Consider the following 56,793-nt stretch of genomic DNA (forward strand, 5'->3'; position numbering starts at 1 on the left):
CCTGGCCGCGTACGGGACGTCCAGTGGCACCGGCAAGCTGAAGCCGGTCGCCTGTCCGCAGGTCTACACCGGCGACAAGGGCAGCAAGGCCGCACAGTTCGCCTGTAACCAGATCGGCAAGACGTACGTGTGGGACGCCGATGGCCCCGACTCGTACGACTGTTCCGGCCTGACCATGGCCTCCTGGCGCTCCGTCGGCGTGACGCTTCCGCACAACGCGTACCAGCAGAAGCAGAACACCACGCCGGTCAGCCATGCGAACCTCAAGCCCGGCGACCTGGTCTACTACTACTCGGACGTGCACCACGTCGTCATCTACGTCGGCAATGACTGGGTAGTCAGCGCACCGACGTTCGGTGAAGACGTGCAGATGCAGAGGCTCGACATGTCCCGGGTCAACGCGTACGGCCGACCCTGACGCGTGTCACGGCGTCGCGGGTGCCCGATCGGCCCGCGACGCCCGCCGCACCTTGCCGGGTAGCACCTCCCCGCTGCCCAGGCTGAAGGTCAACGTTCACGCACCGGCCTCGCGGCCAGCCGTTAATTGGCTTGCCGCGCTCAAGGCCCCTGGCTCACGCTCTGTCTTTGTTCACCGACGGCGCCCCGCCCTCGCAGTGCCCTTTCCCCCGGCGTGCTCTTCCCCCCTCGCCGAGCCTGCGTGAGCGGGGCGCCGTGCACCCCCTCGCGGTTCCTCGATATAACGTGCCGGCGGCGCTGACGGTTCGACCGGCGGGCCCACTGTCGCCCGGAGACCGCCGCTGATTCCCGGTCCGGCGTTTTCAGCAGTCGCGTCTTGTCGTCCTTCGGGTACCGACCGGTGCAGGCCGCTAGATTGAGGACAGGGCCTGACCCGGCCGAACGGCTGCGCCGGATGCGCTGACCGGCGCCGGGATCCGGAGTCTGAGCGTGGGCGGATCGGGGGAGCCACACGTGATCGGCGCGGGCATCCTGGACCGGCTGCGTCACCGGGATCCGGGATTCCGGATCTCACTGCGGGCTCTCCGCCTGACGATCGCCGCCATTCCCGCCTATTACGTCTGCCTGTACGGCATCCACAACAAAATCCTGGCGACGTACGTCATCTTCGGGACGATCGCCGCCGGGATCTTCATCCAGCTGCCGGGCTCCGCCCGGCAGCGAGCGAGCGCCATCCTCGCGGCGATACCCGTCGCCTGCGGCCTGATCGCCCTGGGAACCGCCCTCAACGTGAACCTCTGGGCGGCGGTGATCGGAACGCTCGTGATCGGGTTTTCGGTCGCCTACTTCAGCGTCGCCGGCCCCCGCCTGTTGGGACTTGCCAGCGGCCTCCAGCTCTTCTACCTGGTGGCGAACTTCTCGCCTCATCACCTGGCGGCTCTGCCGGCCCGGCTGATCGGAGCGAGCATCGGAATGGCGCTCGCCGCCGCCGCGGAGGTGCTGCTGTGGCGCGCCCCGCCTCCGGTGACGTACGAGCAGCGCGTCGCGGAGGCCGCGGAGGCCGCCGCCGATCTGCTCGACGCGTCCTCGGAGGTGGTGGCCGGTCGCGCCGCGGGCGACGGCGAGATGACGCGGCAGCAGCAACGGACGGCGCAGGCGATACGGCAGACCCGGGTACGCGCGATTCCGGTGCCCGAGCGGCCGACCTCGGCCGGCCGTCGCGATCGGGCGCTGCGCGACGCCGCGTGGACGACCTGGGAGGTTGCCGAGCAGGTACGCCGGTTCATGACGCGACCGCAGCTGGGGTCACACCACGACGCCAACGCGGCCGAGGCGATGCGGCGAAGCGCGACAACGATGCGTACCGCCGGCCGGAGCCTGACCCGGGGCGAGACGCCACCGGACATCGGTGAGGTGCTCAGCGAGGCCACGCCGGGATTCGAGCCGATCGGCGCGCCAGGGACGCAGCCGGCGGACATCGAGCGGCGCCAGTTGCGGTTGAGCCTGCAGTCCATCGTCGAGCACGTCGACTTCTTCACCGTCGCCGTACGTGTCGCGACGCGGGAGCCGACGGTACGGCAGGACAAGCGCCTCTCACACGGAGCGACGACGCTCTGGTACGCGCGGCACAGCGACCTGTCCCTGGTCTGGCAGGAACTGCGGCGGAACCTGACGCCCCGATCGGCGTTCTTCCAGAGCGCGTTGCGGCTCGCCGTCGCGCTGGCGGCGGCGCGGGCGGTCACCGGAGTGCTCAACCTGTCCCACGGCTTCTGGGTACTCCTCGCGACCCTCACGGTGATGCGGACCTCCGCCCTCAACACCCGGACGACCCTGATCCGTTCCGTTCTCGGCGCGTTGATCGGCGCGGTGGCGACCGGTCTGGTGCTGACGTTCGTTGACGGTGCGCTGCCGTACGCGATGGCGCTGCTGGTGGCGGCCGTGCTGGCCTTCGGCGTGGGCAAGCTCCTGGGCACGATCTGGTCCCAGGCTGCGCTGACGGCCACGGTGACGCTGGTGTTCGCCCAGCTCGCGCCATCGGACTGGCGGCTGGCCAGCGTCCGGCTCGTGGACGTTCTCGCCGGCGGTGCGGTCGGTATCACGGCCGGCCTGGTGATGTGGCCCAGGGGCGCCGGCGCTGAGCTGTGGCGGAGGGTCGGCGCGTACCTGAGAGCCGACGCCGACCTCATCCAGGAGACGATCGCGGTGCTGACCGGCCGCGGCCGGTACAGCGGTTGGCCGCGGGGCGCGCTCAACGGTCCGCTGCGGGAGTACATCCCCGCCGAAGCGTCGATCTGCCAGTACTACACGGAGCGGCCGGACCCGCGGTTCGAGCGGGTGTACTGGGAGGCGTTCCTGGTCACGGGCGTCCATGTCATGCACGGCGCCGAGTTCCTGCTCCTGCGCAACCGGCCCGGCCTCCTGGCCGGGTGGCCGGAGGCCGCGGCCACGGTGACCGACATCGCCGAGGAACTGCGGCGCGGATACCGGACCCTGGCGGAGAAGGTGCCGGAGGGCTCAGACCACCCGATGGTCGCGCCGATGGACGGCGCGATGATCAGTGACCAGGTGGCGACCATCGTCGCCTCGGGCGGGGGCAGATCAGAGGACGTGTGCCTGCTGGAGATCGGCAATTGGCTCGCTTCTCTCAGCGAGAATCTCGACTGGCTCCAGACGGCGTCGGGTCGTCCACCGGGCCCGTGGGGGTCGACCTGACGCCGGGTCGCCGATCGCGACGTCAGCGGGTGTTGGTGGGCCAGACCCGCCAGTTCTTCCAGGACCGGCTCGGCGTCGGGCCGCGCTGGCCCTGGTACCGCGAGCCGTACACCGCCGAGCCGTACGGGTGCTCGGCCGGCGAGGACAGCCGGAAGATGCACAGCTGGCCGATCTTCATGCCGGGCCACAGCATGATGGGCAGGTTCGCCACGTTGGACAGCTCCAGTGTGACGTGCCCGGAGAAGCCGGGGTCGATGAAGCCGGCGGTCGAGTGGGTGAGCAGGCCCAACCTGCCGAGGCTCGACTTGCCCTCCAGTCGCCCGGCCAACTGGTCGCCGAGCGTGATGACTTCCAGCGTGGAGGCGAGAACGAATTCGCCCGGATGCAGCACGAACGGCTGCCCCTCGTCGACCTCGACCGGCGACGTCAGCTCGTCCTGCTGGATAGCCGGATCGATGTGCGTATAGAGGTGGTTGTTGAAGACGCGGAACAGCCGATCGAGCCGAACGTCGATGCTGGACGGCTGCACGAGTTCGGGCTCGAACGGGTCCAGCTCAAGCCGCCCACTCTTCAGCTCGTCGATCAGGTCACGGTCGGAAAGCAGCACGCCTGGCAGCTTACCCAGGGGCGTGTCGCACCATCCGCGTTTGGGCGCCCGGCAAGTGTCGTATCGAACGTATGTTCGATAGAATGTGGGCATGGCATCGTGGTCTGAATTCACCGCCGCCAACCCCGGGCTCGCGTCGGCAATCCGTGAGCTCATCCATCAGTACGGGTCGGGACTCGGGTACCTGGCGACGATCCGGGCGGACGGCGGGCCGCGGGTACATCCGGTGGCCCCAGTGATCATGGATGACGGGCTGTACTGCTTCGTCATCGATTCCCCGAAGCGGCGAGACCTCGATCGCGACGGGCGCTACGCGCTGCATTCGTACCCGCCGGAGGACAACGACGACGAGGCATACCTGTCGGGTCGAGCGCGGCCGGTGACGGACCGGCGGCGGGTGGAGCGGCTGGCGGAGGCATACCGGGCGGAGAAGCGGATCGACTGGCGCCTGTACGAGTTCTCGGTCGAGGTGGCGATGGTGGCGCGGCGGGTCAACGGCGGCGGCCCGGAGGCCACGACCACCGAGATCTGGCGGGATGAGCGGATCGCCGAGGCGGCCGACGGAGCGGCGATGCGGCACGGGCCGGCGATCAGGTAGAGTGGTCCCGCTCGCGGGTGTAGTTCAATGGCAGAACATCAGCTTCCCAAGCTGACAGTGAGGGTTCGATTCCCTTCACCCGCTCCAAGCTCTGAAGGCCCAGCTCAGGACCATGGTCCCGAAGCTGGGCCTTCTGCATTGCCCGCCGTACGCCAGATTGCCCGCCGCGCCTCAGCCGAGCGGTACCAAGGTGGCCCGGACTTCGACCAGTTTCCTCAGCCGTCCACCGCTCCGGAGGCCGCCGCATCGAGGAGCCGGGCGAGTTCGACCGGCTTGGTGACCATGGGCCAATGGCCGGAGTCGATGTCAACGAACTCGAGGTGCTTCGCCTTGGGGAGTTCGGCCACGTCTCCCGCGGCCATCCATGCCTGAGCCTGGGCGGGGCTGTACTCCGGGCACACCACCAGGACCGGGACGTCGAACCGTCGCTCGTCCGTCAGCCGCACCATGCCCTTGGCCACCGCCTCGGGTACCGGGATCGCCGCGGCCTCGAACGTGCGCCTGGCCTCCTCGTCGAGGTCGGCGGAGTCCGCGCCGTCGAACGGGCCCCAGCCGGGGAAGGGCATGGCACCGTCCCTCAGATCGAAGAAGTCGGCGTAGGGCTGCCCGTCGGCGGTCGGGAAGCCGCCGATGAGGACGACCTTGGCGACCTTCTCCGGTCGCGCGTCGGCGGCCAGCCAAGCGAGGCCGCAGGCGGCGGAGTGCCCCACGACCATGGCCTTGCCAGACGCCGAGTCCACCGCGGCGAGGACCGCCGCCACCTGGTCGTCGAGCGTCGCGGAGGCCGCCCCGTCGCCCTGGCCCGGCAGGGTGATCGGCACCGGGTGGTGGCCGAGCGGTTTGAGCGCGGACACGACGTCGTTCCAGGCGGATCCGTCGAGCCACAGCCCGGCGACGAGCAGGATATCCATGATCGGCTCTCTTCCTCATAAAGAATGTGGCGCTCAGACCTCAGGCTAGGGCCGATTCCGGACGATCTACTGCCGGCTTATCCGGCCGATCGCCTACCCTGGTCGGGTGCCGACCGAGCTGAGCCCCACCGCGCGGGCGCTTCGTGCCCTCGACATCCTCCAGACCCGGCCCGGCACGACGGCCGACCAGCTCGCCGAGAAGCTGGGCGTGACCGAGCGGGCCGCCCGCCGGTACGTCGGGATCCTCCGGGAAGCCGGCATCCCGGTCGATTCGGCCCGGGGCCGCCACGGCGGATACCGGCTCAGGCGTGGGACGAAGCTGCCTCCGGTGGTCTTCACGCAGGCCGAGGCGCTTGGTCTGGTCATGGCGGTGCTCGACGGCCAGCCGGCGGCCAACGATGCCGACGACCTTGTCGGTGCCGCGCTGGGGAAGGTCATCCAGGTGCTGCCGGAGAGCGTCGGACGGCAGGCGGCGGCACTGCGCGAGCACGCGTCGGCTGCGCCCGACCGCGGCTCGGCGCGTGCGGACCCGGCCACCACCAGCGCGCTCGTCGCGGCCGTCGCGGGCCGTCGCGGGGTCGTTGTCGGGTACCGGAACGAGACCGGCCACGAATGGGAGGCCGAGGTCGACCCGTGGGCGGTCGTCGTCCGCCACGGCCGCTGGTACCTGCTGTGTCATTCCCACCACGCGAACGCGATCCGCACGTACCGGATCGACCGGATCCGGACGGTGCGGCAGACCGGCCACGAGTTCGAGCCGCCCGACGGCCTCGACTCGGTGGCGGCGTTGGAAGAGAACCTGGGCGTCGGGTGGGAGTTCCCCACCCGGGTGGTGTTCGACGCGCCGCTGGCAGAGGTGGCCCCGTGGATCCGGCCTCCGATGGGACGGCTCGAACCCTCGGGGAACGGGTGCGTGCTGGTGGGCAGCACCAGCAATCCGGCGTCGTACGCGCAGGAGTGGCTGGCGGCCGTTCCGTTCGCCTTCCGCGTCGAGGGCGGCCCGGAACTCCGTGCCGCCGTAATGGCGCTCGCGGCCCGGCTCGCCGCCGCTTCGGCGGATGCGTGCGAACCGGTCTGGCCCGGCGCGTCTGGCGCCGCGCCACGACCCAGACCAGTCGGCGGCTAGTCCTGGTTCGGAGCGTGGCGCCGCGCCACGACCCAGACCAGTCGGCGGCTAGTCCTGGCTCGGCACGTGTGGCGCCGCGCGACGAGCCGGACCAGTCGCGCGACCGGGGACGTCGAAGGAGCTGGTCAGTCCGCCGGGCGCGGCGACTGCCGCATGACCCAGATGGTCAGCGGCGCCGCCACGGTGCGCACCACCTCCCAGCCGGCGCGGCGGTACATCTCGACGTTTCCGGGGTTGCTGGTCTCCAGGACCGCGGGCACGCCGTCCTCGGCGGCGCGGCGCAGTCCGGCCCGCATGACCGCGTGGCCCCAGCGGTGACCGGTGCTGTCCGGGTGGGTACCCAGGACACCGAGGTACCAGAACGGTGCCGCCGGCAGTACGGCGTGAACGGCGTCGTCGTACGCGTCGACACGGGCCATCGCCCCGGCGGGCAGCAAGTCGGCCAGAGTCCTTCGCTCCGGCGACGCCTCCTCGGTTCCGGGAGGATTCCAGAGTGCGACCGAGGCTCCCCGCCCGATCGTCCAGATCGTTTGCTTGGACACCCGCTTGTCGAACAGGTACCCGAAGAACGCCGCGGCGTACCGCGGGTAGGTGGCCTGGTCAGGGAACAGGTACCGGAGGACGGGATCGTTGGCGAACGTGTCCACGAGCGAGCCGACGATCGGCTCGCGGTCGGCCGGGGTGGCGACGGTGATCTCAGGCGCTGTCACGGCACGAGACGGTATCGCGGCGCAGACGCGGACGGCCTCGCGATTTCTGTCGAGACTCGTGATTTCCACGGAGAGCGGCACGCGTTCACGGGCGCCCGGCGTCCGCGTTCGGGGACAGCTGCACGATGCGCCGACGGATGAACGCACGCTCCGCCGCGGACAGCTCGAACCGCAGCGCCGCCCGGTACGCGTCAACGGCCTCGTCGGCCCGGCCGAGCCGGCGCAGCAGATCCGCCCGGGCGATGTGCAGTTGCGGCCAGTGGCCGAGTTGCGGGTGGTCGCTGAGCCTGTCGAGGATGGCCAGACCGGCCGCGGGGCCGTCGACCATGGCGACGGCGATCGCCCGGTTGGCCTCGATGACCGGGGTGGGTTCGTGGCGGAGTAGTTCCGCGTAGAGCAGGGCGATCTGCCGCCAGTCGGTGTCGCCGGCGTACGGCGCCGTGGAGTGGCAGGCGGCGATCGCGGCGTGCAACTGGTACGGGCCGGGTCGCCCGGCACGCAGGGCGCCTTCGAGCAGGTGTTCGCCCTCCCGGATGAGGTCCCGGTTCCAGAGGCCGCGGTCCTGGTCGGCGAGCAGCACGAGGTTCCCGGCCGGGTCGACCCGGGCGGCGCGGCGGGCGTCGGTGAGCAGCAGCAGCGCGACCAGCCCGGCCACCTCGGGCTCGTCCGGGAGCAGGGCGAGCAGGGCGCGGGCCAGTTCGACGCCGGTGTCGCAGAGCGATTCGCGGACCAGCGTGGAGCCGGTACTCGCCTTGTGGCCTTCGGTGAAGACCAGGAAGACGACGCGCAGTACGGCGTCCAGCCGCTCGGTGAGCGAATCGGGCGGGGGTACCCGCAGCCGGATGCCGGCATCGCGGATCTTCCGCTTCGCCCGGGTGAGCCGCTTGGCCATGGTCGCCTCGGGTACCAGGAACACCGCCGCGACCTCCGCGGCGCTCAGCCCGCACACCGACCGCAGCGTCAACGCCACCCGTACCGACACCTCAAGCGCCGGATGGCAGCACATGAAGACCAGGCCGAGTACGTCGTCGTCCGGTACCGGGCCGATCGGGCCCGCCGGCCGCGCCGCCGCCCAGTCCCGCTGCGCGGCGGTCTCCTTCGTGTCGCGCCGGGCCTCCCGGCGGATCGCGTCGAGCGCCTTGTGCCGGGCGACTCCGATGAGCCAGGACCGGGGATTGGCCGGAGCCCCCTGGGTCGGCCACTGCTCCACCGCCGCCAGAAACGCCTCCTGCACCGCGTCCTCGGCGGTGGCGAGGTCGCCCACCATGCGGGTCACGCTCGCCACCGCCGGCCACCAGTGCGCCCGGAAGGCGTGGTCGCTCAGGATGGGGGTACCACCGAGAAGACCGGGCGTACCTCGACCCAGCCGTCCCGCGCCGACGGCAGCGTCGCGGCCCACCTCAGGGCCTCGTCAAGATCGGCGCACTCGACGACCAGATAGCCCCCGACCTGCTCTTTGATCTCGGCGGCCGGGCCGTCGGTCACCATGGTGCGGCCGTCCCGGACCCGGACCGTGCTCGCCGCGGAGACGGGTTGCAGCGGGGCGCAGTCCAGCATGACGCCGGCCTTCTCCATGGCGGCCTCCGCCTCCGCGAAGGCCGCGAACGTCTCCGCGTACTCGACGCTGGTCGGATCCTTCGGCGCGCCGCCGGGCGAGTACAGCAGGAACAGGTACTTCATCGTTCACCTCCGACACCGGGCCGGTACCGTCACCGGCTCCTGCGGGTAGTCGAACGGGCACAGCGGGCCGGGACAGTACGGCGGGAAATTCTGCCCGGCGTTACCTGAATTCGATAGCTGAGGAATTGGTCGACGTGAGCCAACAATAGGGTCTGCTGACTGACGGTAAACGATTCGCGACAGATTCGGGTGTGGGAATGGGCCGATCGGCCGGGCCATAGCATCAGAATTCAGGCACATTTCCAGCGGGTCTTGACGTGTACCGGTACCGGCTCGATACGGTCTCCGACGGCCTTACTGTCGATGAAGGGTGCTGACTTTGCCCGGCAGACACGCCGCCAACGTGCGTCGCTCTACGCCGTTCCGCAAATTCGTACCGCTCGTGTCGGCCATCGCATTGGCCGGAGTCCTGATCGGCGGCGCTGCCGCGGCAATGGACCTGGGACCGGCGGCCGACAGTCACGCCGTCGCCGATGTCGCCGCCCCCGCCGCGGCGCAGCTGACCGCGGTGCCGTCGCGCACCGAGGACGACCGCGCCTCGCGCAGCGGCCTGCGCGCCCTGCCGAGCCCGTCGGCGCCGGCCACCTCGGCCTCGCCGTCGCACTCGCCGTCGCCGTCGCCGAGCCCGAAGAAGCCGAAGCCGAGCCCCACCCAGCCTTCCGGCGACGGCACGGTGTCCAGCTCGGGCACCTGCGGCGTCTCGTACTACAGCGACGGCACACACACCGCCAACGGCGAGAACTTCGATCCCAACGCATTTACCGCGGCGAGCAAGACATTGCCGTTCAACACCAGGGTTCGGGTGACGAATCCGGCCAACGGCAAATCCGTCGTTGTCCGGATCAATGACCGCGGACCGTATGTGTCGGGAAGGTGCCTGGATCTGACACGTGCGGCATTCGCCGCTATTGCCAGCCTCGGCTCCGGGGTACTGCCGGCGGCGAAGTGGGCGGTCTTGAGCTGACCGCCCGTGCGGCCGCACGTTCGGTCGCTGGCTGAGTGCGTATCGCGAGCCGCGCAGATGGTTGCGAACCGGGGGCGGAATCAGACTCGCGGTCAGGGTCTCCGGCCGTTCGCGTGGACATCGCGCCAGACGGTTTGGTAACGGCGCAAAATCCGGCATGCTGTGCGCGTACCCATGAGACTCAGGATGCCGGGTCGCAGCCCGATGAGCCCCGAATCCCGCGCCGGGCTCGGCGCGGCTGTCGTGCTGCTCGCCGTCATCAGTGGCGTCGAGTTGGCCGACGGGCCGCAGCCGCACTACATCGGTCTGCTCGCGGCCGTGCCGTTTCTGACGGCGTTGTTCGTACCGTGGCGCGAGGTGTTGATCGTCGGCGCCACGGCGACGGCAATCGCGATCGCGTTCAGTGTGTTCGCGAACGAACCGAGCATGTCAAACGCGCTGAACGTCTGCGGGATCATGGCGGCCACCGGCATCGCGGCGGTCGCCGGCACCCTGCGCGCGCGGCAGGCCGAGCGGCTCGCCGAGCTGGCGAAGCTGGCCAGCGTCGCGCAGACGGCCGTACTGCGCCCGCTCGGGCCCGAGGTCGGGACGCTGGCGGTCGCGGGCCGGTACATCTCGGCCACCGCGGCGGCCGACATCGGCGGCGACCTGTACGAGGTGGTCGACACCCCGTACGGCGTCCGGATGATCATCGGCGATGTTCGGGGCAAGGGCCTCGACGCGGTACGGCTGGCGAGCATCGTGCTCGGCTCGTACCGGCACGTCGCCTACGAGCGGGCCGACCTGCGGGCGATCGTCGCCGACCTGGACCGTGCCGTGGCACGGTCGGTGGGTGATGAGGACTTCGTGACCGCTGCGCTCGTCGAGGAGCGTGGTGGCACGCTGACCATCGTCAACTGTGGACACCCCGCTCCGCTGCTGCTGCGCCGGGGCGAGGTCATCCCGCTGGAACCGCCGGCCAGCGCTCCTCCGCTCGGCTTCACGCCGGTCGTGCGGCCACGCGTGGAGCGTCTCGAACCCGGCGACCGGCTGCTGCTGTACACCGACGGTCTGGCGGAGGCCCGCCGGGACGGCGAGTTCTTCCCGACCGCGGCGCGGGCGTGGCGGCTGCTCGGCCACGGCACCGTCGGCGACGGGCTGGCCTCGCTGGAGAGTGCGCTGAGCGAGTGGGTCGAGGGCCGGCTCGATGACGACATCGCGCTGGTCCTGATGGAGTACGCGGGCGCCCGGCCCGCTACCGCCAACGTCGCCGTACCCAGCTGGGAGCTGGGCGCCGACGCGTGAGCGTCCGGCCGGTGAGCCACCTGCCGGACCGGTGCCGACCCGAGTCGGCGAATCCCTCAGGCCGGCTTGCGGGTCGGCAGGATTCCACCGGCGCGGTGCCGGCCGTTGTAGCGCTTCGGCTGCTTGAATGCGAGCAGGCTAACCAATATGTTGATGAACATCTAAATTCTCCGTAAAACGTCCTATGTCATAGCGCCCAACGATGGTCGGATATGTGGGTGACGCCCTCCTCTAAAGGCGTTGGCCCTCATCTGCGCGAAATATCCCCTTTCCAGGGGATATGGTGGGTGTCGGGTGTCGCCAAACACTAGTGGGTACCGTCTTGCTGGGCCTTACCAGCGAGTAATAAACTCGAGTTACTCGTTAGTAACCTCGCCGATCCGGGGGACTGGGCACCGATGAGCCACTACAAGAGCAACCTGCGGGACCTCTACTTCAATCTGTTCGAGGTCTTCGGCGCCGATCAGCTGCTGGGCAGCGAGGCGTATCCCGATCTCGACGTCGACACGGCCCGCAGCATCCTCGTGGAGGCAGAGCGGCTGGCCCGCGAAGACCTCGCGGTGAGCTACGTGGAAGGCGACCGCAATCCACCGGTCTTCGACCCGGAGACGCACAGCGTGCGGATCCCCGAGTCGTTCCGCCGGTCATACAAGACCTTCATGGACAGCGAGTTCTGGCGGTTGGACATCCCGACCGCGCTGGAGGGGACACCGGCTCCGCGCATCTTCTGGTGGTCCTTCGCCGAGCTGATCCTTGGTGCGAACGCGCCGATCTGGATGTACTCGTCGGGCCCGTCCTTCGCGCAGACCCTGCACGCCGAGGGCACGCCGGAGCAGAAGGAGCTAGCCAAGCTGCTGGTCGAGAAGCGCTGGGCGTCGACCATGGTGCTCACCGAGCCGGACGCCGGCTCGGACGTCGGCGCCGGTCGCACCCGCGCCGTCCCGCAGCCCGACGGGTCGTGGCACATCGAGGGCGTCAAGCGGTTCATCACCAGTGGCGAGCACGACCTGACCGACAACATCATCCACTACGTACTGGCTCGCCCGGCGGACACGCCCGGCGCGGGTGGCCCGGGCACCAAGGGCCTGTCGCTGTTCATCGTGCCGAAGATCCACTTCGACCCGAAGACCGGTGAGCTGGGCGAGCGCAACGGCGCCTTCGTCACGAACGTCGAGCACAAGATGGGGCTCAAGGTCTCGACCACCTGCGAGATCGCGTTCGGTCAGCACGGCGTACCGGCGAAGGGCTGGCTGCTCGGCGACGTGCACGACGGCATCCGGCAGATGTTCCTGATCATCGAGTACGCCCGGATGATGGTCGGCACGAAGGCGATCGCCACGCTGTCGACCGGGTACCTGAACGCGTTGGAGTACGCGAAGAACCGGGTGCAGGGTGCCGACCTGGCGAGCCAGGGCAACCGCAACGCACCGCGGGTCACCATCACCCACCACCCCGACGTGCGGCGCTCGCTGATGCTCCAGAAGTCATACACGGAGGGGCTGCGCGCACTGGTCGCATACACGGCTCGGTGGCAGGACCGGGTCCGCGAGGCGGAGGTGGCCGGCGACGAGGCGGCCGCGAAGCTTGCCGGTAGGGTCAACGACCTGCTCCTGCCGCTGGTCAAGGGCGTCGGTTCGGAACGGGCGTACGAGCTGCTCGGGCACGAGGCGCTGCAGACCTTCGGCGGTTCCGGCTTCCTGCAGGACTACCCGCTGGAGCAGTACGTACGGGATGCCAAGATCGACACCCTGTACGAGGGTACGACCGCGATCCAGAGCCTGGACCTGGTGTTCCGCAAGATCGTCAAGGATCAGGGGGCTGCCCTGATGACGGTCGCCGCCGAGATCCAGGCGTTCCTGGAGGCGGAGACCGGCAATGGCCGGCTCAAGGAGGACCGGCAGGCGCTGGGCAAGGCGCTCTCCGAGGTCCAGCAGATGCTGGGCGCGTTCATGGGCTGGCTGACCGCCGCGGGCGGCGGTGAGACGACCGAGCTCTACAAGATCGGACTCAACTCGCGCCGGTTCCTGCTGGCGGTGGGCGACCTGGTCGTGGGCTGGCTGCTGCAGCGGCAGGCCGATGTGGCGCTCGGCGCGCTGGCCGGCGAGGTGTCCGAGGCCGACAAGCACTTCTACGAAGGCAAGGTCGCCGCGGCGCACTTCTTCGCGCACGAGGTGCTGCCCCGCATCGGCGCCGACCGGCGGATCATCGAGTCCACCACGCTCGACGCCATGGACCTTTCCGAGGAAGCGTTCTGACGCCGCAATTCACCGCACGGCGGCCGTTCCCGGGACTTCGGGGCGGCCGCCGTCGTTTTCGCCCATTAACACCGTACTCGCCGTCCGGGTTGCGGGTCCGTCATGACCGACTAGCCTGATACGTGAGCAAGGGAGCGTTTTATGGGCATCGGTGGCGGTGTATTCCTGATTGGCCTAGGCGCTATCTTCACCTGGGCGGTCCACGCCAACATCTCCTGGCTCGATCTTCACGTGGTCGGGTGGGTACTCATGATCGCGGGGCTCGCGGTCATCCTGCTCACCCTCTACTTCTGGAACGACCGGCGCCGGCGCAACCAATACACGCTGGTGGAGCAGGCCAGATACGTGCACGACCCGGACGGCCCGATCACACCCGAGCCGCCGCCGGACGCCCCGCCGGGCGGCCCCTGACCGCGCGGCCCCTGACCGCGCGGCGGCGCAGGCCCGCGCCGCGCCGGTACCCGTCGGCGCGCTGCCGGCCGGAACGGGCTCAGGCCCGCGCGGTGTGCGTGGCGATCAGCGGCGCGTTTCCGGGTGCGAGGGCGTCCCAGTCGACGTCCGGGCGGTGCACCGCGAGCCCGCTGGTCCGCAGGCCTTCCGGCTCGGATGACCCGCCCGGGTCGAGCGCCACGGAGACCAGGGACACGCTCGGGTTGTGCCCGATCAGGAGCACCGTGCCGATCGCGGCCGGCGTGGCCCGCAGCAGGGCCAGCAGATCGGTGGGTCCGCCGCCGTACGCCTCGGCCTGGTAGAGCACCTCCGGCGAACCGTGCTCGGCCATCGCGACGGCGACCCCGTGCCAGGTCTGCCTGGTGCGCCGGGCGGGTGAGCAGATGACCAGGTCGGGTACGTACTCGCGGGCAACCAGCCAGGCGCCGGCCGCGCCGGCGTCGGCGTGCCCGCGCTCGGTCAGCGAGCGGTCCGCGTCGCTCACCCGGTTCGGCCCCTCGGCCTTGGCGTGCCGCAAGATCACGAGGGTGCGCGTCGTCATGCCCACAAGAGTGCCTGATTAGCGACTCGGCCACCCGGGTACTCCATCGAACAGTCCCGCATTTGTGATCCGATTGGGAGGACACCGTGGGCATCGGTGGAAGTATTTTCCTGATCGCGCTCGGCGCGATCCTCGCGTTCGCGGTGAAGGCCAGCGTCGGCTTCATCAGCATCCAGGTGGTCGGGTGGGTCCTGATGGCCGCGGGCGTGGTCGGTCTGATCCTGACCCTGTGGTTCTGGAACAATCGGCGTCGCACGGTGGTCACCTCGCGCGAGGTGCCGCTGCCGGAGCAGCGTCGGCGCGTGGTCGAGGAGCGGCACACCGAGGTGCGCGACCCGGACATCTACTGAGAGCTTCGTCAGCGCTCGGACCCGGGGCATGCCCCGGGTCCGAGCGCTCCGGGCCGACGGCTATGGCCGAGCGAACAGCGCGAAGTAGATCGCGATGTGCTGGCATGCCGCTGCGATCAGCGTGAACGTGTGGAAGACCTCGTGGTGACCGAACGTCCCCGGCCACGGATTGGGCCGGCGCAACGCGTAGCAGACCGCCCCGGCGGTGTACGCGGCGCCGCCCACCATCAGCAGAGCGAACGCAGCGGTACCGCCGCCGCGCAGCAGGTCCGGCAGCACCGCGACGGCGACCCAGCCGAGCGCGATGTACAGCGGCGCGGACAGCCAACGCGGAGCATTCGGCGAGACGAGCTTCATCGCGACCCCGAGAGCGGCACCGCCCCAGACCACCGAGAGGATCACGATCTCCTTGGTGTGCGGCAGCAACAGCACCGCGAACGGCGTGTACGTGCCCGCGATGAACACGAAGATCATCGAGTGGTCGAGCCGGCGCATGATTTTGTACCCGTGCGGTGACCAGACCCGCCGGTGGTACAGGGCGCTCGTGCCGAACAGTCCACAGACGGTGAGGCTGTAGATGGCGCAGCTCAGGGCTGCCGCGGTAGGGCGCGCCGACCCGGTGCCGGCCAGCGTCGTCAGCACGACTCCGCACGCGGCGGCCACGAAGAACGCGTAGGTGTGCAGCCAGCCGCGCATGCGCGGTTTGCCGATGTCCCGCGGTCGAAGCCGCGGGGTGGCCTGGATCGTCATGGCGACAGGCTACGGTATCGTAGGTTACCCGTCAGTAGTGATGTGGCTAACGTTGGCGGACCAATTACCGTGGTGTCCCGTGGATCTCAACGCTGACCTCGGTGAAGGCTTCGGAATCTGGCGCCTCGGCGAGGATGACGCCCTGCTCGGCGTGTTGACCAGTGCCAACGTGGCGTGCGGGTTCCACGCCGGGGATCCGTCGACGATGCGGCGGGTCTGCCTCGCGGCGGCGGAGCGAGGCGTGGCCATCGGCGCCCAGGTCGGGTACCGGGACCTGGCCGGCTTCGGCCGCCGCCGGATCGAGTACGCCCACGATGAACTGCGCGACGACCTGCTGTACCAGATCGGCGCGCTGGACGCGTTCGCCCGGCTCGCCGGTACCCGGGTCCGGTACGTCAAGCCGCACGGGGCGCTGTACAACACGGCGGTCGCCGACGAGGTCCAGGCGGCGGCGGTGGTGGCCGCGGTCGTCGGGTACGACCGGTCGCTGCCGGTACTCGGGCTGCCCGGCTCCGCGCTGCTGCGGCTGGCGGCCGAGGCCGGGCTGCGCGCGGTACGGGAAGGGTTCGTCGACCGCGGGTACCGGCCGGACGGCACCCTGGTGCCCCGCTCGGAGCCCGGGGCGCTGCTCGGCCACGAGGAGGCCGTCGGGCAGGCGGTACGGCTGGCCACCGACGGCGTGGTCGAGTCGCTGTGCGTGCACGGCGACACCCCGGGGGCGGTCGCGCTGGCCCGAGCGGTACGGGCCGCCCTCACGGATGCCGGGGTGCCGCTGGAACCGTTTCAGCCCGCCGGCTGATCGTGCTGGAACAACGCGAGGCTGATCGTGACGGCGCCGTCCGGGCCGATCTCGACCGGTACCCCCCAGTCCTGGCGGGTCAGGTGGCAGGCGGCGTGCTCGACGTCCGCGTCACAGGTGGCGGCCTGGGCCACCACCTGCAGGACACCCCCGGGAACGGTTGAGGAGAGCACCAGGTCGCGGGTCAGGTCGGTGGTCACGCCGGCACCGGAGACCAGCAGCTCGGGCGGTGACGCGGACACCTCCAGCCGGGTCGACGGGCCGAACGAGTCGTCCAGCTTCTGTCCGGGTGGCGGGCTGAACATGACGTCCAGCCGTACCGGCCCGGCCCCGAGTCGGGTGGCCGGCCGCTCGGTGCGGTACCGCTGGCCGGCCCCTTCGCCGGCGAACGCGGCGAGGGTGCCGGGCGCCAACCGGGTGAGCCGGTGGGCCGCCGACTCCGCGACGACCACGCTGCCGTCCGGCGCCAGTACGGCGTCGCTCGGCTCGGCGAGCCCGGTGGCCACGGTCGAGACCTGGCCGTCGGCGAACCGGCGGAGAGCGCCGTTGTACGTGTCGGCGACCAGTACCGAGCCGTCGGGCAGCGCGCACACGCCCAGCGGGTGCTGGAACAGCGCCTCGGTGGCCGGCCCGTCCACCAGCCCGAAGTCGAACAGGCCCTGCCCGACGGCGGTGTGCAGCGCGCCGCCGGCCACGAAGCGCAGCGCCGACGATTCGCTGTCGGCGACCCACAGCCGGTCGTCCGCACCGGCCGCGCCCTGGCCGGCGGGCAGCGTGGACAGGCCGGACGGCTGAGCCATCCACGCCTCGCCCAGCGGTCCGTCCCGCAGCGCCTCGACGGTCGTACCGGCGTAGACCCCGGCCGTACCCTCGGTCGGATCGAACCACCAGAGTTGGTGGACGCCGGCCATGGCCACGATCACCCGGCCGTCGTACCAGGCCAGGTCCCAGGGCGAGGACAGGTCGACGGTCAGCGCCCGGGACTTCTCCGGATCCTCTGGCGCGCTGCGCCAAGGGCGGCCGGTGCCGGCGACCGTGGTCACCGATCCGTCGGCCAGCGCCACCCCGCGCAGGAGGTGGTTCACCGTGTCCGCGACGACCAGGTCGTACCCGACCGCCTCGGCCACCGGCGCCGGCAGCAGGCACAACCCCTGCGGCTCGGCGAACTGGGCGAGGCTCGGGGCACCGTCGTTGCGCCCCCGGTTACCCGACCCGATTCGGCGCACCACCGTGAAATCCGGGGCCAGCTCGACGATCTGGTGCTGGGCGGACGAGGACACCAGGAAGCCCCCGTCCGGCGAGACGATCGCCTTGCCGGGGAAGCGCAGGTCGGTGGCCTGCGGGGGCGGCGGCACGAACGGGGCGTCGCCGCGATGCAGCGTGCCCTTCGCCGAGTGCGTCTCGATCAACGAGTCGATCATCTTGGCCAGGCCGGCCGCGTGGCCCTCGCCGGCCACCGTCGCCACCAGGTACCCCTCGGGGTCGATCAGGCACAGCGTCGGCCAGGCCCGCGCCGTGTACTGGCGCCACATCTCCAGGTCGGGATCGTCGAGCACGGCGTGGCGCACCTCGTACCGCTCGACGGCGGCGGCCAGCGCCTCGGGGTCCTTCTCGTGCTCGAACTTGGGTGAGTGCACCCCGATGATCACGAGAACGTCGCCGTACTTCTCCTCCAGCGGCCGCATCTCATCCAGGACGTGCAGGCAGTTGATGCAGCAGAACGTCCAGAAGTCCAGAATGACGATCTTGCCGCGGAGGTCGGCCAGGTGCAGCGGGCGTCCGCCCGTGTTCAACCAGCCGCGACCGCGGAACTCCGGCGCGCGTACTCGAGGATCCACATCCCCATCTTGCCTGGATCGCGGCGGCCGGCTCGGCGGGGGCGCCGATCACTCTTCGCGTTTTCCCAGGTGAGCGGCGTGCGCGAGGGCGGCCCTGGGTGCCGGACGTGACGCGCGTGACGCCAGCCGTGCCGGCCGCCACCCCCCGGCGCCGGCCGCGCCGGTCGCGGCGCCGTCCCGCGGCGCCTCGCCAGCGCCGCTTGCGCCGGACCCGGCCAGCGACGGACCGGACCCGGCCAGTGGACCGGACGACGCGCCGCGCGGGTGCCGGCGACCTTGGTGGCCGCCGGCACCCGGATCATTGCGCGGGCTTCAGACAGAGCACCTGGTCGGCGGAGCCGGACCGGTGCAGGATCACGTACGGCTGGGTCTGGTCGGTGCACTTGCTCGCCGCGTCGACCTTGTTCACGATGCTGTACGCGCCCGAGTCCGTGCAGTTGGCCTTCGTCGCCTTGGTGCCGGACTCCTTGACGCAGCTACCGACCGTGTAGTCGTTGGTGCTGCTGCCGCCGGACTTGGCCACGACGGCGACCACGACCAGCGCGACGATCACGACGACCGCGATGACCGCTCCGATGACCAAGCCGCGCCTGCTCTTCGGGGGCGCGTCGCCGTCGCCGCCGGCCGGCCCGTCGCCGTAGTTCGGGCCGAACCGCTCGGCCTCCGGGTCGTCCTGCTGGCCCTGGCCGGCGCCGTACTGCGTCGGTGCCCCGTACTGGCCGGGGGTGCCGTACTGGTTGCCCTGCTGGGGCGGCGTCCCGTACTGCGGCGAGCCGCTCCACTGGGTGGTGGCGCCGCCGTACTGGCCACCGCCGCCCTGCTCGGCTGGGGTGCCGTACTGGGTCGGTGCGCCGTACTGCGTGGGGCTCTCGCGCTGGCCGCCGTACTGGCCGCTGCCGTACTGCGTGCCCCCGCCGTACTGGCCGCCGCCGTACTGGCCGCCTGCCGACCCGTACTGGGTGGGCTCGGACTGCGAACCGTATGTCCCGGGCGACTGGCTGTGCGGCCGGAACGGCTCGGTCGGCGCAGGGTCACCGGCCCGGTACTGTCCGGGCACGGCGGAGTAGCCGGGCGGCGGGCCGACCTGCTCACGGCGGTTCTGCTCGCCGCCGTACTGTTCACCGCCGTACTGGGCGGCGCCGTACTGGTCCGGCGCGGACGGGGGTGACCCCCAGGCGCTGGGCGGGTTGACCCGGGCCGATGCCGACGACCGGCCGGGCGGGCCATCGGGCGCCGGCTCGTCGCCGGGGTAGCGCCCATACGGCGGGCCGCCGTTGGCCGGCTCATAGCCGGGCGGGTACTGGCCGTCGGACGTCATGTCATGCCTCCTCGATCAGCGCGGCGCGGCGCTGGCGACGCCTCCCGCGGTGTCGGCCGCCGTGCCTCCCCCGGACACTGCGGCAATCGCACCACCGTACCGCTAGCCGACGGTGCCCAGGAGCCTGACGGCCTGGCCGGAGAATCCCGACCAGGCCGCCAGAGCGGTGACTGACAGTATCCGCCGACCTGTCAACCCCAGGCCAGCAGCGCGGCTTCCGGATCCTCGAGGAAGGCGCCCAAGTCCCTGAGGAACATCGAGCCCAATTCACCGTCGATGATCCGGTGGTCGAACGACAACCCGAGGGTCGTCACCTGCCGGATCTTGATCTTCCCCTTGTGTACCCAGGGCATGTCACGCACCGAGCCGAACGCGAGGATCGCGGCCTCCCCGGGCGGCAGGATCGGAGTGCCGGTGTCCACCCCGAACACGCCGACATTGGTGATCGTGAAGGTGCCACCGGACATGTCCGAGGGTGAGGTCCGGCCCGCCCTCGCGGTGCGTACCAGTCCGGTCATCGCGTCGGCCAGCTCGCGCAGGGACAGCGCACCGGCGTCCTTGATGTTCGGGACGACCAGCCCCCGCTCGGTGGCCGCGGCGATGCCGAGGTTCACGTAGTCCTTGACCACGATGTGGTCGCCGTCCCAGCTGGAGTTCACCATCGGGTACCGCCGGATGGCCGCCAGTACGGCCTTCGCTACGAGCAGGAGCGGCGAGACGCGGACGTCCTGCCAGTCCGGCAACGCCTTGATCCGCTCCAGGGCCCGCATCGACCGCGTCACGTCGACGGTGAGGAACTCGGTGACGTGCGGTGCGGTGAACGCGCTGGACACCATGTTCTCGGCGGTGAGCTTGCGGACCCCCTTGACCGGGATGCGCTGCTCACGGTCCCCGGTGACGACCGGCCGCCCGTTGCTGGCGGCCGGAGCCGCGACCGCGGCCTGGACGTCGTCGCGGGTGATCGAGCCCTGCGGACCGGTGCCCACCAGGGCCGCGAGATCGACCCCGAGATCCTTGGCCAGCTTGCGGACGGGCGGCTTGGCCAACACCCCCGCGCCCTTGGGCGCGAGGCCCGCCGGACTGACCGGGGCTGCGGGGCTGACCGGGGCTGCCGGGCTGACCGGGGCTGCCGGGCTAACCGGCGCGGTCGGTGCCGGCCGGACCGCGGGGATGACCGGCGCCGGCTGCTGTGGCACCGCCGGGGCGGCCTGTGCCTGCGGTGAGCTCTGGGCCGCCGGTTGGACCCGCGGGCGCCGCTTGGCGGTCACCGTCTTCGGGCCGTACCCGACGAGGACGGCGGTACGGCCACCGGGCGCCGGCCCGCCGATCAGGCCGGGCTCGACGGCACCCTCGGCCGGCGCCACCTCGACCGCGGCGAGCGAGGCCGCCGACGGTTCCGGGTGGCCGGACGGTCCGGAGTCGGGCAGGGGGCCCGCGTCCGGCTGAGTGTCGATCGCGATGATCGGCGTACCGACGTCGATCGTCTCGCCCTCCTGATGGAAGATCGTGACGACCCGGCCGGCCCACTTCGCCGGGATCTCGACGGCCGCCTTGGCCGTCTCCACCTCGACGATCGGCTGGTTCAGCGTGATGAGGTCACCCGCCGCCACCAGCCACTTGAGGATCTCGCCCTCGGTGAGCCCCTCGCCGAGGTCCGGCAGGTTGAATTCCTTGACCCGCGACACCGGCCTCACCAGCCAAAGCTTCGGTCGACGGCGTCGAGTACCCGGTCCAGATCCGGCAGGTACTCCTCTTCCAACCGAGCCGCCGGGTAGGGGACGTTGAACCCGGTCACCCGCAGCACCGGTGCCTCCAGCGAGTAGAAGCACTTCTCGGTGACCCGGGCCGCGACCTCCGACCCGAGACCCAGGTTGGACGGCGCCTCGTGTACCACGACCAGCCGGCCGGTACGCCGTACCGAGTCGTACACCGGCCCGAGGTCCAGCGGGGACAGCGAGCGCAGGTCGATCACCTCGAGCTCCCGGCCGTCTTCGACGGCCGCGGCGGCGGCGTCCAGCGCGACGCGCACCATCGGGCCGTAGGCGACGACCGTGGCGTCGGTACCGGGCCGGAGCACCCGTGCCGAGTGCAGCGGGTACGGCTCCCCGTCGGTGTCGACCTGGCCCTTCTCCCAGTACCGGCGCTTCGGCTCCATGAAGATGATCGGGTCGTCGGACGCGATCGCCTGCTGGATCATCCAGTACGCGTCGTTCGGGTTCGCGCACGAGACGACCTTCAGGCCGGCCGTGTGCGAGAAGTAGGCCTCCGGCGACTCGGAGTGGTGCTCGACCGCCCCGATGCCGCCACCGAACGGGATCCGGATGACGATGGGCAGCCGCACCTGGCCGCGCGAACGGTAATGGAACTTGGCGACCTGCGACACGATCTGGTCGTACGCCGGGTACACGAACCCGTCGAACTGGATCTCGCACACCGGCCGGTACCCGCGCAGGGCCAGGCCGATCGCGGTGCCCACGATGCCCGATTCGGCCAGCGGGGTGTCGATCACCCGGTCCTCGCCGAAGTCCTTCTGGAGCCCGTCGGTGATCCGGAAGACCCCGCCCAGCTTGCCGACGTCCTCGCCCATGATGAGGACCTTCGGGTCGTCTTCCATCGCGCGGCGCAGCCCGTTGTTGAGTGCCTTGCCGATGCTCAGGGTCGTGGCGGCCTTCTCAGCCGAGGTGACAGCTTGTCCGGTCATCAGTGGGCTCCCTCTGCGAACGACGCCTGGTACGCGACGAACCGCTCCCGCTCCTCGTCGATCAGCGGCGACCCGTTCGGGTACGCGTTGTCGAACACGCTCATCGGATCGGGTTCGGGCATGGAGAGCACCCGCTCGCGCAGGTGCGTGGCCACCTCGGCGGCCTGCTCCTCGACCGAGGAGAAGAACGCGTCGTCCGCGAGTCCCTGGTTGGTCAGGAACCGGTGTACCCGCAGAATCGGATCCTTCGCCTGCCAGGACTCGACCTCGCTGGCGATCCGGTACCGGGTCGGGTCGTCGGACGTGGTGTGCGCACCCATCCGGTACGTGTACGCCTCGATGAGCGTGGGTCCCTGCCCGTGCCGGGCGTTGTCCATCGCGGCACGGGTGACCGCGTACGTCGCCAGCACGTCGTTGCCGTCCACCCGCACGCCGGGGAAGCCGAATCCGGCGGCCCGCTGGTACAGCGGCACCCGGGTCTGGCGCTCCAGCGGCTCGGAGATCGCGTACTGGTTGTTCTGGCAGAAGAACACCACCGGGGCGTGGAAGACACCCGCCCACACGAACGCCTCGTTCACGTCGCCCTGGCTGCTCGCGCCGTCACCGAAGTATGCGATGACCGCCTCGTCGTCGCCGCTGCCGTTGCCGCCGCCGATCCGGCCGTCCAGGTTGATGCCCATGGCGTAGCCGGTGGCGTGCAGCGTCTGCGCGCCGATGACGATCGTGTACATGTTGAACTTGTACTTCGCAGGGTCCCAGCCGCCGTAGTCCACGCCGCGGAACAGGCTCAACGGCATGATCGGGTCGATGCCGCGGCAGTAGAGCACGCCATGCTCACGGTAGGTGGGGAAGGCCATGTCCTGCGGTCGCAGTGCGCGCCCCGAGCCGACCTGGGCCGCTTCCTGCCCGAGGAGGCTGGCCCAGATGGCCAACTCGCCCTGGCGCTGCAACGCGGTCGCCTCTTTGTCCAGCTTCCGGACGATCACCAGGTCTCGATAGAGGTCCCGGTACTCCTCGTCGCTGAAGTCGACTGAATACTCTGGGTGCTCGACCCGTTCCCCTTCGGGGTTGAGTAGCTGCACGAACTCCGGTTCGGGTGCGATGTCGTCGCGCCCGTCGCGGGCCGGGGGTTGGCCCTTCGCCATCCGTCTCTCCCTGTCTATCTGCCTCGGCAGCGGGGTGACCGTGCCGGTTCTGCTCCACGCCGTCCGATCGGACGGACGAGGTGGGAGTCGGCTTCGGGACAGCCCAACCGCAGGGTATGCGGAGCAGCGGCCCCTTCGTCGCTCCCCCCAGCATTGCAGACGCCGTGAGCACCGACACAGTGGAGCTTCGGCGGCAATGATTCACCGGCCGGCTGCCGGAACAATTGGCACATCGCCACCCACTGCGCTGCACAGCGGTAATCGTTCACAGTTCGGACCAGCCGAACCAAAGGAGCACCACGTGCCCGACTACGGGGTCGCCGGGCCCACCCGACGCTACGCCTTGATCGTGGCGATGCTGGTGGGGCTCAGCTCGGTACCCACGCTCGTGATGTGCTCGGCCGGTTCGGCGGCGCTGGACGATGACCCGATGGCGACCGTACCGGTGCTCGACCCGTGGCCGGAGACGACGGCTGGCGCCGTACCGGGTGCGGATCCGTGGCCGGCGCGTCCGGCGCGCCGTTCGACGCAGCCGCCGACGCGCTCGCCGGCGGTGGCTCTCGCGGAGTTCCGGTCGGGCCGCTCGGGTCCGCTGGGGATGCCCTGGCCCGGGGTATGTGGCAAGGCGGGCAACCGGGGGCCGGGTGGCGCCGCGCCGAGGGACGGCGCGCGGTCTGGCCGCGGCCGGAACGCCGGTGCCGGGTCGAAGGGGCGGGTGTCGAAGGGCGGCGCGTCCAAGGGGCACCTGCCGAACGGCGGAGTGTCGAACGGCGGCGGATCGAACGGCGGAGCGTCGAACGGCAACCAGCCGCCGCGGCACGAATCCCCGTCGCCGGTCCCATCGTCGCCGGTTCCGCCGTTACCGCCGTCGCGATCGCCGGGTCCTTCGCCCAGCGTGCCGCCGTCGAGTTCGCCATCGCCAAGCACACCGCCGGCCGCCCTGCCGTCGCCGTCTTCGCCGTCCTCGTCGTCGTCTTCGCCGTCCCCATCGTCGTCACCGCTGGCGTCGTCGTCACCGCTGGCGCCATCTTCGCCGCTGCCGTCGTCTTCGCCGCTGGCGACGCCGGCATCGCCGCCGCCCGCCCCGCTGCCGCTGGTTCAGCCAGGCGGGCGCAGCAGCGGCGGGTACAGCGTGACCGCGTCGCCCCGCCGGTAGAGCTGCGCCGGCCGGCCGCGCTCGCCCGCCGTCGCCGTACCGGTCGACTCGACGAACCCCTCGGTGCCGGTGACCTTCCGGTGGAAATTGCGCGGATCCAGCGCGGTGCCCCAGACCGCCTCGTACACCGAGCGCAGCTCTCCGATGGTGAACGCCGGCGGGCAGAACGCCGCGGCCAGCGGCGTGTACTCCAGCTTGGCCCGTGCGCGCTCGATGCCGTCTGCCAGGATCCGCTCGTGGTCGAAGGCCAGCCGGGTGGGTAGCTCGTCCACCGGGTGCCAGCTCGCCGCGGCCGCGTCGGTACCCGCGGTGACCGTCGGTGCACCCGGGATCAACGCCAGGTACGCCACCGAGACCACCCGGCCACGCGGATCCCGTCGGGGTGCCCCGTAGCTGGCCAACTGCTCCAGGTGGCCACCGATGCCGGTCTCCTCGCGCAGCTCCCGAGCGGCGGCCTCGTCGAGATCCTCCTCGTCGAGGACGAACCCGCCGGGCAGCGCCCACCGCCCCTTGTACGGCGGCACGCCCCGGCGCACGAGCAAGACGTTCATCCGCCCGTCGCGGATCGTCAGCACCGTCAGATCGACCGCCACCATAAATGTCATATTGACGAGAACTCCCACACTCGTTTATCGTCGATCTGACGATATCACGGGAGAGGGGCAGCCATGGCGGATGTGACCAGGCGATTGTTCCTTCGGCACCTGCGCTCGGTGCCGACCAGTTGGGTTAGGCACCAGGTAAAGGGGCGGGTCCGGCACGAGGGCGTCGGGCAGGCGTTCTGGTACCGGCCGCGTAGCGCGGCCCTGTCCGAGGTACCGACGGGGGACCTCGAACTGCCGTTGTTGTTCCATGCCCGTACCGTCGATTTCTCTGACGTCACCGTGCAGGCCACCGTCACCTACCGGGTGACCGACCCGGCGCTGGCCGCGCAGCGCCTGGACTTCTCCATCGACCCGCGCTCGGGCAAGGCCGAAGGCCGGCCGTTGCAGCAGGTCGCCACGCTGCTGTCCGAGATGGCCCAGCAGCCCGCGCTCGACGTGCTGGCCCGGATCCCACTGGCCGACGCACTGACCGCGGGCATCGCGCCGGTTCGTGAGTCGGTCTCGGCCGCGCTGGCCGAGGCGGCCCGGCTGGCCGACATTGGGGTGAGCGTGGTCAGCGCACGGGTGGTCGCGATCCGGCCGGAGCCGGAGCTGGAGCGGGCACTGCAGACCCCGACCCGCGAGGCGGTGCAGGTCGACGCGGACAAGGCGACGTACGCGCGCCGGGCCCAGGCGGTCGAGCAGGAGCGCGCGATCGCGGAGAACGAGCTGCAGAACAAGATCGAGCTGGCTCGCCGCGAGCAGCAACTGGTGGAGCAGAACGGCGCGAACTCGCGCCGGCGGGTCGAACTGGCAGCGGCCGCGGAGCTGGTGGCGACGCGGGGGAAGGCCGAGCGTGACGGCATCGCCGCCACCGCTACCGCTGAGCAGGACCGGTTGCTGACCGAGGCGAAGGCCGCCGGTGTACGGGCGCTGGGGCTCGCCGAGGGCGAGGCGGAGGCGGCGCGGCTGGCCGCGTACCGCGAGCTGAGTCCCGCCGTGCTGCACGCCCTGGCGCTGCGCGAGCTGGCCGGCCAGCTGCCAAAGATCGGCCAGCTCACGGTGTCTCCGGACGTCGTGTCGGACCTGCTGGGCAGGATCGCCCGATGAACGACTGGCCTGGGTCCTGGCGCGGTGCCGGACGCGCCGAGCCAGGATGGTCGACCGACTGGTCTGGGTCGCGGCGCGGTGCCAGACGCGCCGAGCCAGACCGGTCGACCCCGGGCCGGTCCGCCCAGGACCACTCGTCGCGGCGAGGGGGCGCGACGGGCGGGCACGGGGCGGGACAGCCGTGAGCACCCTGGCGCCCCGAGTGGTGATCGTGTCCCGGCGCAGCGAACTCGACGAGCTGCTGGCCAGGCACGGCACGCTCGGCGCGGCCGGATATTTCCTGTCCCAGCGGGGCCGCGACCTGTCCACGGTCGTGGCCCGGCACGAGGCGCTGTCCGCGGCACTCGGTGCGGTCGGCGCCGCGGTACCCACCGACTGGCGGGTCGGGCAGGTCGACCGCGACGACCTGCCCCGCTTCCTGTTCGCCGGGGAGGACATCGTCATCGCGGTCGGCCAGGACGGCCTGGTCGCGAACGTCGCCAAGTACCTCGACGGCCAGCCGGTCATCGGCGTGAATTCGGAGCCCGCGCGCAATGCCGGCGTGCTGGTGCGGTTCCGGCCTGCCGCCATCGGCCCGGTCCTCGCCGCGCTCGCCGACGGGCGGGCGGCGGTGGCCCGGCGCACCATGGTCGCCGCGAGCCTGGACGACGGGCAGGAACTGGTCGGGCTCAACGAGGTCTACATCGGACACTCATCGCACCAGTCCTCCCGGTACGTGCTGTCCACTCCGGACGGTGAACGGGAACTCCAGTCGTCCTCGGGCGTGATCGTCGGTACCGGTACCGGAGCGACCGGCTGGTGCGCCTCGATCGGCCGGGAGCGATCCGCCGCCGTACCCGCGCCACGCCCCGACGAGCGGCGCCTGTGCTGGTACGTGCGGGAAGCCTGGCCGTCGCCTACGACCGGAGTTGGCCGCACGGCCGGCGTCCTGAGCGGCACCGAGACCCTGGAACTGGCCAGCGAGTCCGAGCGGCTGGTCGCGTTCGCTGACGGCGTCGAGTCCGACCATCTCGTGCTGGCCTGGGGCCAGCGGGTGTCGGTCGGGCTGGCCGACCGGCACCTGCGGCTGGTCGTGCCGGACGGCCGGTGAGCCGGGACCGGCTGGGGGTGCCGGACACGCCGGTGACCCGGGCCGGTCGGACGCGCGCACGCGCCGGACGCGCCGCTGAGCCGGGCCGGCCGGGGGTGCCGGACGCGCCGCTGAGTGGCCGGCTGGTCGTGCCGGATGCGCCGGTGAGTGGGCCGCGGTGACGGACCGCGCGGACGTCAGTTGTCCGACTGGTATGTGCGCAGCCAGGCGTCGACCGCCTGCTCGTCGGCGAGGTCCACACCCTCGGCGATGAGCCTCGCCGTCGCCCGTACCGCTGGCGATTGCCGCTCACCGGTCGCGCACAGCCGCGCGAACTCCGCCCGTACCGCGCCCACCTCGTCGAACGTCGCCTGCAGCGCCACGTCCGGCAGGCCGAGCCGTCGCCCGGCCCAGAGCACCCACGCGCCCAGCGCGTCCGGCAGCGCGTCGGTGTCCCGGCTGTCCAGCACCGCCCGGCCGTGCACCCAGTCCAGCAGGAACACCTCGACCGCCCGGGGGCTCCAGCGCAGCGGGTCGCCGCCGCGGGTGTCGGCGAAGTCGATGACCAGGCCGAGGCTGTAGGTGACCGCCTCGCGCCGTTCACCGGAGGCGCCGGCCAGCCCGGCGATCCGGGCCTCGGGCGAGTTCAGAAACTCCGAGATCAGTCCCTCCCGGTCCACTTCCGGAGCCGGTGGTGCGTCTGCCGGTACCGGCGCGCCCTCGACCATCGCGAGGCGGGCCCGGGCCATCGCCCAGTTCGAGGTCAGCGACTCGGACTCGGGCAGCTCGTCCACCGTGTCGGTGGCGCGCAGGTATCCGATGGAGGCCGCCCGTACCGTGGCCGGGTCGACCTCGGCGAGCCAGGTCATCGCCGCCTCGTCCGTGATGACGCTCTCCCGGAGCCGGTCGAGCATGGCCGAGGCCGGCGCGGCGATCACCAAGTCCTTGACAAGGCCCAGGTTGTGATCGACGAGGATGACGACCGCGTGCTCGGGGCCGCCCAGCGGCTCATCCCGGTACGCGTAGGTGATCAGGTAGCTGGTCTGGTCGCCGTACCGGTCGCCGTACGCGTACCCGCCGGTCACCCGTACCGCGCCGAGCGCGCTCAGCCACACCGGACCACCGGCGCCCCGGTCCGGCTGCCGGTCGGCACCTTCTGTCAGCGCGTCGAGGACCCGCGCCGCCACCCGGGACGGCCCGGTATCCGTGCCGGACAGGTACTCCCGCAGCGTGTGCCCGAACGACTCCATCGCCATCGCCCGGTCCGGCAGGCTGCCGGCGTACACGCTGCCCAGCAGTGTGGAGAACAGCAGTTCGGCGTCGAACGCCGTGCCTACCTTGTCAAGGTCACGAGCGGCACGCAGGACGAGTTCCGGCAGGCCCGGCCCGGGCTCGGCAGCGGCATTGCTGGGCATGTTGCCGAGCCTATGCCCGATGGCCCTTTACTTCAGAGTTAACACCCGCTAGTTTAAACTCTCGAGTAAACCTCCTGAAGTCAGCTGTCGCGAGGAGGCACCGTGACCCGGCGCGAGCAGACCATCGCCCGAATCCTCGACGGCGCTGCCGCGGCATTCGCCAAGGCCGGGTTCGCCGGCACCTCGATGGAGGAGATCGCCGCCGCCGCCGGCGTGAGCAAGCTGCTGCTCTACCGCGACTTCGCCGGCAAGAAAGAGCTCTACCAGGCGGTGCTCGAGCGCACCCGGGACCGGATCGTCGAGCAGGTGCCGAGACAGGCCAGCAACGCCGCGTTGCGCGCGCTGATCAGCACCGCCCGCGAGGACCCGGACGGCTTCACGCTGCTGTTCCGGCACGCGGTTCGGGAGCCGGAGTTCGCCGGCTACGCGACCAGCCTCACCGACCGCGACATCCGCGCGGCCGAGCAGCTGATGCGCCGGATCGAGCCCGACCCGACGATGCGGCGCTGGGCCGCGGAGATCACCGTCGACATCACCTACCAGTCCATCATCACCTGGCTCGAACACGGCGATCCGAGCCGCGACGAGGAGTTCTTCCGCCGGCTGCTGGCGGTCAACCGCGCCGCCGCGAAACCGCAGCCCGACAGCGCGCGCGACGCCGCGTCAACGCCGGCCACGGGGGTCAACCGCACGGCGGCCAAACCGCAGGCCGACAGCGCGCCAGCTCGGGTCGCTCAGCCCGACGGGGACTGACGTGGCCAGGGCGACCGGCGGTCTGGGCGCGGCGGCCACGCTGGCACTGCTGGCCGGGCCGCTCCTGTCCATGGTGGACAGCAACGTGGTCAACGTCGCGATCCCGGACATCACGCGTGAGCTGCACGGCTCGCTGACCAGCGTGCAGTGGACCGTGTCGGGCTACCTGCTCGCGCTGGCCGCCACGCTGCCGGCCACCTCGTTCCTGGCCAAGCGACTCGGCACGGTCCGGGTCTACGCGGTCAGCCTGGCGGGGTTCACGCTGGCCTCGGTGCTGTGCGCGTTCGCGCAGAACATTCCGGAGCTGGTCGCTGCACGTGCTGCACAGGGCGTGGCGGCCGCTCCGCTGGTCCCGCTGTCGATGAGCCTCACCCTCGGCAGGCGGGACAAGATCCCGACCTCCGCCGGAATCGTGCTGTTCCTCGGCCCGGCGCTCGGCCCGACGGTCGGCGGGCTGCTCGTGGCGGCCTGGAGTTGGCCGGCGATCTTCCTGGTCAACGCGCCGATCGGACTCGCCGCGCTGGCTGCCCTCCCGGTCCTGCGGCGGCGCGGCATCGTCGACGAGCGCGATCCGGCCGCCCGGTTCGATCCGGCCGGATTGCTGCTGCTGTCCGGCGGGCTGGTGCTGGCCATCTACGGCGCGGGCGAGGGGCCGACCCACGGGTGGGGATCGGCGCGGTCCTGGCCGTTCTGGTGCGCCGGGGTGCTGCTGCTTTGCGGGTACGGGTGGTGGGCGCGCGGCCGGGAACACCCGGCGGTGGACCTGCGCCTACTGCGCCGGGCCCAGTCCGCGCTCGCCGTGTGGCTGTGCACGATCACCTCTGTCGCGATGTTCAGCGTGCTCTTCCTGCTACCGGTCCTGCTGCAGGACATTCAGGGGCACGGTCCGCTGGCCAGTGGCCTGGTGCTGCTGCCCCAGGGGCTGGTGATGGGCCTGTCCACCCGGTACGGGATGACGCTCGGCGAGCGCGGCGGGCTGCGCCGCGGCATCGTCGCCGGCCTGGTCGCGATCGGCGCCACCACGGCTCTGCTGCTCCTCGTCACCGTCCACACTCCACTGTGGATCGTCTCGGTCATCATGGCCGGTCGGGGACTCGGGATCGGACTGGTGATCCAGCCGCTGCTGCTGGCCATGCTGGCCGGGCTGTCGCCGGGGCAGCTGGCCGACGCCAACACGCTGTTCAACGTCGGGCAGCGGCTGGGCGGCTCGATCGGTGTGGGGTTGCTCGCGACGTTCTTCACGCTGCGGGTCACCGTCCGGGTCAGGGACGCTCTCGGCCCGGCCGCGAGCCGCCTGCGCGGCATGAGCACCGGCAGCCTGGCCAGCGCTCCGCAGTCGGTACGGCCCCGGCTCGCGGACGCCGCCGCGGCCGGCTTCCACGACACCATCTGGCTCGGCGTGGGCATCGCCGCGGTGGGCGTGCTCTGCGCGCTGTTTCTGCGACCGGCGGTGTTCGCCGGCAGCGGGCAGGCCCGAGCCGGCGACACCGAGGAGCCGGCGACCGCGCCCGGAGCGCAGGTCGCCACGGGTTAGCCCCGGCCGCGCCGGCTCAGCCCGGGAGTCCGGCTCAGCCCCGGCCGCGCCGGCGCCGGTTCGCGACCAGCAGAGCGACCGGTACCAGGACGCCCAGCACCAGCGCGACCAGGCTGGCGGCGTAGTCCGCGCCGACCAGCTCGCCCCGGTGTCTGGCGTGGTACGCCAGGTGCAGCACGTTGAACCCGGCCACTCCGGCGAGTACCACGATGTTCACCCGCCGGTCGTCGAGCACCGCCGCGACTACGAGCAGGGCGCCCAGGGTGAGGAACGTGGCGCCCAGGTCGCTGGTCAGGTGCTCGTTGTACGGCAGGTAGGCCCCGGTCCACCGGTGCCCGAAGCCGGGGAAGTGCTGGAAGAAGTTGGCCGGGGCGGCATATGCCCAGGCGCCCCAGGACAGCTCGACCAGACCGAGCGCCGCCGTCACCCCCCGGCGTACGAGCCGGCGACGCGCCGCGGTCACTGCCGGGCCGCCTCGAACGCCTCGCGAGCCTCCCCGTACCGGATCGACACCGCGCGCACCGGCCGGACCACGTACTCGTTGGCGACCTCGGCCACCGCCGACTCGAGCGGACCACTGGCCTCCCGGCCGGCGGTCCGCGCACCGACCGCGGCGAGCGGCATGACCAGCACCCCCAGCAGCAGGCCGCCGAGCAGCCCGGCCCCGGCGAGCATGACCGGCCGGCTCATGCTCCCCAGCCCGGGCAGGAACAGCCGGGCGATCAGCCAGCCCACCCCGGCCACGCCGGCCACCGTCAGCAGCCACTGCACGGCCTCGACGACCCGCCACCAGGCCGGGGTACGCGACGGTCCGAGGTCGACATGATCGATCGCGGCGTCCAGCGCTCCCGGTAGTTCGCCGAGCCGCGACCGGGCCGCGGTGCCGATGGCCGACGCCCACGGGTCGGGCAGGCCGGCACCGGCGCGCTCGGTCAGTCCGCGGACCGCGAGGTCGACCGCCGCCGGTTGGGCTCGGGCCGGTACCGCGAGCGCTCCGGATGCCTCCGTGGTGAGCCCCGGGTACTGCCAGGCCAACGGGTCCGGCTGCCGCCGCCAGTACCGGACCAGCGGCCAGCCCATGATCCGTCGCGCCTGGTACCGGTACGCCCGCGCGACGGCGTTCGCCACCGCCGGTGCGCCGGCCGCCGAACACAGCGCCTCGGTCAGCCCGCGCAGCACGCTGCGGCCCAGGTCGACAGCCGGTGGCCCGACCGTGTCCGACAGGTTCACGACCAGCTCGCGCAGGTCGCTGTCGAGCCGGCGCAGCTGCGCCTGCCGGCTGGTCACCGCCTTCTCCAGCTCACGGCGCAGGCCGAGCACCCCGGTCGCCCCGCGGACCGCGCTGGTCGGCAGCACCGGCACTCCGCCCAGCCCGTCCGCGTCCAGCAGCCGGCGCAGGTCGGCCACGCACCGCTCGGTGTCCGCGCTGGCCAGCCGGTCGGACTGGTTGAGCACCACGACGGTGATCTCCCGGAGCCGGGTGTACCGGTGCAGGTACTCGTGCACCAACCGGTCGGCGTACTTCTGCGGATCGGTCACCCAGACCACCAGATCGACCTGCTCCAGCAGGCGCTCCGCCTCGGCCCGGTGCTCCGCCGCGACGGAGTCGAGGTCGGGCAGGTCGAGCAGGATCAGCCCGCGCAACCCGGCGTGGTCGTCCGCGTCCAGCGCGCTCTCCCGGTTGAACCGCAGCTGATCCGGAACGTCGAGCCAGTCCAGCAGCGGTACCGCGCCGGCGCTGCCCCACACGCACGCGTGCACATATCCGGTGGTTGGCCGCCGTACCCCGACGTCCGACAGGGTCAGCCCGCTCAGCGCGTTGAACAGGCTGGACTTGCCGCCGCCGGTGGCGCCGGCCAGCGCGACGACGGTGTGATCGCGGGAGCGTGCCAGCCGCTGGCCGGTGCGTTCGCTCAGAGCCTGGGCGGGGGCGAGCCGCTCGGCGTCGAGCACGTCGGACGCCGCCCGGGCGAACCGGCCGAGCGCCGCCGCGCGGGTCACCAGCGAATCGGCGTCGACGCGGTCCGATCGGGGCCGGTCGCGGTCGGGATCGTACCCGTGACGCCCACGCGGCAACGCGACATCCAGCCCCTGCTCCACCCGCAGCCCTTCAGTCATGCGCCGGCAGTCCGGCGCGCTCGCCGGTGCTCACCTATGTTGATGGCTCCGTCGCCGGCAGGCTAGTGGCAGCCGCTTGTCGCGGCACCACCGGCCGGCCGACCGCGACGGGCGACGCCGTCGCCACCGCGTGACCCGCGATGCGCAACCGTTCCGGCTGATCGACGGCGACCTCGACGCCGGCCAGGGCGCCGGTGAACCGGGCCGACCGGGCGTCGAACAGCTCCCGCAGCCGCCGTTGAAGATCGGCCCCGGCGCGCCCGGCCAGCTCGCGCAGCGTCTCGTCGGCCCGGATCGAGTGCAGCAGGGCCAGGCCCGCGCCTGCCCCGCCGCCGGTCGCCGGGTCGGCCCGGTCCGCCTCCGGCGAGCCGGGGGCATCGGATGTCGGCGGCGCGAGCACCGCGATCGTCACGAGCAGGCCGGCGGTGGTGGCCGGGTACCCCGACCGGGTCGGCAGCCCCTCGTCCCACGGATCGCGGCGCACCTGGTCCAGCAGCCAGCGCTGCCAGAGCCGTACCAGGTGCTGCGCCTCTGTGTCCGGGTCGTCGGCCGCGGGTACCTGTGTGCCCAACTCGGGCTGGCCCCGCCAGGCCGCCCGTACCCGCTCCTCGGCACGGGTCACGGCAGCGGAGATCACTGTGGCCAGGCTCGCCGACAGGGAGCTTCGCAGCCGTCCGGCGGGTCCTGCCCTGCCCGCGATCGTCGCGCCGAACCGGTCCCGGAGCCGGGCGCCGGGCCCTGGACCCGGCTGGCCGGTGCCCACGTACTCCTGCCACCGGTCGAGCGCCTCGCCGCGCAGTACGCTGCCGTCGCCGATCGCCGCGTCCAGGGTGGCCAGCGCGTCGGCGTGCGCGATGTGCACCGAGTCGCGCAGCGCCGTCGCCGTGGTGATCTGCTCCTCGGCCGCGTCGATCAGCCCGGCGACGGCCGGTACCAGGGCGGCCACCGCGCCACCGACGGTCTGCCGCACCAACCCGGCCCGGATCGCCGGGTCGGCGGCCAGCCCGGCGAACCATGCCCGCATCGGCTGGACCAGCCACTCCGCCAACAGCCCCTGTCCGTCGAGCTGGGCCTCGGGCACCAGGAACAGCCGGGCCGCCGCCAGCCCCCGCTCGGGGAGCATCGCGGCCAGGTCCTCCCCGAGTTCCTCCTGGGCGTCGGCCGGTACCCGGTCCAGCACCATCGCCAGCGCGGTGCCCCGGTCCCGGGCGGTGGCGAGCACCGACCAGGGCACCGCGTCGGCGTACCGGGCGGCGGTCGTCACGAACAGCCAGAGATCGGCGGCGGCGAACAGTTGCTCGGCCAGCTCCCGGTTGGCGGCCACCACCGAGTCGATGTCGGGCGCGTCGAGCAGCGCCAGCCCCGGAGTCAGCCCGGTCGCCGCGACCAGCCGCAGGCTGCCGGGGCCGCCGTTCAGGCCGGTCGTACGGGCGAATCCGGGCAGCAGCCGTCGCTCGTGGAACCAGCGCCCGTCCGCCGGGTGGTGCACCAGCACCGGGGCACGGGTGGTCGGGCGCAGCACGCCGGCCTGGCTGACCGGCGCGCGGACCAGGCTGTTGACCAAGGTCGACTTCCCCGCGCCGGTGGAGCCGCCGACGACCACGAGCAACGGCGCGCCGAGCCCGCCGAGCCGCGGGAGCAGGTAGTCGCGCAGTTGCGCGACCATGGTCCGGGACGCCTCGCTGGCAGGCTCGGCAGCGGTCGCCACCAGCGGATACCGCGCCGCGGCGAGCACGGCGAGCAACTCGTTCAGGGCGGCGCTCAGCGCGGGAACGCCGGTGGACGAGGACGGAGCGGCCGGGGGCGATACGGTACGCCGGGTCACACCCATGAGCCTGCCCGATACGTCCCTGTGACGCCACTACCCAATATCGAGTTGCGCCGACCACACTCAACTCCCACTTGACACCCCGCAAACGCGTGTCACTATTGAGTCCGGTCCGCTCAACTTCGAGGGACCGGGGAAGTCAACAACGGAGGCAGCGAACATGGCACGTGCGGTCGGCATCGACCTCGGGACGACCAACTCGGTGGTCAGCGTTCTCGAGGGTGGCGAACCCACCGTCATCGCGAACGCCGAAGGGTCGCGGACCACACCGTCGATCGTCGCGTTCGCCCGCAACGGTGAGGTGCTCGTCGGTGAGGTGGCCAAGCGCCAGGCGGTGACCAACCCGGATCGGACGATCCGTTCGGTCAAGCGGGAGATGGGCACGAACTGGTCCATCGACATCGACGGCAAAAAGTACACCCCGCAGGAGATCTCCGCGCGGGTGCTGATGAAGCTCAAGCGTGACGCCGAGTCGTACCTGGGCGAGTCGATCGCCGACGCGGTGATCACCGTACCGGCGTACTTCAACGACGCCCAGCGCCAGGCGACCAAGGAGGCCGGTGAGATCGCCGGCTTCAACGTGCTCCGCATCGTCAACGAGCCGACCGCGGCGGCACTGGCGTACGGCCTGGACAAGGGCTCCAAGGAGCAGACCGTCCTCGTCTTCGACCTGGGTGGTGGCACGTTCGACGTGTCCCTGCTGGAGCTCGGCGATGGCGTCATCGAGGTCAAGGCGACCGCCGGTAACAACCACCTCGGTGGCGACGACTGGGACGAGCGGGTCATCGACCACCTGGTCAAGACCTTCCGTGGCCAGCACGGCATCGACCTCTCCCAGGACAAGATGGCCCTCCAGCGGCTCAAGGAAGCCGCCGAGAAGGCCAAGATCGAGCTGTCCGCGGCCGCCACGACCAGCATCAACCTGCCGTACATCACCGCCGGAAGCGCCGGCCCGCTGCACCTGGACACCCAGCTGTCGCGCGCCGAGTTCCAGCGGATGACGCAGGACCTGCTGGACGCGTGCAAGGGCCCGTTCGAGCAGGCGATCAAGGACGCCGGCATCAAGGTCTCCGACGTCGACCACGTGATCCTGGTCGGTGGCTCGACCCGTATGCCCGCCGTGTCCGACCTGGTGAAGCAGCTGACCGGTGGCAAGGAGCCGAACAAGGGCGTCAACCCGGACGAGGTCGTCGCCGTCGGTGCCGCGCTGCAGGCCGGTGTGCTGAAGGGCGAGGTCAAGGACGTCCTCCTGCTGGACGTGACCCCGCTGTCCCTGGGCATCGAGACCAAGGGCGGCATCTTCACCAAGCTGATCGAGCGCAACACCACGATCCCGACCAAGCGGTCGGAAATCTTCACGACCGCCGACGACAACCAGCCCTCGGTCCTGATCCAGGTCTTCCAGGGTGAGCGGGACATCGCGGCGTACAACAAGAACCTCGGCACCTTCGAGCTGACCGGCCTCCCGCCGGCGCCGCGTGGCGTGCCGCAGATCGAGGTCACCTTCGACATCGACGCGAACGGCATCATGCACGTCAACGCGAAGGACCTGGGCACCGGCAAGGAGCAGTCGATGGTGGTGACGGGTGGCTCGGCGCTGCCCAAGGACGACATCGAGCGGATGATGCGGGACGCGCAGGAGCACGCCGACGACGACAAGCGGCGGCGTGAGGAAGCGGAGACCCGCAACCAGGCCGAGCAGCTCCAGTGGCAGACCGAGAAGTTCCTCGCGGAGAGCGGCGACAAGCTGCCCGCCGACGGCCGGGACGAGATCAACGAGGCGCTCGGCGAGCTCCGCGCGGCCCTCGGCGGAAACGACCTGGAGAAGATCAAGTCGGCGCACGAGAAGCTGGCGACGGCCTCCCAGAAGGCCGGTTCTCAGCTGTACGCGCAGGCCCAGGCGGCCGGCGAGGGTCAGCCAGGTGCGGCCGGCGGCCCCGAAGACGGGCAGCCCGGCGCGGCCGGCGGCACCACCGCCGGTGGCACGACCGGTGGCGAGGACGTTGTGGACGCCGAGATCGTCGAGGACGACAAGAAGTGAGTGGTACCGAAAGGGATCCGGCGGGCGCCGACTCGGCGCCCGCCGACGGCCCGGAGGCGCAGCAGCCGCCTCTGGTGATCCGGGACAGGCGGAAGATCCGCAAGGACGATCCGATCGAACCGAGCGACCCGGCCGACGCGCCGGAGCAGCCGGTTGCCGCGAGTAACGGCACGGACGCCGCTACGGCGGGTGAGACCGAGGAGGAATCGGTGGTGGTCGGCGAGGTCATCGAGCCGAGCGAGGTGCCGGAGGCGGCCCTCGACGCCGAGCCGTCGCCTGGCCCGCTGGGTGCCGAACTCACCGCGCTGCGGGAGGAGTTGGACGAGCGAGTCCGGGACCTGCAACGGGTCACGGCCGAGTACGCCAACTACCGCAAGCGGGTCGAACGGGACCGGGTACTGGTCAGCGAGCAGGCGACGGGCGGTGTCCTGGTCGCTCTGCTGCCGGTGCTCGACGACCTGGACCGGGCACGGGAACACGGTGACCTGGTCGGGCCGTTTGGATCAGTGGCCGAGCAGCTGCTCGGCTCGCTGACCAAGTTCGGGCTCACCCCGTTCGGGGAGAAGGGCGATCCGTTCGACCCGACGGTGCACGAGGCGGTCGCGCACCTGACCTCGGCCGACGTGGCCGAACCGACCTGTGTGGACATCCTGCGCAAGGGCTACCTGCTCGGTGAGCGCCTGCTGCGTCCCGCGCTGGTCGCGGTGGCGGACCCCGAATGACGCCAGCGATTCATGAACAACCAGGGGAGGTGGCGTTGTGAGTTCGAAAGACTGGCTGGAGAAGGACTTCTACGCCGTCCTCGGCGTCTCGCAGTCCGCTCCGGCCGACGAGATCAAGAAGGCGTACCGCAAGCTCGCGCGTGAGCTGCACCCGGACCGCAACCCGGGCAACGCCGAGGCGGAGGAGCGGTTCAAGGCCGTCTCCGAGGCTTACGACGTGCTTTCCGACGACCGCAAGCGCAAAGAGTACGACGAGATGCGCCAGCTGTTCGGCTCCGGCGCGTTCCGGCGTAGCTCACGGGGCGCCGGTGGCGGCGGCGGCCCGTTCACCATGTCCGACATCTTCGCTGACGCCGGCGCGGCGACCGGCGATCGCCGGTTCAGCGGAGCCGGCTTCTCCGACCTGTTCAGCTCCATCTTCTCGGGTGGCGGTGCTCGCACCGCCACCCGGCGGGGTCCGGGGCGGGGCAGGGACGTCGAGGCCGAGGTCTCGCTGGACTTCCGCGACGCGGTCAACGGCGCGACCCTGCCGCTGACCCTGCGCGCGCCGGGTGTCTGCGACACCTGTCACGGCAGCGGGGCCAAGCCGGGTACCCAGCCGCGGACCTGCCCGGTCTGTCAGGGCGCCGGGGTCACGACCAGCAACCAGGGCTCGTTCAGCTTCGCCGAGCCGTGCCGGGAGTGCCAGGGCGTCGGGACGATCGTGGACGAGAAGTGCCCGGAGTGCCACGGCACGGGCGGGGTCACCAAGACCCGCACGCTCAACGTCCGCATCCCGCCGGGCGTCGCCGACGGCCAGAAGATCCGGCTGGCCGGGCGCGGCGAGCCGGGTGAGCGGGGCGGTCCGGCCGGAAACCTGTTCGTACTGATCAAGGTCAAGGAAGACCCGCTGTTCGGCAGGTACGGCGACGACCTCACGCTGAACGTCCCGATCACGTTCCCCGAGGCGGTCAATGGGGTAGACCTGCGGGTACCGACCCTCGACGGCTCGGTGACCGTGAGGGTACCGGCGGGTACGCCGTCCGGGCGCACCCTCCGGGTACGGGGCAAGGGCGTACCGCGGCGGGAAGGCAACCCGGGCGACCTGTTGGTCACGGTTGATGTCGTGGTACCGAAGGATCTCCCGGAGTCGGCCCGGGAGGCACTGCAGACGTACGCGGCGTCCGCCCCGGCGGCTCCGCGGGAGCACATCGATCGGCAGGTGCGCCATGAGTGACGAGTTCGTGGTCTCGATCGAGCACACGTCGGACGCCAAGGTGTTGATCATCTCGGTGGCCGCGCGGCTGGCCGGCATGCACCCGCAGACACTGCGCCAGTACGACCGGATGGGCCTGGTCCAGCCGGGCCGGGCGACCGGCGGCGGCCGACGCTACAGCGCCCGCGACGTCGCCCTGCTCCGCGAGATCCAGCGGCTGAGCCAGGAGGACGGAGTCAACCTGGCCGGCGTCAAGCGGATCATCGAGCTGGAGCAGCTGGTGACCGAGCTGCAACAGCGGATCATGGACCTGGAAGCCGACCTCGCCGACGCGCAGGAACGACTCGCGCAGGTCGTCGCGTACGGGGGCGGACGTGACCTCGTACGCAGCCGGGACCGAAGCACCGCACTGGTGGTCTGGCGTCCGCGGCGAGCCGGGACCGAATAGCCGGTTCCGGCCGTCCGGGTCGAACAGCCCCTCCCCGGCCGCCCGCCGGACCGGAACCGATTAGCCGGTTCCGGCCAACGCCGCCCCATCCTGACGTACGTTGAACTGGAGTGATCCTTTCATTCGACGCTGGGACGGGGGCCAGATCATGGGGATGGCGGACAAGGCCAAGCAGAAGATGAAGCAGGTCGTCGACAAGGCCGGAGACAAGGCCGACGACATGACCGGCAACAAGTACAGCGACAAGATCGATAAGGGCCAGAGCCGGGCGCACGAGGGCATCGACTCGATGAACAAGCAGCCCATGGGCCAGCAGCAGAAGCCCGATCAGCAGCAGCAGTAGCCGGTCAGGACAGGCGGCGAGGGTGGCGTACCAGGCCGCCCTCGCACCAGTCGTGGTAGTCGAAGAGTTCGGGCCGGGCGATCAGCATCCGGACGTTGTGTGCCCAGATCCGCAGCAGTTCGTCGCCGTCCTGCTCGACGCTCTCCACCATCTTGCGTAGCCGCCGCTTCGGATGTGCGCGGAAGTTCGTGCGGATCCCGTCGGCGGCGTAGATATACAGGCAGTGCAGGGCGAACCGGCGAGCCGGGCAACCGCGGTCGAGCGCCAGCTCCAGCAGTGTGCCGATCAGGTGGTCGCCGGAGACGAGCAGGTCCCAGTCGGGCGGCATGGTGTGCAGCGGCACCACGTCGGGCTGGTGCGCCCAGGCGCGCAGCTCCGCCGGTGTGGGATCCACCGGATTGGCGAAGCCAGAGAACGCCGTTTGCTGTGCGCGCACCAGAAGACTCTCCTGCGATGACGAACCCGCCGAGGTGGCGTCACGGTAGCCCGAGGATCCCCGTGAACGGAAGACTTCGGTTCGTAATTCACGCCCTCCGTTACGTGAACTGTGCCCTATCGAGCGGTTGCTCCGGGTCTGGCCTGTGTCGACGCTCTCATCGACGGACCGGGCTGGTCCGCCTGGCGGCGGACCAGCCCGGTCCGAACCCGTGACGCGCGCCTCCTCAGCCGCTGAAGCCGCCGAAGACGTTCGTGAACCGGTAGCCCGATCATCGGGTGACACCGAGCAATCCGGTGCGGTGTGGCGGACGTGAGGTTGGCCAGCTGGTCGCCGTCTGCGCCAGCGTCGAGTCGGCCGTCGCGATCACCGCATCGCCCCACTCCCTGGACGATCCGTAGTCCATCGTTATCGAGTTCACGATGCCCACATTGACGCCGTCGTATGTGACGGGGCACACGGTTCGCCAAGGAAAGTTGAGCGGAATAGACTCAAGTCCAGCTACGTCGTACCCCATGGATTGTCGTTAACAGGGGAGCCCATGAACGTTGAGCGTCTGACCACGAAGAGCCGCGAGGTCGTCAGTGCTGCCATAGCCAACGCCACCCAGCGAGGCCACGCCACGGTGGAGGTCTGGCACCTGCTGCTCGCGCTGCTGGACACCGGTGACTCGACCGCCCCCGCGCTGCTGCGTGCGGTGGGCGCCAACCCGGCGGACATTCGCCGGGCGGCACTGAGGTCGGTGGAGTCACAGCCGTCCGCCCGCGGGTCCAGCGTGGCGGAGCCGAACATCTCCCGGGAATTGGTGAACGCGGTCAACGCCGCCGAGTCCATCGCCCGGCCGTTGGGCGACGAGTACGTCTCCACCGAGCACCTGCTCGCCGGCCTCGCACAGGTCGGTGGCGCCGTCGCGAGGCTGTTGCAGGAGGCGGGCGCGACCGAGAAGGCACTGGTCGACGCGTTCCCGCAGATCCGTGGCGGGAACCGCAGGGTGACCAGCCCCGATCCCGAGCAGCAGTACCAGGCGCTGGAGAAGTACGGCGTCGACCTCACCGCCAAGGCGCGCGAAGGCAAGGTGGACCCGGTGATCGGCCGGGACTCGGAGATCCGCAGGGTCATCCAGGTGCTGTCCCGCCGTACCAAGAACAACCCGGTCCTCATCGGCGAGCCCGGCGTCGGCAAGACGGCGATCGTCGAGGGCCTGGCCCAGCGCATCGTGGCCGGCGACGTGCCGGAGTCCCTGCGCGAAAAGCGACTGGTGAGCCTCGACCTGGCGGCGATGGTGGCCGGAGCGCAGTACCGCGGTCAGTTCGAGGAGCGGCTCAAGTCGGTACTCGAGGAGATCAAGGGCAGCGACGGTCAGGTCATCACGTTTATCGATGAGCTGCACACCGTCGTCGGTGCCGGCAAGGGCGAGGGCTCGATGGACGCCGGCAACATGCTCAAGCCCATGCTGGCCCGCGGCGAACTGCGGATGGTCGGCGCGACCACGCTCGACGAGTACCGCGAGCACATCGAGAAGGACCCCGCGCTGGAGCGGCGGTTCCAGCCGGTACTGGTCGGCGAACCGTCCATTGAGGACACCATCGGCATCCTGCGCGGCCTCAAGGAGCGCTACGAGGTGCACCACGGCGTGCGGATCACCGACGCCGCCCTGGTCGGCGCGGCCTCGCTGTCCGACCGGTACATCGCCGACCGGTTCCTGCCCGACAAGGCGATCGACCTGGTCGACGAGGCGGCGTCCCGGTTGCGCATGGAGATCGACTCGCGGCCGGTCGAGGTCGACGAGATCGAGCGGGCCGTGCGGCGCATGGAGATCGAGGAGATGGCGCTGGCCAAGGAGCCGGACCCCGCCTCGGCGCAGCGCCTGGAGCGGCTGCGCCGCGAACTGGCCGACAAGCGCGAGCAACTGTCCGCGCTGTCCGAGCGCTGGCGAAACGAGAAGGCACACATCCAGAAGATCTCCGCGGCCAAGGAGCAACTGGAGGCGCTGCGCGGCGAGGCCGACCGGGCCGAGCGTGACTTCGACCTGGGCCGCGCCTCTGAGCTGCGGTACGGGCGAATCCCCGAGCTGGAGCACGAGCTGGCCCGGGCCGAGCAGGAACTCGCCGGCCTCCAGGCCAACGGCGCGATGCTCAAGGAGGAGGTCGGCGTCGACGACATCGCGGCCGTGGTCTCCTCGTGGACCGGCATTCCAGCCGGCCGGCTGATGGAGGGCGAGACCGCGAAGCTGCTCCGGATGGAGGAATCGCTGGCTTCCCGCGTGATCGGTCAGGCCGAGGCGGTCGGGGCGGTGGCCGACGCGGTGCGCCGGGCACGGGCCGGCGTCGCGGACCCGGACCGGCCCACCGGCAGCTTCCTGTTCCTCGGCCCGACCGGTGTCGGCAAGACCGAGCTGGCCAAGGCGCTGGCCGAGTTCCTGTTCGACGACGAGCGGGCGATGGTTCGCATCGACATGAGCGAGTACGGCGAGAAGCACTCGGTGGCCCGCCTCGTCGGTGCGCCGCCCGGGTACGTCGGGTACGAGGAGGGCGGCCAGCTCACCGAGTCGGTACGGCGGCGCCCGTACTCGGTCATCCTGCTCGACGAGGTGGAAAAGGCCCACCCGGACGTGTTCGACGTACTGCTCCAGGTACTCGACGACGGGCGGCTCACCGACGGCCAGGGGCGCACCGTGGACTTCCGCAACGCGATCCTGATCCTGACGTCGAACCTGGGTTCCCACGCGATCGCGGATCCGACGCTCGGCGACGAGCAGCGCAGGGATGCCGTGCTCGAGGTGGTGCGCACTCACTTCAAGCCGGAGTTCCTCAACCGGCTGGACGACATCGTGGTGTTCAGCGCCCTGTCCTCGACCGGGTTGAAGTCCATCGTGGACATTCAGCTGGCCAACCTGGGCAAGCGGCTGGCCGACCGGCGGCTGACGCTGACCGTCCACGAGCCGGCGAAGGAGTGGTTGGCTCTCAACGGGTACGACCCGATCTACGGTGCCCGCCCGCTGCGCCGTCTGGTGCAGTCGGCGATCGGCGACCAACTGGCCCGCGCACTGCTGTCCGGCACCGTGCGCGACGGCGACACGGTGGTGGTCGACCTCAGCGAGAGCAAGGACGGGTTGGCGGTCACCGCCGCCTGATCGGCTCGCCGGTACCCTCTGCCCGGTGAGCCATCCCACCCCACCTCCGATGCCCCGGTGGCGACGGCCGTGGACCGTCACCGTCGCCACCGGCGCACTGCTCGGCACGGCCGCGGTTCTGCTGTTGCAGGCCGCGGCCTGTGTGTACGACCTGGCCAAGTACCCCGCACTCGTGGACCGGGCCGGCCGGGCGACGGGAGCCACGGCGGCCGACATCGGCACCGAGAAGTCCGCGAGCAACAGCGGTGACGCCGTCACGCTCGTGGTCCTGCTGGTGTGCGTCCTCGTGCTGCTGACCAGCGCGGCCGGCCTCCGCCGGGCGAGCAACAGGGCACGGCTGGTGTCCCTCGCCGCGTCCGTCGCCCTGCTGATGTGCTGCACCGGCACGGTGGTGGCCAACAATCTCGTCGCCTCGCAGAACACCGCGCTGGAGCGGGAGGCGGTCCGGCTCCAGGACGCCAGTTATCCGGCCTGGTTCGCCGCCGCGGACGCCGCCGCCCTGCTTATCTACCCGCTGTTACTCGTCACTTTCGTACTGTTGCTGCTGCCGGTCTCGAACCGGTTCTTCCGCGCGGAACGGCTGGTCTACCTGGTGCCGGTCGACTGAGCACAGCCGGAGCCGATCTTTGGCGGAGGCGAGCACAGTCATCGACAGCATCGAGTGAGGCGCGTGTTTCGGGTCGCGGCGCTTGCCCTCGGCCGCTAGCGTGTGCGCAGGTCTGAATGGGAGGAATGGCCGTGTCATATGCCGCACCCGGGGCCCCCGCCGATAGCCGGCCGGGCACAGTCACTACGGCCGGATACGTACAGTATCTGGTCGCATTACTACTCGTGATCAACGCGGTGCTACAGCTGTCGGTGATAGGCAAGCTGGCCGACGCGCTCCGCCAGGCGTACGCCAACTCGACCAGCCCGACTCCGGATCAGGTGGCCACCGCGTTCACCGCGATCGCTGTCGTCAGTGCCGTCATCACGATCATCCTGGCGATCGTCGTCGCCATCCTGGCGCGCTCCATCATGCGGGGCAGCCAGGGCGCCCGGATCACCACCTGGGTACTCGTCGGGCTCAGCGTGCTGTGCCTGTGCGGCGGTGCGACCGGTGGGTTCAGTTCCCGGTTCACCACGACGAGCAACTCGTCCGGTGGCGTCAGCAGCGCCACGGTCAACCACTTCATCGATCAGGCCCGGCCCTCCTGGCTGACGCCGGTGACGACGGTCGTGTCGGTGATCGGGCTGCTGGGTGCGATCCTCGTGATCATCCTGCTCGCCCTGCCCGCCTCCAACCCGTACTTCCGCCGGGCGGCGCCGGGCACGCCGGGTGCGGCCGAGCCCGGGTACCCGAGCCTGCCCTACCCGTCCGCACCGGGGGCGCAGGGCGGCACGGAGCCCGGATACCCGCCGGTACCGGGTGCCCCCGGTAACCCGGGTAACCCGGGCGGCACCCCGCCGCCCGACCAGCCGCCCGCCCCGCCCGCCTAGTCGTTCGCTGGGCTCGAACAGCGAATCGACTCAGTCGGCGACTCGAACGCGTACCGGCCCCTGGGCCGATCCGGGCAACCGGACCGGCACGGGGGCCGGTACGGTGCGAAGCGAACATCGCGCCCCTGGTAACACCTTTCTGGACTCCCTACCTCTCAAGCGAGGCCGACCGTGGAAGTCCGTCAGACCGCACTCGTCACCGGAGCGACCTCTGGCATCGGTGCGGCTTTCGCTCGCCGGCTCGCGGCCGCGGGCTGGGATCTGATCCTCGTCGCGCGCGACGAACAGCGACTGGGTGCCGTCGCCGACGGCCTGGGCGAGGCGCACGGCGTCAGTGTCACCACACTGCCGGCCGACCTGTCGACCGCCGAGGGCTGTCGGGCCGTCGAACAGCGGCTGGGCGACTCGACCGGCCCGGTGGATATGTTGATCAACAATGCCGGGTTCAGCGTCAAGGGTTCGTTTCTGCGGACCGATCTGGAAGACGAGGAACGGCTGCTCGATGTCAACGTGCGCGCGGTCATGCGGCTGACTCACGCCGCACTGCCCGCGATGGTCGAGCGGGGTCGCGGCGACATCGTGAACGTCGCGTCGGTGTCGGGCTTCGGTGCCGTGATGGCCGGCTCGACGTACCCGGCGAGCAAGGCGTGGGTGATCAATTTCAGTGAATCGCTGGCGCTCGGGGTACGCCGGCACGGCGTTCGGGTTCTCGCGCTGTGCCCCGGGTACACCAGGACCGAGTTCCACGAGCGGGCCGGCATCGACATGTCCGCGACGCCCGACTGGATGTGGCTGACGGCGGACGAGGTGGCCGCCGGCGCGCTGCGCGACCTCCGCCGGGGCCGGCTGGTCAGCGTTCCCGGCCTGCGATACAAGGCGCTCGTCTTCGGCATGCGGCACGCGCCGGCCGCGTTGGTACGGCGGCTGTCCCCGGACACCCGGGGCGACTCGGACACCCGGGGCGACTCGGCCAGCAGAGGCCGGCGATGAGGCCGTCGGTGCCCACACCCGCTGGGCCATCGGAGCCGGGCCCCGACTCGGCGTCCAACCAAATGGCGGGTTACGGGTACGCGTACAACTGGGGGTTCATCCACCCGAGCTTCGCGCCGCTGACCCTGGTCCCGCGCCCGCCGCGGCCCGGTGTGGTGAAAGTCGCAGTGATTCTTACCTATCTTGGTGTGGGGCTGTCGGCGGTCTACACGGTGATCAGCATCGTATCGCTGTTTGTCAATAGAAATCTGATAACTTCGCAGGTCAGCGAGGGTCTCCGTGCGGATCCTCAGGTATCGATCGATCTCGCGACTGTCACTCACGCGGCCGTGTGGCTCGGCGTCGTGGTCTCCATCATCGAGTGGATACTGCCCGCGGCCGGTGCGGTGGTGTGCGCGATCCTGACTGGTCGCGGCGCCAACCCGGCGAGGATCGTTCTGGCCTCCCTGATGGGCTTCTACGCCCTCGTCAATCTGTGTGGAAGCACATTTTCGCTGGTCAGCATGGGTGCGGGGAGTGTCGCGGGGGAGCAGTTGACTGTCCCGACCTCGATACTCCGAGTCGTACTTGCCGCACTCGCGGTAACGATCGGTGTGCTGTTGCTGGTTCCGTCCGCCAACCGGTACTTCTCGGCCGGCCCGGGTCGTCGGTTCGCGCCATCGACCTAGCAAGTACCCTCGTCGTATGGCAGAGCGCGACGACCTGCGCAAACTCATCGCAGACCTGGCGATCGTCCACGGTCGAGTGGTGTTGTCCTCCGGGCAGGAGGCCAACTACTACGTGGATCTGCGGCGGGTAACGCTCCATCACGCGGCCGCGCCGCTCGTCGGCAAGGTGATGCTGGACCTCACCGCGGACTGGGAGTTCGACGTGGTCGGCGGGCTCACCCTCGGGGCGGACCCGGTCGCCGGCGCCATGCTTCACGCGGCCGCTGCCCGCGGTATTGAACTGGACGCATGTGTCGTGCGTAAGTCTGGGAAAACGCACGGTCTTCAGCGGCGCATCGAGGGTCCAGATGTGGCAGGACGACGCGTACTGGCCGTAGAGGACACCTCGACGACGGGGGCGAGTGTCCTGGCCGCTGTGGATGCTTTGAGGGAAGCCGGAGCCGTTGTCGTCGGGGTTGCGGTTATTGTTGATCGTGGCGCGGGGAGCGCCGTTCGGGCTGCTGGGCTGGACTACAGATCCGCCTATTCGCTGACCGACCTCGGCCTCGCGGTTTGAAAATTTGTCGATTCGGACCTGCGCATATGCAGGCGAATCGATGGTGTAGGTGGAAGGATGGAAGACGTGGGAACTGCGTTGGCCGAAACTGCTTTACCAGCTATCTCGCCGCTTGCCGGCGAACCGATTGAGCGTGCCGATGCCGAGCGCCTCGCGGGAGTGCTCAAGGCACTCGCCGACCCGGCCCGGCTCCGGCTGCTCAGTCTGATCCAGTCGGCTCCGGAGGGCGAAGCGTGCGTGTGTGACCTCACCGCTCCGCTTGGTCTCTCCCAGCCGACCGTGAGTCATCACCTCCGGATTCTGACCGAAGCCGGTCTCCTCGAGCGCGAGAAGCGCGGCGTCTGGGCGTACTACCGCCTTGTGCCGGCCGCGATTGCCGCTATCGCCGACCTGCTGACCCCGCCGCGCAAGCGGGCGACCAAGAAGGCGCGCTGACCGGCACGACCGCGACCGCCACTATGGCGGTCGCGTGAACTACATCGTCGGCGACCTGCGGGACCAGCTGGTCCACGTAGGCGCGGCGGTGGTCAGGGCTGGCCTGGTGGTCGGCTCGGGCGGCAACCTGTCGGCGCGCGAACCCGGCGCCGACGATATCTGGGTGACCGGAGCGGGGACGTGGCTTGACCGTCTCGACCGGTCCGATTTCTGCCGGGTGAGCATCGCGACAGGTGCGGTGGCCGGCGGCGAACTGCCGCCGACCACCGGCGGGCCGGTGTCCGCTGCCGTGCCCGCGCCGCGCTCGGTCGATCAGCCGGCCATGCTCCGCCCGACCTCGGAGCTGGCCCTGCACCTTGCCACGTACCGGGCGAGGTCGGACGTGAACGCCATCGTGCACCTGCACCCGCAGACCGCGGTGCTGCTCGACGCGCTGGACGAGCCGATCCGGCTCGTGACCACCGATCACGCGTTCTACCTCGGGGCAATCAAGCGGACGCCGTTCTACCCGCCGGGTACGGCGGAAGTGGCCGCCGTGGCGGCGGAGGCGACCCGGGACGGTACCAACTGCGTGATCCTGGCCCAGCACGGCTGTTCGGTTCTCGGGCCGACCGTGGAACTGGCGCACAAGCGCGCCTTCTACCTGGAAGAGGCCGCGGCTCTGACGTTCCGCGCACTCAGCCTCGGGGTGGCCGACCGCTTGCCGGCCACCCCCATCGTCAACCTGGCTTGAGAGCTCTGACGGGCGCCGGAAACTACCCGCGGACCCGCTGCTGCACCTGCTCCCGCTCCGCGTCGCGGCGCTTCTCGCGACGGCTGCGGACCATCTCCACGAAGATCGGGATCATCGAGATCAGCACGATCACCACGATGACCGGCAGCAGGTACGTATCGATCTTGTCCGCCGGAATCAGGCGGAGGATCTGCTTCGCCAGCGCGTACCCGATCAGCAGAACGCCGTCGGCCCAGACGATGCTGACGACCACGTTCCAGACGAAGAAGGTACGGGCGGGTACCTCCAGGACGCCGGCGATCGGGTTCATGAACGTACGCACGATCGGCGTGAACCTCGACAGCACGATCGCCTTGGCCGCACCGAACCGGTTGAAGAACTGTTCGGCCTTGTCCACGTACTCCTGTTTGAACAGGCGGGAATCCGGGCGTTGGAACATCTTCCGTCCGAACCGCGCACCCAGGAAGTGCCCGAGCTGAGAACCGGCAATCGCGACGATCGGCGTCACGATCAACAATGCGGGCAGCGAGAGCCGGGTCCCCACGAACTGTGAGGCAACGGGCGAGGCCGCGACCCCGGCCATGAAGATCAGCGAATCACCGGGGAAGAAGAAGCCGATCAGCAAACCGGTCTCGGCGAACACGATGGCCCAGAAGCCGAACAGGCCGACACTCTGGATCAAGTCTTTCGGATTGAGGAGGCTACCCAGGCTCTCGGCCAGCGCGCGACTCGTCTCGGCGGTATCCACGGCGATAGAGGTTACCGGTGACCGGTGTGAGGACCACCCCCGATCCAGGATTCTCTCAGGTGCCGGCGGTCGCCGGGTCCACCCGGACACTCGGTGTACCCGGGTCGCCGGAGTGCTCGATCTCCAGGAGAGAGGTCTCGTGGCGCTCGGCGTCGTATGCGGCCCTGCCGCCACGCAGGCCGAACAGCCGCTTCGACACCAGCAGGTAGACCACCGCGAAGAGGTTGATCAGCAGGGCTCCGATCCGGATCCAGGTGATCCGCTCGGACAGCTCGTAGATCTCGATCGGTAGCCCGAGCGAGGTGGCCACCACCGCGAAGTACTCGCCCCAGCGCTTCAGCAGCCAGAGGCCGGTGCCCTCGACGAGCTGGAGGAGGCCGTACCCGGCCAGGCCGAGCGCGACCCACGCGAGGGTGCTGGTCCGCGCCTGGATCACGGTCTGGATGCTGTGCACGATCGAGGAGTCTTCGAGGTTGTAGTCCAGCTTGTCGGCCAGCGGCTTGAGCAGCGGCAGGTCCTCGTTGAACGCCTTCTGTACGGCGTCGTGGTGGTACCGGAAGCGCCACACTCCGTACCCGGCGAGCAGCACCAGCGCGCCCCGGATCCAGCGTTCGAGCGCGAGCAGCCGCAGGATCACCGCATCGCGCAGCTCCCGCCCGCGCCGTACCACCGGCGCGTCCTGGGCCGGCCCCTCCCGCCCGGGATCGCCGAGCACGAAGTCCCCACAGCGCAGGCAGCGCCACGCGTCGCCGAGCGGAGTCCGTGCGTGCAGCCGTTCGCGCAGCTCCGTCTCCGACGGGGCGTACGTGACGTGACCGTGCCGGCCGCACGAGCGCAGGTTCCAGTCCATGCGCCGACGTTAGCGAAACCGATCAACGTCCGCCCGGCGTAGCGTGGAGCAATGCGGTCCAGCGCAGAGGCGCTCTCCGACGCCGACCCGCACACCGTGCCGACCCGATATTGGCACCAGTGCGCCGACGGTCGGGTGCAGTGCGATGTCTGCCCGCGTGCCTGCAAGCTGCACGAGGGGCAGCGCGGACTGTGTTTCGTACGCGGGCGGGTCGGCGACCGGGTGGTCCTGACCACGTACGGGCGGTCCAGCGGGTTCTGCGTCGATCCGGTGGAGAAGAAGCCGCTGGCCCACTTCCTGCCCGGTACCCCCGTCCTGTCGTTCGGCACCGCGGGCTGCAACCTGGCCTGCAGGTTCTGCCAGAACTGGGACATCTCCAAGTCCCGGGAGATCGACACGCTCTCCGCGTCCGCGTCGCCGGAGGCGCTCGCCGAGACGGCGGTGCGGCTCGGCTGCCGCAGCGTCGCGTTCACCTACAACGATCCGGTGATCTTCATGGAGTACGCGATGGATGTCGCGGACGCCTGCCGGGACCGGGGAGTGCGCGCGGTGGCGGTCAGCGCCGGGTACGTGAACGCCGAGCCGCGGCGGGAGTTCTTCGGGCACCTGGACGCGGCGAACATCGACCTCAAGGCGTTCAGCGACGCGTTCTACCAGAAGATCACGTTCGCCCAGTTGCCGGCGGTGCTGGAGACCCTGGAATACCTGAGGTCGACCGATGTCTGGTTCGAGGTCACCACGCTGCTGATTCCCGGCCACAACGACGGGGACGCCGAGATCGCGGCCGAGTGCGCCTGGTTCGCCGAGCACCTGGGTCCCGACGTTCCGCTGCACTTCTCCGCGTTCCACCCGGACTTCAAGATGCGCGACGTGCCGCCCACCCCGCCGGAGACGCTGCGCCGGGCCCGGCGCATCGCGCTGGAGCACGGACTGCGTTTCGTCTACACCGGCAACGTGCACGACCCGGACGGCGGCACCACGATCTGTCCGGGCTGCAGCGCGCCGGTGGTGGTTCGCGACTGGTACCGGATCGAGGAGTACCGGCTGACCGACAGGGGCGCCTGCGCCCGCTGTGGATACCAGTTGCCCGGCGTCTACGACGGCCCGGCCGGCACCTGGGGCGCACGGCGGCTCCCGGTCCTGCTGGGCTCGCGTTAGCCGCGGACCGGCAGCGACATGGACGAGCGAGAACCGCGCGCTCCCGCCGTGGCCGGCCTGTTCTACCCGGCCGACCCCGACGCGCTCGCCGGCCAGGTCGACCGCCTGCTCGATGCGGTACCCGTTACGGACGCCGAGCCGCTGGCCCCGGCGTACGTGGTGCCGCACGCCGGCTACCGGTACTCCGGCCCGGTCGCGGCGCACGTCTACGCCCGGCTGCGCCCGCACGCCGGCCGGATCCGGCGGGCCATCCTGATCGGGCCGGCGCACCGCGTCCCGGTGGCCGGCTGCGTGGTACCCGCCGCCGGCAGCTGGCTCACCCCGCTCGGCGAGGTACCGGTCGACACCGCCGCCGTGGCGACCCTGGTCGGCGGCCGGTACGCGCGGGCGGACGACCGCCCGCTGGCCCCCGAGCACTCGCTGGAGGTGCAGCTGCCGTTCCTGCAGCGGGCGACTGGTCCGGGTCGTGGCGCGGCGCCAGACGCGCCGAGCCGGACTGGTCGGGCGACTGGTCCGGGTCGTGGCGCGGCGCCAGACGCGCCGAGCCGGACCGGTTACACAGTCCCGGTGCTGCCCATGGTCGTCGGCGCGTCCACTCCCGACGACGTGGCCCGGACGCTGGCCGCCGCGGTGGCCGCGACCGGGCCGGGCACGGTCGTCCTGTGCAGCACCGACCTGTCGCACTACCGGGACGAGGCGGCGGCGTACGCGCAGGACTCCCGTACCGTCCAGGCGGTGCTCGACGTGAACCCGGCGCGGATCGGCCGCTACGACGCCTGTGGCTCGTTCGCGCTGCGAGGTTTACTCGGGTACGCCCGCGATGCCGGCCTGCGCCCCGCGCTGCTGCACCGCGGCACGTCGGCCGATGCCAGCGGCGACCGCGCCCGGGTGGTCGGCTACGCCGCCTTCTCCCTGAGCGCCTCGCCTGGGAAGTGATCCGAGCGGGCCGGCGCGGCAGCGGTGAGCCGCCGCACCGACCCGTCACCACCGGTCATCGGTAATCGTCATCGAAGTCGACCACCTGGGCCTGCTCGATCGCGTCCCACTCGTTGACCTCGATCTCACGATCCAGATTCACCGGACTCTCGTCCCGTTCCCCCGCGGGGTCGGCCGGCTGCGACTGTTCGAAGGCGTCCTCGGCGGGTGCTTCGAGATCGCGCCGGTCCGGGTCGAGGTCCGCGTCCCGCCCCAGGCCAATGCCCGGTTCGAGGTTCGCGTTCGGGTCGCTGAACTCCGGTTCGGTCATGGTCACCTCCTGGCAACCACGGTACGACCTGGGAACGTTCGCCGCAGGGCGTCGCCGATCAGGCCCCCACGATGTGATCGACGCGGTGACGTGCGCGATACTGCCGTTTCAGGACAGTGCGTCGTGGCCCGGCACTGGAGCCGGACCGTCCCGGCGGCGCTATCCAGCCACCGCCATCCAGTGCAGCCAAGGAGCGTTCCAGATGCCTATCGCTTCCCCCGAGGTTTACGCCGAAATGCTCGATCGCGCCAAGGCCGGCGCGTTCGCGTACCCGGCGATCAATATCACCTCCTCGCAGACTCTCAACGCCGCCATCCGCGGCTTCGCCGAGGCGCAGAGCGACGGCATCATCCAGGTGTCCACCGGTGGCGCCGAATACCTTTCCGGCCCGACCGTGAAGAACATGGTCACCGGGGCGGCGGCGCTGGCCGCGTACGCGCACGAGGTGGCCAAGAACTACAGCGTCAACATCGCGCTGCACACCGACCACTGCCCGAAGGACAAGCTGGACGGCTTCGTCCGGCCGCTGCTGGCGATCTCCAAGGAGCGGGTCGCCCGGGGCGAGGCGCCGCTGTACCAGTCGCACATGTGGGATGGCTCCGCCGTACCGCTGGACGAGAACCTCCGCGTCGCCGAGGAGCTGCTCGGTGAGGCGGCCGCCGCCCACGTCGTACTGGAGATCGAGGTCGGCGTCGTCGGCGGCGAGGAGGACGGCGTCGCGAACGAGATCAACGAGAAGCTGTACAGCACGGTCGAGGACGGCCTGGCCACGGCCGCCGCGCTCGGGCTGGGCGAGAAGGGCCGGTACATCACCGCGCTGACGTTCGGGAACGTGCACGGTGTCTACAAGCCCGGCAACGTCAAGTTGCGTCCGGAGATCCTCAAGCAGATCCAGGACGCGGTCGGCGAGAAGTACGGCGTGACCAAGCCGCTCGACCTGGTGTTCCACGGCGGCTCCGGCTCGCTGCTGGAGGAGATCCGGGAGGCGCTGGACTACGGCGTGGTGAAGATGAACATCGACACCGACACGCAGTACGCGTTCACCCGCCCGGTCGCCGCGCACATGTTCACCAACTACGACGGCGTACTGAAGATCGACGGCGAGGTCGGCAACAAGAAGGCGTACGACCCCCGGGTCTGGGGCCGGCAGGCCGAAGAGGGCCTGGCGAAGCGGGTCGTGGTGGCCTGCGAGAGCCTCCGTTCCACCGGTACCAGCCTCGCCAAGTGAGCTGATCGCCCAGGACAGGACGAGAGCCCGGCGGCTGACGCCACCGGGCTCTCGTTACCGGGTCCTGGGGAGGCTCCGGACCTCCATTTCTACTCTCGAACGGCGTTCGCCATAACCTCCGCTCGCGTGAGCAACGACTCAGCCTTTCGGGCGAGCCGTACGGCGAAGGGCGAGGTTGAATGAGCGGCATGCGGAATTTGCTGCCCGAACCGCCGGCCACCCGGCTGCCCGTGGACGCCGAGGCGAGCGCTGCGCTGGAGAGCGTCGCGCCCGGCGCGGAAAAAGAGGTCGCCGCGCGGTTCCCGTCGTACAGCGACGCCTGGGCCGCCCTCGCGAAGACTTCGATGGACGCCGGAGAACCGGTGGCCGCGTACGCGTACGCCCGCACCGGGTACCACCGGGGTCTGGATCAGCTGCGCCGGGCCGGCTGGCGGGGCAGCGGGCCGGTGCCCTGGGCGCACGAGGCCAACAGGGGCTTCCTGCGCTGCCTGCACCAGCTCGCGCTGGCGGCCGACGCGATCGGCGAATCGGACGAAGCGGCACGGTGCGCGCAGTTCCTCCGGGACTGTGACCCGTCGGCCGCCGACGCCCTGACCGGCTGACGCGAGCCCGTTCTTCCTGCACCGGGTCGGTGGCTGACCGGCCCGGTTAGCGTGCTGTCCGGATCCCGGCGTCGCCCATCGGAGCTCGCCCACGGGCCCTCGCCTACAGGCCCTCGGCCACCGCAGAGGCCACCCGTAGCCACGCCTGCTTGGTCGCGCTGGACAGCAGCCCGTACCGCAGCGGTTCCCCGGAGTCGATCAGGCGCTCGTACGGCGCGAGCAGCACGGCCCGGGTACGGGCGGCGAAGTGCCGCCGGATCGCCGGAAGGTCGATCTCCTTGCGGCTGGGTGGCATGGACACCACGGTGACCGCCTGCCGGACCAGCCGCTGCCGACCGGACTGCTCAAGGTGGTCGAGCATCCGGGCGGCCGTCTCGGCGGAGTCGTTCCGGGCGGACATGGTGACCACGAGCTGATCGGTGGCGTCGATGGCGGCCTGCCAGTTGGCGGCCCGCACGTTGTTGCCGGTGTCCACCATGATCAGCTTATAGAACCGGCTCACCACTTCGCGGATGTCGGCGAACGCGCCGGCGGTCAGCATCTCGCCGGCCGTCGCCGACTCGTCGCTGGCCAGGACGTCGAACATGCCCTCGCCCTGCGCCCGCACATACTGCGACAGGTCACCGACCCGGCCGTGCGGTCCGCTGAAGTGATCGAGGTCCCGGAGCAGGTCCCGCACGGTACGGGCGTGAAAATCCTGCTGGGCGCGCATGCCCAGGGTGCCCTGGGTCTCGTTGTTGTCCCAGGCCAGCACGTACCCGCCGCGACGCTGCCCGAAGGTCATGGCGAGCAGCAGCACGGCCACGGTCTTACCCGCCCCGCCCTTCGGGTTGACGACGGTGACCTGGCGCAGCCCACCGAAGTTGCGGCGGACCATCTCGATCTGGTGGAGGATCTCCCGTTCGTGCGCGCCGGGCGGCAGTTTCACCAGGCCCAGCGAGCCCCGGCTGACCGCGCCGCGCAGGCCGAGGCGCGCCACCGGCTCGGCCGGCCGGACCACCCGGCGCCGGGCGAACTCGTCGGCGGTCGGCACGTCCGGGTCCCGTACCGGCGACATCGGTACGGCTGGCGAGTGCGATGGCGGGGACTGCGGGGCGGGCAGGTACTGCTGCTGCGGTACGGGCAGCGGCGGGCCACCGTACTGCGGGGACGGGTGCGGCGACGTGGGCGCCGGTACGCGCAGCTGCCAGGGCGCCAGCTGCTGGCCGGGGCTCTGTGGCTCGCTGGGGATCGGCTGCGTCTGGTCCAGCGGGATCTGGCCGGGCTGCTCCTGGCTCGGATAGCCCCGGCCGGGGTGGCCCGGCTGGTCTGTCGCCGGGTACGGCTGGGGCGGCTGAGCGGGGCCTGGCTGATAACCCTGAACCGGATATGACCCGTGCTGCGGCTGAGCCGCCCCGGACGACTGCGGCTGGACTGGCCCGGACGGCTGAGCTGGCCAGGATGGTTGCGGCTGGGTCGGCCCGACGGGCTGTGACTGAGCGGGCCAGGAAGGCTGCGGCTGTGCCGGCCCGGGCAGTTGCGGCTGGGCTTGTCCGCTCGGCCGGGGCGGCGTGGCTGGCGGAAGCTGTGGGGCCGGCGTTGCGGGCGCGGCCGGCGGTGTGGTGCGCGGCTGCGCGGTGTGCGATTGCGTGGCGGCCGGCGGTGTAGTGGCCGGCTGTGTGGCGTGCGGGTCCGGCTCGACCCGTGGATCACCGGGCTGCTGTGGGCCGGCCGGATCGGTCGCAGGCCGGTCGGGGACGGCCGGGTCCAGTCGCTGGGGCGGTTCCGCCCAGGGCGAGGTCGGGCCATTGGGCCGGCCGGATCCGTTTGCCGAAGCGGCGAGGTCGCGCCAGTCAGGTGGCGACTGCACGGGCGCCGGCGGGAAGGTCACCGGCCCGGGCGGTCGCGACCCGTTGCCTGGCGGCGGCCCTCCGGAGCCCGGCCCGGCCAGCGGCGGGCCCGACGTCGGCCCGGGCAGTGGTGGGCTTGAGGTCGGCCCGGCCAGTGGCGGGCTCGAAGCGAGCGGGCTCGGGGCCGGCTCGGCCAGCGGTGGACCAGAGGTTGGTCCGGCCAGCGGCGGGCGCGAGGCGAGCGGTGGGCTCGGGGCCGGCTCGGCCTGTGGTGGACCAGAGAGCGGTCGGGCCAGTGGTGGACCAGGGGTTGGATTCGCCAACGGCGGGCCGGAAGTCGGGCCGGGCGGCGGTCCTGCCGGAGTCTGCTCCGCCGGTTCACCGTGCGCGCCGCGCGGGTCGGATCCACTCCGCTGCCCGGGTACCTCGGGCCCGCCGTGATTCGGTCGCGTCACGAGCTCATCCGGAGGCCAGAACTGATCCTGATCGGGCACCGCCACCTGGTTCACCTCCCCCGGCGAATGTTACGGCCGGTATCAGGATCGGTACACTCCCCACGCACCGCGCTCCATCCACCAGCTCCGCTTCCGGGTCAGCGTGCCGGCGACGCCGTCGTCGAGGAAATCGACCTCACCGAGCGGAGTCACCGCGACCGCACGGCCCCGGGCCCGGCGTACCTCCACCCGTACCCGCCGGCGCGCGAGCCTACGCGTCACCACCGGTACCGCCACGGCGACGTTGACCATCCCGTCTGCCGGATCGGCCGCCGGTGTCAGCGGCAGCCCGTCGACCACCGCGAATCCGTCGTCGTTCGCGATCGCGCAGGCGGTGATCTGCTCGTCCGGCGTGGCGAGCACGGCGTCGTCGACCTCGATCCGGGCGGCCCAGTTCTGCTGGCCGCCGAGCAGCGCACCCTGCAGGGTGACCGAGCCGCCGTCGTTGCGCAGCAGGTCCAGCCGCTCGACCGTGCCGGCGAGCACCGCCTTGGCTACCAGCGCGGGATCGGTGGGCAGGCCGAACTCGGCCGGCCGGTTGAGCGGCAGGATACCGATCGGCGGCAGGTCGGGCACGGTACGGCCGGCGGGCAGGTCGGCCGGGCGCCGGCTGGGTGGCGGCGCGTACCGGCGGACCATCCGCCGTACCACCGCCCGCACCTGGCCCTCGGCGGCGGTCGCCACGATCAGGCGGGGGCCGTCCGGCGCGGGCCAGGTCAGCCCGTCGGGTCGGGCC

At 70.9% G+C, this 56,793-nt stretch carries 55 protein-coding genes and 1 tRNA gene (2 of these 56 running past the window's edge); 32 read left to right on the forward strand and 24 right to left on the reverse strand.

Annotated features, from left to right (window positions below):
• Both Raf01_RS07315 and Raf01_RS07320 read left to right on the forward strand, forming a co-directional pair.
• On the forward strand, window positions 1–418 hold the 3' end of the coding sequence (locus Raf01_RS07315) for a C40 family peptidase (protein WP_203916938.1). The gene continues 584 nt to the left of window position 1, outside the view; the window shows 418 of its 1,002 coding nt (coding positions 585–1,002); the start codon falls outside the window, past its left edge; its stop codon occupies window positions 416–418.
• 512 nt (window positions 419–930) lie between these two features.
• On the forward strand, window positions 931–3,129 hold the full coding sequence (locus tag Raf01_RS07320; RefSeq protein ID WP_203916939.1) for an FUSC family protein: 2,199 nt from the start codon (window positions 931–933) through the stop codon (window positions 3,127–3,129).
• A gap of 22 nt (window positions 3,130–3,151) precedes the next feature.
• Here Raf01_RS07320 and dcd read toward each other — a convergent pair whose 3' ends face one another.
• A complete protein-coding gene (gene dcd, locus Raf01_RS07325; protein ID WP_203916940.1) occupies window positions 3,152–3,736 on the reverse strand; it encodes a dCTP deaminase in 585 nt (194 codons plus the stop codon).
• Window positions 3,737–3,827: 91 nt separating this feature from the next.
• Between dcd and Raf01_RS07330 the strand changes: the two genes are divergently transcribed.
• Together Raf01_RS07330 and Raf01_RS07335 are read left to right on the forward strand one after the other, a co-directional pair.
• On the forward strand, window positions 3,828–4,334 hold the full coding sequence (locus Raf01_RS07330; protein ID WP_203916941.1) for a pyridoxamine 5'-phosphate oxidase family protein: 507 nt from the start codon (window positions 3,828–3,830) through the stop codon (window positions 4,332–4,334).
• A gap of 13 nt (window positions 4,335–4,347) precedes the next feature.
• Window positions 4,348–4,421 (forward strand) — tRNA-Gly (locus Raf01_RS07335).
• A gap of 128 nt (window positions 4,422–4,549) precedes the next feature.
• On the opposite strand, the gene Raf01_RS07340 is transcribed toward Raf01_RS07335, so the two are convergent.
• On the reverse strand, window positions 4,550–5,245 hold the full coding sequence (locus tag Raf01_RS07340; protein ID WP_203916942.1) for an alpha/beta fold hydrolase: 696 nt from the start codon (window positions 5,243–5,245) through the stop codon (window positions 4,550–4,552).
• A gap of 106 nt (window positions 5,246–5,351) precedes the next feature.
• On the opposite strand from Raf01_RS07340, the gene Raf01_RS07345 reads away from it, so the two are divergent.
• Entirely contained in the window at window positions 5,352–6,371 is a 1,020-nt protein-coding gene (locus tag Raf01_RS07345) for a helix-turn-helix transcriptional regulator (protein WP_203916943.1), read from the forward strand.
• 125 nt (window positions 6,372–6,496) lie between these two features.
• Here Raf01_RS07345 and Raf01_RS07350 read toward each other — a convergent pair whose 3' ends face one another.
• The 3 genes from Raf01_RS07350 to Raf01_RS07360 form a co-directional block, all read right to left on the reverse strand.
• A complete protein-coding gene (locus Raf01_RS07350; RefSeq protein ID WP_203916944.1) occupies window positions 6,497–7,081 on the reverse strand; it encodes a GNAT family N-acetyltransferase in 585 nt (194 codons plus the stop codon).
• Between the two features lie 85 nt (window positions 7,082–7,166).
• On the reverse strand, window positions 7,167–8,447 hold the full coding sequence (locus Raf01_RS07355) for an RNA polymerase sigma factor (RefSeq protein ID WP_308442638.1): 1,281 nt from the start codon (window positions 8,445–8,447) through the stop codon (window positions 7,167–7,169).
• Window positions 8,402–8,761 (reverse strand): YciI family protein, encoded by a 360-nt coding sequence (locus tag Raf01_RS07360; RefSeq protein WP_203916945.1) that lies wholly within the window; start codon window positions 8,759–8,761, stop codon window positions 8,402–8,404. The genes Raf01_RS07355 and Raf01_RS07360 overlap by 46 nt, the downstream gene beginning before the upstream one ends.
• A 319-nt stretch (window positions 8,762–9,080) precedes the next feature.
• Here Raf01_RS07360 and Raf01_RS07365 point away from each other — a divergent pair, with 319 nt between their 5' ends.
• The 4 genes from Raf01_RS07365 to Raf01_RS07380 all read left to right on the forward strand — a co-directional run bounded on the left by Raf01_RS07365 (window position 9,081) and on the right by Raf01_RS07380 (window position 13,675).
• A complete protein-coding gene (locus Raf01_RS07365) occupies window positions 9,081–9,725 on the forward strand; it encodes a septal ring lytic transglycosylase RlpA family protein (RefSeq protein WP_203916946.1) in 645 nt (214 codons plus the stop codon).
• 204 nt (window positions 9,726–9,929) lie between these two features.
• Window positions 9,930–11,009 carry a PP2C family protein-serine/threonine phosphatase gene (locus Raf01_RS07370; RefSeq protein WP_373319483.1) on the forward strand — a complete coding sequence of 360 codons (1,080 nt, stop codon included), beginning with the start codon at window positions 9,930–9,932 and terminating at the stop codon, window positions 11,007–11,009.
• A 398-nt stretch (window positions 11,010–11,407) separates the two neighbouring features.
• Window positions 11,408–13,264 carry an acyl-CoA dehydrogenase gene (locus Raf01_RS07375; protein WP_203916948.1) on the forward strand — a complete coding sequence of 619 codons (1,857 nt, stop codon included), beginning with the start codon at window positions 11,408–11,410 and terminating at the stop codon, window positions 13,262–13,264.
• A 141-nt stretch (window positions 13,265–13,405) separates the two neighbouring features.
• Window positions 13,406–13,675 carry a DUF6458 family protein gene (locus Raf01_RS07380; protein WP_203916949.1) on the forward strand — a complete coding sequence of 90 codons (270 nt, stop codon included), beginning with the start codon at window positions 13,406–13,408 and terminating at the stop codon, window positions 13,673–13,675.
• Between the two features lie 79 nt (window positions 13,676–13,754).
• Here Raf01_RS07380 and Raf01_RS07385 read toward each other — a convergent pair whose 3' ends face one another.
• On the reverse strand, window positions 13,755–14,255 hold the full coding sequence (locus Raf01_RS07385; RefSeq protein ID WP_203916950.1) for a SixA phosphatase family protein: 501 nt from the start codon (window positions 14,253–14,255) through the stop codon (window positions 13,755–13,757).
• A gap of 86 nt (window positions 14,256–14,341) precedes the next feature.
• On the opposite strand from Raf01_RS07385, the gene Raf01_RS07390 reads away from it, so the two are divergent.
• Window positions 14,342–14,605 (forward strand): DUF6458 family protein, encoded by a 264-nt coding sequence (locus Raf01_RS07390; RefSeq protein ID WP_203916951.1) that lies wholly within the window; start codon window positions 14,342–14,344, stop codon window positions 14,603–14,605.
• Window positions 14,606–14,665: 60 nt separating this feature from the next.
• On the opposite strand, the gene trhA is transcribed toward Raf01_RS07390, so the two are convergent.
• Entirely contained in the window at window positions 14,666–15,355 is a 690-nt protein-coding gene (trhA, locus tag Raf01_RS07395) for a PAQR family membrane homeostasis protein TrhA (protein ID WP_203916952.1), read from the reverse strand.
• Window positions 15,356–15,434: 79 nt separating this feature from the next.
• On the opposite strand from trhA, the gene Raf01_RS07400 reads away from it, so the two are divergent.
• Window positions 15,435–16,154: a LamB/YcsF family protein gene (locus tag Raf01_RS07400; protein WP_203916953.1), complete on the forward strand. Its 720-nt coding sequence runs from the start codon at window positions 15,435–15,437 to the stop codon at window positions 16,152–16,154.
• On the opposite strand, the gene Raf01_RS07405 is transcribed toward Raf01_RS07400, so the two are convergent.
• The 7 genes from Raf01_RS07405 to Raf01_RS07435 all read right to left on the reverse strand — a co-directional run bounded on the left by Raf01_RS07405 (window position 16,139) and on the right by Raf01_RS07435 (window position 24,908).
• Window positions 16,139–17,992, reverse strand: coding sequence for an NHL domain-containing thioredoxin family protein (locus Raf01_RS07405; protein ID WP_203916954.1), 1,854 nt, complete (start codon window positions 17,990–17,992; stop codon window positions 16,139–16,141). The two genes, Raf01_RS07400 and Raf01_RS07405, sit on opposite strands and share 16 nt — an antisense overlap.
• A 298-nt stretch (window positions 17,993–18,290) precedes the next feature.
• Window positions 18,291–19,310, reverse strand: a complete 1,020-nt coding sequence (locus Raf01_RS07410; RefSeq protein ID WP_203916955.1) for an LppU/SCO3897 family protein — start codon at window positions 19,308–19,310, stop codon at window positions 18,291–18,293.
• Window positions 19,311–19,501: 191 nt separating this feature from the next.
• Window positions 19,502–21,004, reverse strand: a complete 1,503-nt coding sequence (locus Raf01_RS07415) for a dihydrolipoamide acetyltransferase family protein (protein ID WP_203916956.1) — start codon at window positions 21,002–21,004, stop codon at window positions 19,502–19,504.
• On the reverse strand, window positions 21,001–22,011 hold the full coding sequence (locus Raf01_RS07420; RefSeq protein WP_203916957.1) for an alpha-ketoacid dehydrogenase subunit beta: 1,011 nt from the start codon (window positions 22,009–22,011) through the stop codon (window positions 21,001–21,003). Before Raf01_RS07420 ends, Raf01_RS07415 begins: the two co-directional genes overlap by 4 nt.
• The gene (gene pdhA / locus Raf01_RS07425; protein ID WP_203916958.1) at window positions 22,011–23,156 is read right to left on the reverse strand and encodes a pyruvate dehydrogenase (acetyl-transferring) E1 component subunit alpha; all 1,146 of its coding nucleotides are present in this window, start codon (window positions 23,154–23,156) and stop codon (window positions 22,011–22,013) included. The genes Raf01_RS07420 and pdhA overlap by 1 nt, the downstream gene beginning before the upstream one ends.
• A 336-nt stretch (window positions 23,157–23,492) precedes the next feature.
• Window positions 23,493–24,083 (reverse strand): hypothetical protein, encoded by a 591-nt coding sequence (locus tag Raf01_RS07430; RefSeq protein ID WP_203916959.1) that lies wholly within the window; start codon window positions 24,081–24,083, stop codon window positions 23,493–23,495.
• 171 nt (window positions 24,084–24,254) lie between these two features.
• On the reverse strand, window positions 24,255–24,908 hold the full coding sequence (locus Raf01_RS07435) for an NUDIX hydrolase (RefSeq protein WP_239133437.1): 654 nt from the start codon (window positions 24,906–24,908) through the stop codon (window positions 24,255–24,257).
• Between the two features lie 72 nt (window positions 24,909–24,980).
• On the opposite strand from Raf01_RS07435, the gene Raf01_RS07440 reads away from it, so the two are divergent.
• Together Raf01_RS07440 and Raf01_RS07445 are read left to right on the forward strand one after the other, a co-directional pair.
• Window positions 24,981–26,006: an SPFH domain-containing protein gene (locus Raf01_RS07440; protein WP_203916961.1), complete on the forward strand. Its 1,026-nt coding sequence runs from the start codon at window positions 24,981–24,983 to the stop codon at window positions 26,004–26,006.
• A gap of 181 nt (window positions 26,007–26,187) precedes the next feature.
• A complete protein-coding gene (locus tag Raf01_RS07445) occupies window positions 26,188–27,096 on the forward strand; it encodes a diacylglycerol kinase catalytic domain-containing protein (protein ID WP_203916962.1) in 909 nt (302 codons plus the stop codon).
• Window positions 27,097–27,272: 176 nt separating this feature from the next.
• Here Raf01_RS07445 and Raf01_RS07450 read toward each other — a convergent pair whose 3' ends face one another.
• On the reverse strand, window positions 27,273–28,490 hold the full coding sequence (locus Raf01_RS07450) for a hypothetical protein (RefSeq protein WP_203916963.1): 1,218 nt from the start codon (window positions 28,488–28,490) through the stop codon (window positions 27,273–27,275).
• 102 nt (window positions 28,491–28,592) lie between these two features.
• Here Raf01_RS07450 and Raf01_RS07455 point away from each other — a divergent pair, with 102 nt between their 5' ends.
• Window positions 28,593–29,243, forward strand: a complete 651-nt coding sequence (locus tag Raf01_RS07455; protein ID WP_203916964.1) for a TetR/AcrR family transcriptional regulator — start codon at window positions 28,593–28,595, stop codon at window positions 29,241–29,243.
• Between the two features lies 1 nt (window position 29,244).
• Window positions 29,245–30,777 carry a DHA2 family efflux MFS transporter permease subunit gene (locus Raf01_RS07460; RefSeq protein WP_203916965.1) on the forward strand — a complete coding sequence of 511 codons (1,533 nt, stop codon included), beginning with the start codon at window positions 29,245–29,247 and terminating at the stop codon, window positions 30,775–30,777.
• A 34-nt stretch (window positions 30,778–30,811) separates the two neighbouring features.
• Here the strand turns inward: Raf01_RS07460 and Raf01_RS07465 are convergent, their stop codons facing one another.
• From Raf01_RS07465 to Raf01_RS07475, 3 genes are read right to left on the reverse strand one after another with little or no spacing between them, the layout of a single operon-like run.
• A complete protein-coding gene (locus Raf01_RS07465) occupies window positions 30,812–31,240 on the reverse strand; it encodes a hypothetical protein (RefSeq protein WP_203916966.1) in 429 nt (142 codons plus the stop codon).
• A complete protein-coding gene (locus Raf01_RS07470; RefSeq protein WP_203916967.1) occupies window positions 31,237–32,895 on the reverse strand; it encodes a GTPase in 1,659 nt (552 codons plus the stop codon). Before Raf01_RS07470 ends, Raf01_RS07465 begins: the two co-directional genes overlap by 4 nt.
• Before the next feature lie 34 nt (window positions 32,896–32,929).
• Window positions 32,930–34,720, reverse strand: a complete 1,791-nt coding sequence (locus Raf01_RS07475; RefSeq protein ID WP_203916968.1) for a P-loop NTPase family protein — start codon at window positions 34,718–34,720, stop codon at window positions 32,930–32,932.
• A gap of 163 nt (window positions 34,721–34,883) precedes the next feature.
• Between Raf01_RS07475 and dnaK the strand changes: the two genes are divergently transcribed.
• The 5 genes from dnaK to Raf01_RS07500 all read left to right on the forward strand — a co-directional run bounded on the left by dnaK (window position 34,884) and on the right by Raf01_RS07500 (window position 39,472).
• Window positions 34,884–36,764: a molecular chaperone DnaK gene (gene dnaK, locus Raf01_RS07480; RefSeq protein ID WP_203916969.1), complete on the forward strand. Its 1,881-nt coding sequence runs from the start codon at window positions 34,884–34,886 to the stop codon at window positions 36,762–36,764.
• Window positions 36,761–37,486 (forward strand): nucleotide exchange factor GrpE, encoded by a 726-nt coding sequence (gene grpE / locus Raf01_RS07485; protein ID WP_203916970.1) that lies wholly within the window; start codon window positions 36,761–36,763, stop codon window positions 37,484–37,486. Before dnaK ends, grpE begins: the two co-directional genes overlap by 4 nt.
• A gap of 37 nt (window positions 37,487–37,523) precedes the next feature.
• Window positions 37,524–38,702 (forward strand): molecular chaperone DnaJ, encoded by a 1,179-nt coding sequence (gene dnaJ, locus Raf01_RS07490; RefSeq protein ID WP_203916971.1) that lies wholly within the window; start codon window positions 37,524–37,526, stop codon window positions 38,700–38,702.
• Window positions 38,695–39,129, forward strand: coding sequence for a heat shock protein transcriptional repressor HspR (locus tag Raf01_RS07495; protein WP_203916972.1), 435 nt, complete (start codon window positions 38,695–38,697; stop codon window positions 39,127–39,129). Before dnaJ ends, Raf01_RS07495 begins: the two co-directional genes overlap by 8 nt.
• Before the next feature lie 100 nt (window positions 39,130–39,229).
• The gene (locus Raf01_RS07500) at window positions 39,230–39,472 is read left to right on the forward strand and encodes an antitoxin (protein WP_239133438.1); all 243 of its coding nucleotides are present in this window, start codon (window positions 39,230–39,232) and stop codon (window positions 39,470–39,472) included.
• Window positions 39,473–39,476: 4 nt separating this feature from the next.
• Here the strand turns inward: Raf01_RS07500 and Raf01_RS07505 are convergent, their stop codons facing one another.
• Window positions 39,477–39,908 (reverse strand): hypothetical protein, encoded by a 432-nt coding sequence (locus tag Raf01_RS07505; protein WP_203916973.1) that lies wholly within the window; start codon window positions 39,906–39,908, stop codon window positions 39,477–39,479.
• Between the two features lie 541 nt (window positions 39,909–40,449).
• On the opposite strand from Raf01_RS07505, the gene clpB reads away from it, so the two are divergent.
• The 8 genes from clpB to Raf01_RS07545 all read left to right on the forward strand — a co-directional run bounded on the left by clpB (window position 40,450) and on the right by Raf01_RS07545 (window position 47,902).
• Window positions 40,450–43,041 carry an ATP-dependent chaperone ClpB gene (gene clpB, locus Raf01_RS07510; RefSeq protein WP_203916974.1) on the forward strand — a complete coding sequence of 864 codons (2,592 nt, stop codon included), beginning with the start codon at window positions 40,450–40,452 and terminating at the stop codon, window positions 43,039–43,041.
• A gap of 25 nt (window positions 43,042–43,066) precedes the next feature.
• Window positions 43,067–43,648: a hypothetical protein gene (locus Raf01_RS07515; protein ID WP_203916975.1), complete on the forward strand. Its 582-nt coding sequence runs from the start codon at window positions 43,067–43,069 to the stop codon at window positions 43,646–43,648.
• A 224-nt stretch (window positions 43,649–43,872) separates the two neighbouring features.
• Window positions 43,873–44,520, forward strand: a complete 648-nt coding sequence (locus Raf01_RS07520) for a hypothetical protein (protein WP_203916976.1) — start codon at window positions 43,873–43,875, stop codon at window positions 44,518–44,520.
• A gap of 171 nt (window positions 44,521–44,691) precedes the next feature.
• Window positions 44,692–45,510 (forward strand): SDR family NAD(P)-dependent oxidoreductase, encoded by an 819-nt coding sequence (locus Raf01_RS07525; protein WP_203916977.1) that lies wholly within the window; start codon window positions 44,692–44,694, stop codon window positions 45,508–45,510.
• A gap of 62 nt (window positions 45,511–45,572) precedes the next feature.
• Window positions 45,573–46,178, forward strand: a complete 606-nt coding sequence (locus Raf01_RS07530) for a hypothetical protein (RefSeq protein ID WP_203916978.1) — start codon at window positions 45,573–45,575, stop codon at window positions 46,176–46,178.
• A gap of 16 nt (window positions 46,179–46,194) precedes the next feature.
• Window positions 46,195–46,734 (forward strand): orotate phosphoribosyltransferase, encoded by a 540-nt coding sequence (gene pyrE / locus Raf01_RS07535; protein ID WP_203916979.1) that lies wholly within the window; start codon window positions 46,195–46,197, stop codon window positions 46,732–46,734.
• Between the two features lie 57 nt (window positions 46,735–46,791).
• Window positions 46,792–47,169, forward strand: coding sequence for an ArsR/SmtB family transcription factor (locus Raf01_RS07540; protein WP_203916980.1), 378 nt, complete (start codon window positions 46,792–46,794; stop codon window positions 47,167–47,169).
• Between the two features lie 34 nt (window positions 47,170–47,203).
• Window positions 47,204–47,902 (forward strand): class II aldolase/adducin family protein, encoded by a 699-nt coding sequence (locus Raf01_RS07545; RefSeq protein WP_203916981.1) that lies wholly within the window; start codon window positions 47,204–47,206, stop codon window positions 47,900–47,902.
• Between the two features lie 22 nt (window positions 47,903–47,924).
• Here Raf01_RS07545 and Raf01_RS07550 read toward each other — a convergent pair whose 3' ends face one another.
• Window positions 47,925–48,656, reverse strand: coding sequence for a DedA family protein (locus Raf01_RS07550; RefSeq protein ID WP_203917101.1), 732 nt, complete (start codon window positions 48,654–48,656; stop codon window positions 47,925–47,927).
• A gap of 49 nt (window positions 48,657–48,705) precedes the next feature.
• Window positions 48,706–49,500 (reverse strand): DUF2127 domain-containing protein, encoded by a 795-nt coding sequence (locus Raf01_RS07555; RefSeq protein ID WP_203916982.1) that lies wholly within the window; start codon window positions 49,498–49,500, stop codon window positions 48,706–48,708.
• A 51-nt stretch (window positions 49,501–49,551) separates the two neighbouring features.
• On the opposite strand from Raf01_RS07555, the gene amrS reads away from it, so the two are divergent.
• Together amrS and amrB are read left to right on the forward strand one after the other, a co-directional pair.
• Window positions 49,552–50,658: an AmmeMemoRadiSam system radical SAM enzyme gene (gene amrS, locus Raf01_RS07560; RefSeq protein ID WP_203916983.1), complete on the forward strand. Its 1,107-nt coding sequence runs from the start codon at window positions 49,552–49,554 to the stop codon at window positions 50,656–50,658.
• An 18-nt stretch (window positions 50,659–50,676) separates the two neighbouring features.
• Entirely contained in the window at window positions 50,677–51,594 is a 918-nt protein-coding gene (gene amrB / locus Raf01_RS07565) for an AmmeMemoRadiSam system protein B (RefSeq protein ID WP_203916984.1), read from the forward strand.
• Between the two features lie 55 nt (window positions 51,595–51,649).
• Here amrB and Raf01_RS07570 read toward each other — a convergent pair whose 3' ends face one another.
• A complete protein-coding gene (locus Raf01_RS07570) occupies window positions 51,650–51,904 on the reverse strand; it encodes a hypothetical protein (protein ID WP_308442636.1) in 255 nt (84 codons plus the stop codon).
• 202 nt (window positions 51,905–52,106) lie between these two features.
• On the opposite strand from Raf01_RS07570, the gene fbaA reads away from it, so the two are divergent.
• Both fbaA and Raf01_RS07580 read left to right on the forward strand, forming a co-directional pair.
• The gene (fbaA, locus tag Raf01_RS07575) at window positions 52,107–53,132 is read left to right on the forward strand and encodes a class II fructose-bisphosphate aldolase (protein WP_203916985.1); all 1,026 of its coding nucleotides are present in this window, start codon (window positions 52,107–52,109) and stop codon (window positions 53,130–53,132) included.
• 188 nt (window positions 53,133–53,320) lie between these two features.
• On the forward strand, window positions 53,321–53,734 hold the full coding sequence (locus tag Raf01_RS07580) for a DUF3151 domain-containing protein (RefSeq protein WP_203916986.1): 414 nt from the start codon (window positions 53,321–53,323) through the stop codon (window positions 53,732–53,734).
• A gap of 103 nt (window positions 53,735–53,837) precedes the next feature.
• Here the strand turns inward: Raf01_RS07580 and Raf01_RS49410 are convergent, their stop codons facing one another.
• Entirely contained in the window at window positions 53,838–55,604 is a 1,767-nt protein-coding gene (locus Raf01_RS49410) for a MinD/ParA family ATP-binding protein (RefSeq protein WP_373319484.1), read from the reverse strand.
• A gap of 495 nt (window positions 55,605–56,099) precedes the next feature.
• A protein-coding gene (locus Raf01_RS07595) for a hypothetical protein (RefSeq protein ID WP_203916988.1) crosses the window boundary here: on the reverse strand, window positions 56,100–56,793 show its 3' portion. It continues 200 nt past the right edge of the window; only the last 694 of its 894 coding nucleotides appear in the window; its start codon lies off the right edge, out of view; its stop codon occupies window positions 56,100–56,102.

The organism is Rugosimonospora africana (assembly GCF_016862975.1).
Taxonomy (GTDB): domain Bacteria; phylum Actinomycetota; class Actinomycetes; order Mycobacteriales; family Micromonosporaceae; genus Rugosimonospora; species Rugosimonospora africana.

Excerpts from the sequence above, each read along its gene's own strand:
- Raf01_RS07330 (WP_203916941.1), top strand. The coding sequence starts at position 3,828 with ATGGCATCGTGGTCTGAATTCACCGCCGCCAACCCCGGGCTCGCGTCG.
- Raf01_RS07340 (WP_203916942.1), bottom strand. The coding sequence starts at position 5,245 with ATGGATATCCTGCTCGTCGCCGGGCTGTGGCTCGACGGATCCGCCTGG.
- Raf01_RS07360 (WP_203916945.1), bottom strand. The coding sequence starts at position 8,761 with ATGAAGTACCTGTTCCTGCTGTACTCGCCCGGCGGCGCGCCGAAGGAT.
- Raf01_RS07370 (WP_373319483.1), top strand. The coding sequence starts at position 9,930 with ATGAGCCCCGAATCCCGCGCCGGGCTCGGCGCGGCTGTCGTGCTGCTC.
- Raf01_RS07375 (WP_203916948.1), top strand. The coding sequence starts at position 11,408 with ATGAGCCACTACAAGAGCAACCTGCGGGACCTCTACTTCAATCTGTTC.
- Raf01_RS07380 (WP_203916949.1), top strand. The coding sequence starts at position 13,406 with ATGGGCATCGGTGGCGGTGTATTCCTGATTGGCCTAGGCGCTATCTTC.
- Raf01_RS07385 (WP_203916950.1), bottom strand. The coding sequence starts at position 14,255 with ATGACGACGCGCACCCTCGTGATCTTGCGGCACGCCAAGGCCGAGGGG.
- trhA (WP_203916952.1), bottom strand. The coding sequence starts at position 15,355 with ATGACGATCCAGGCCACCCCGCGGCTTCGACCGCGGGACATCGGCAAA.
- Raf01_RS07410 (WP_203916955.1), bottom strand. The coding sequence starts at position 19,310 with ATGACGTCCGACGGCCAGTACCCGCCCGGCTATGAGCCGGCCAACGGC.
- Raf01_RS07420 (WP_203916957.1), bottom strand. The coding sequence starts at position 22,011 with ATGACCGGACAAGCTGTCACCTCGGCTGAGAAGGCCGCCACGACCCTG.
- pdhA (WP_203916958.1), bottom strand. The coding sequence starts at position 23,156 with ATGGCGAAGGGCCAACCCCCGGCCCGCGACGGGCGCGACGACATCGCA.
- Raf01_RS07435 (WP_239133437.1), bottom strand. The coding sequence starts at position 24,908 with ATGGTGGCGGTCGATCTGACGGTGCTGACGATCCGCGACGGGCGGATG.
- Raf01_RS07440 (WP_203916961.1), top strand. The coding sequence starts at position 24,981 with ATGGCGGATGTGACCAGGCGATTGTTCCTTCGGCACCTGCGCTCGGTG.
- Raf01_RS07450 (WP_203916963.1), bottom strand. The coding sequence starts at position 28,490 with ATGCCCAGCAATGCCGCTGCCGAGCCCGGGCCGGGCCTGCCGGAACTC.
- Raf01_RS07470 (WP_203916967.1), bottom strand. The coding sequence starts at position 32,895 with ATGACTGAAGGGCTGCGGGTGGAGCAGGGGCTGGATGTCGCGTTGCCG.
- dnaK (WP_203916969.1), top strand. The coding sequence starts at position 34,884 with ATGGCACGTGCGGTCGGCATCGACCTCGGGACGACCAACTCGGTGGTC.
- Raf01_RS07495 (WP_203916972.1), top strand. The coding sequence starts at position 38,695 with ATGAGTGACGAGTTCGTGGTCTCGATCGAGCACACGTCGGACGCCAAG.
- clpB (WP_203916974.1), top strand. The coding sequence starts at position 40,450 with ATGAACGTTGAGCGTCTGACCACGAAGAGCCGCGAGGTCGTCAGTGCT.
- Raf01_RS07530 (WP_203916978.1), top strand. The coding sequence starts at position 45,573 with ATGGCGGGTTACGGGTACGCGTACAACTGGGGGTTCATCCACCCGAGC.
- pyrE (WP_203916979.1), top strand. The coding sequence starts at position 46,195 with ATGGCAGAGCGCGACGACCTGCGCAAACTCATCGCAGACCTGGCGATC.
- Raf01_RS07540 (WP_203916980.1), top strand. The coding sequence starts at position 46,792 with ATGGAAGACGTGGGAACTGCGTTGGCCGAAACTGCTTTACCAGCTATC.
- Raf01_RS07555 (WP_203916982.1), bottom strand. The coding sequence starts at position 49,500 with ATGGACTGGAACCTGCGCTCGTGCGGCCGGCACGGTCACGTCACGTAC.
- amrS (WP_203916983.1), top strand. The coding sequence starts at position 49,552 with ATGCGGTCCAGCGCAGAGGCGCTCTCCGACGCCGACCCGCACACCGTG.
- amrB (WP_203916984.1), top strand. The coding sequence starts at position 50,677 with ATGGACGAGCGAGAACCGCGCGCTCCCGCCGTGGCCGGCCTGTTCTAC.
- Raf01_RS07570 (WP_308442636.1), bottom strand. The coding sequence starts at position 51,904 with ATGACCGAACCGGAGTTCAGCGACCCGAACGCGAACCTCGAACCGGGC.
- fbaA (WP_203916985.1), top strand. The coding sequence starts at position 52,107 with ATGCCTATCGCTTCCCCCGAGGTTTACGCCGAAATGCTCGATCGCGCC.
- Raf01_RS07580 (WP_203916986.1), top strand. The coding sequence starts at position 53,321 with ATGCGGAATTTGCTGCCCGAACCGCCGGCCACCCGGCTGCCCGTGGAC.